This window comes from Mycolicibacterium llatzerense, assembly GCF_000878195.1.
GTDB lineage: Bacteria > Actinomycetota > Actinomycetes > Mycobacteriales > Mycobacteriaceae > Mycobacterium > Mycobacterium llatzerense.
Genome location: NZ_JXST01000028.1, coordinates 1 through 57671 on the forward strand (window position 1 = coordinate 1; position 57671 = coordinate 57671).

General features: G+C 65.9%; 57 protein-coding genes (1 of these 57 running past the window's edge). 36 read left to right on the forward strand and 21 right to left on the reverse strand.

What is annotated here, in order from left to right; all coding sequences use genetic code 11:
* Nucleotides 1-214: 214 nt before the first annotated feature.
* The 4 genes from TL10_RS19000 to TL10_RS19015 form a co-directional block, all read right to left on the reverse strand.
* The gene (locus TL10_RS19000) at nt 215-1411 is read right to left on the reverse strand and encodes an MFS transporter (protein WP_043986848.1); all 1197 of its coding nucleotides are present in this window, start codon (nt 1409-1411) and stop codon (nt 215-217) included.
* A complete protein-coding gene (locus tag TL10_RS19005) occupies nt 1408-2979 on the reverse strand; it encodes an FAD-dependent monooxygenase (protein WP_043986849.1) in 1572 nt (523 codons plus the stop codon). The genes TL10_RS19000 and TL10_RS19005 overlap by 4 nt, the downstream gene beginning before the upstream one ends.
* A 3-nt stretch (nt 2980-2982) precedes the next feature.
* On the reverse strand, nt 2983-3783 hold the full coding sequence (locus TL10_RS19010; RefSeq protein WP_231575584.1) for an alpha/beta fold hydrolase: 801 nt from the start codon (nt 3781-3783) through the stop codon (nt 2983-2985).
* A gap of 77 nt (nt 3784-3860) precedes the next feature.
* Nucleotides 3861-4853 (reverse strand): alpha/beta fold hydrolase, encoded by a 993-nt coding sequence (locus TL10_RS19015; RefSeq protein ID WP_231575585.1) that lies wholly within the window; start codon nt 4851-4853, stop codon nt 3861-3863.
* Here TL10_RS19015 and TL10_RS19020 point away from each other — a divergent pair.
* The 11 genes from TL10_RS19020 to TL10_RS19070 all read left to right on the forward strand — a co-directional run bounded on the left by TL10_RS19020 (nt 4828) and on the right by TL10_RS19070 (nt 15259).
* Nucleotides 4828-5439, forward strand: coding sequence for a TetR/AcrR family transcriptional regulator (locus tag TL10_RS19020; protein WP_043396491.1), 612 nt, complete (start codon nt 4828-4830; stop codon nt 5437-5439). The two genes, TL10_RS19015 and TL10_RS19020, sit on opposite strands and share 26 nt — an antisense overlap.
* Before the next feature lie 179 nt (nt 5440-5618).
* A complete protein-coding gene (locus TL10_RS19025; RefSeq protein WP_043986850.1) occupies nt 5619-7013 on the forward strand; it encodes an amidohydrolase family protein in 1395 nt (464 codons plus the stop codon).
* A 142-nt stretch (nt 7014-7155) separates the two neighbouring features.
* Nucleotides 7156-7503 carry a DoxX family protein gene (locus TL10_RS19030; protein ID WP_131630767.1) on the forward strand — a complete coding sequence of 116 codons (348 nt, stop codon included), beginning with the start codon at nt 7156-7158 and terminating at the stop codon, nt 7501-7503.
* Nucleotides 7504-7607: 104 nt separating this feature from the next.
* The gene (locus TL10_RS19035) at nt 7608-7925 is read left to right on the forward strand and encodes a MarR family winged helix-turn-helix transcriptional regulator (protein WP_110789139.1); all 318 of its coding nucleotides are present in this window, start codon (nt 7608-7610) and stop codon (nt 7923-7925) included.
* A gap of 434 nt (nt 7926-8359) precedes the next feature.
* Nucleotides 8360-10114, forward strand: a complete 1755-nt coding sequence (locus TL10_RS19040) for an N-acyl-D-amino-acid deacylase family protein (protein ID WP_043986851.1) — start codon at nt 8360-8362, stop codon at nt 10112-10114.
* Nucleotides 10111-10743 carry a TetR/AcrR family transcriptional regulator gene (locus TL10_RS19045; protein WP_043986852.1) on the forward strand — a complete coding sequence of 211 codons (633 nt, stop codon included), beginning with the start codon at nt 10111-10113 and terminating at the stop codon, nt 10741-10743. Before TL10_RS19040 ends, TL10_RS19045 begins: the two co-directional genes overlap by 4 nt.
* Before the next feature lie 55 nt (nt 10744-10798).
* The gene (locus TL10_RS19050; RefSeq protein WP_043986853.1) at nt 10799-11785 is read left to right on the forward strand and encodes an alpha/beta fold hydrolase; all 987 of its coding nucleotides are present in this window, start codon (nt 10799-10801) and stop codon (nt 11783-11785) included.
* A gap of 95 nt (nt 11786-11880) precedes the next feature.
* Nucleotides 11881-12636 (forward strand): enoyl-CoA hydratase-related protein, encoded by a 756-nt coding sequence (locus TL10_RS19055; RefSeq protein ID WP_043986904.1) that lies wholly within the window; start codon nt 11881-11883, stop codon nt 12634-12636.
* Nucleotides 12633-13091: a pyridoxamine 5'-phosphate oxidase family protein gene (locus tag TL10_RS19060; protein WP_043986906.1), complete on the forward strand. Its 459-nt coding sequence runs from the start codon at nt 12633-12635 to the stop codon at nt 13089-13091. The genes TL10_RS19055 and TL10_RS19060 overlap by 4 nt, the downstream gene beginning before the upstream one ends.
* 29 nt (nt 13092-13120) lie before the next feature.
* Nucleotides 13121-14386, forward strand: a complete 1266-nt coding sequence (locus tag TL10_RS19065) for a serine hydrolase (protein WP_043986907.1) — start codon at nt 13121-13123, stop codon at nt 14384-14386.
* A gap of 198 nt (nt 14387-14584) precedes the next feature.
* Nucleotides 14585-15259, forward strand: coding sequence for a GNAT family N-acetyltransferase (locus TL10_RS19070; RefSeq protein ID WP_043396199.1), 675 nt, complete (start codon nt 14585-14587; stop codon nt 15257-15259).
* A 211-nt stretch (nt 15260-15470) separates the two neighbouring features.
* Here the strand turns inward: TL10_RS19070 and TL10_RS31280 are convergent, their stop codons facing one another.
* On the reverse strand, nt 15471-15608 hold the full coding sequence (locus TL10_RS31280) for a hypothetical protein (RefSeq protein WP_156127197.1): 138 nt from the start codon (nt 15606-15608) through the stop codon (nt 15471-15473).
* Nucleotides 15609-16039: 431 nt separating this feature from the next.
* Here TL10_RS31280 and TL10_RS19075 point away from each other — a divergent pair, with 431 nt between their 5' ends.
* Nucleotides 16040-16360, forward strand: coding sequence for a GYD domain-containing protein (locus TL10_RS19075; RefSeq protein ID WP_043396202.1), 321 nt, complete (start codon nt 16040-16042; stop codon nt 16358-16360).
* Between the two features lie 14 nt (nt 16361-16374).
* Here the strand turns inward: TL10_RS19075 and TL10_RS19080 are convergent, their stop codons facing one another.
* On the reverse strand, nt 16375-16611 hold the full coding sequence (locus TL10_RS19080) for a hypothetical protein (protein ID WP_231575588.1): 237 nt from the start codon (nt 16609-16611) through the stop codon (nt 16375-16377).
* Between the two features lie 618 nt (nt 16612-17229).
* Here TL10_RS19080 and TL10_RS31740 point away from each other — a divergent pair.
* Entirely contained in the window at nt 17230-17505 is a 276-nt protein-coding gene (locus TL10_RS31740; RefSeq protein ID WP_231575589.1) for a hypothetical protein, read from the forward strand.
* 433 nt (nt 17506-17938) lie between these two features.
* On the opposite strand, the gene TL10_RS19090 is transcribed toward TL10_RS31740, so the two are convergent.
* Nucleotides 17939-18169 (reverse strand): hypothetical protein, encoded by a 231-nt coding sequence (locus tag TL10_RS19090; RefSeq protein WP_043396208.1) that lies wholly within the window; start codon nt 18167-18169, stop codon nt 17939-17941.
* A gap of 148 nt (nt 18170-18317) precedes the next feature.
* Here TL10_RS19090 and TL10_RS19095 point away from each other — a divergent pair, with 148 nt between their 5' ends.
* The gene (locus TL10_RS19095; protein WP_043986854.1) at nt 18318-19238 is read left to right on the forward strand and encodes an MBL fold metallo-hydrolase; all 921 of its coding nucleotides are present in this window, start codon (nt 18318-18320) and stop codon (nt 19236-19238) included.
* Nucleotides 19239-19538: 300 nt separating this feature from the next.
* Here TL10_RS19095 and TL10_RS19100 read toward each other — a convergent pair whose 3' ends face one another.
* A complete protein-coding gene (locus TL10_RS19100; RefSeq protein WP_051954891.1) occupies nt 19539-19952 on the reverse strand; it encodes a hypothetical protein in 414 nt (137 codons plus the stop codon).
* 504 nt (nt 19953-20456) lie between these two features.
* Between TL10_RS19100 and TL10_RS19105 the strand changes: the two genes are divergently transcribed.
* Entirely contained in the window at nt 20457-20948 is a 492-nt protein-coding gene (locus tag TL10_RS19105) for a hypothetical protein (RefSeq protein ID WP_081936695.1), read from the forward strand.
* Here the strand turns inward: TL10_RS19105 and TL10_RS19110 are convergent.
* A complete protein-coding gene (locus TL10_RS19110) occupies nt 20945-21541 on the reverse strand; it encodes a TetR/AcrR family transcriptional regulator (protein WP_043396503.1) in 597 nt (198 codons plus the stop codon). The two genes, TL10_RS19105 and TL10_RS19110, sit on opposite strands and share 4 nt — an antisense overlap.
* A gap of 222 nt (nt 21542-21763) precedes the next feature.
* On the opposite strand from TL10_RS19110, the gene TL10_RS19115 reads away from it, so the two are divergent.
* Both TL10_RS19115 and TL10_RS19120 read left to right on the forward strand, forming a co-directional pair.
* Nucleotides 21764-22195: an MmpS family transport accessory protein gene (locus TL10_RS19115; RefSeq protein ID WP_423136071.1), complete on the forward strand. Its 432-nt coding sequence runs from the start codon at nt 21764-21766 to the stop codon at nt 22193-22195.
* Nucleotides 22192-25110: an MMPL/RND family transporter gene (locus tag TL10_RS19120; protein WP_051954892.1), complete on the forward strand. Its 2919-nt coding sequence runs from the start codon at nt 22192-22194 to the stop codon at nt 25108-25110. Before TL10_RS19115 ends, TL10_RS19120 begins: the two co-directional genes overlap by 4 nt.
* Before the next feature lie 8 nt (nt 25111-25118).
* Here the strand turns inward: TL10_RS19120 and TL10_RS19125 are convergent, their stop codons facing one another.
* Entirely contained in the window at nt 25119-26459 is a 1341-nt protein-coding gene (locus tag TL10_RS19125) for an AurF N-oxygenase family protein (protein WP_081936696.1), read from the reverse strand.
* 185 nt (nt 26460-26644) lie between these two features.
* On the opposite strand from TL10_RS19125, the gene TL10_RS19130 reads away from it, so the two are divergent.
* Nucleotides 26645-28102 (forward strand): APC family permease, encoded by a 1458-nt coding sequence (locus tag TL10_RS19130; RefSeq protein ID WP_157850378.1) that lies wholly within the window; start codon nt 26645-26647, stop codon nt 28100-28102.
* Nucleotides 28099-28824 carry a helix-turn-helix domain-containing protein gene (locus tag TL10_RS19135; RefSeq protein WP_043396216.1) on the forward strand — a complete coding sequence of 242 codons (726 nt, stop codon included), beginning with the start codon at nt 28099-28101 and terminating at the stop codon, nt 28822-28824. Before TL10_RS19130 ends, TL10_RS19135 begins: the two co-directional genes overlap by 4 nt.
* Here TL10_RS19135 and TL10_RS19140 read toward each other — a convergent pair.
* Nucleotides 28737-30332, reverse strand: a complete 1596-nt coding sequence (locus tag TL10_RS19140; RefSeq protein WP_043986857.1) for an FAD-binding protein — start codon at nt 30330-30332, stop codon at nt 28737-28739. The two genes, TL10_RS19135 and TL10_RS19140, sit on opposite strands and share 88 nt — an antisense overlap.
* 121 nt (nt 30333-30453) lie before the next feature.
* On the opposite strand from TL10_RS19140, the gene TL10_RS19145 reads away from it, so the two are divergent.
* Nucleotides 30454-31053, forward strand: coding sequence for a TetR/AcrR family transcriptional regulator (locus TL10_RS19145; RefSeq protein WP_043986858.1), 600 nt, complete (start codon nt 30454-30456; stop codon nt 31051-31053).
* 350 nt (nt 31054-31403) lie between these two features.
* Nucleotides 31404-31745 carry a hypothetical protein gene (locus TL10_RS29720; protein WP_234711482.1) on the forward strand — a complete coding sequence of 114 codons (342 nt, stop codon included), beginning with the start codon at nt 31404-31406 and terminating at the stop codon, nt 31743-31745.
* A gap of 3 nt (nt 31746-31748) precedes the next feature.
* Here the strand turns inward: TL10_RS29720 and TL10_RS19155 are convergent, their stop codons facing one another.
* Nucleotides 31749-32789, reverse strand: a complete 1041-nt coding sequence (locus tag TL10_RS19155) for a zinc-dependent alcohol dehydrogenase (RefSeq protein ID WP_082068003.1) — start codon at nt 32787-32789, stop codon at nt 31749-31751.
* 50 nt (nt 32790-32839) lie between these two features.
* On the opposite strand from TL10_RS19155, the gene TL10_RS19160 reads away from it, so the two are divergent.
* Nucleotides 32840-33427: a TetR/AcrR family transcriptional regulator gene (locus TL10_RS19160; protein ID WP_043986860.1), complete on the forward strand. Its 588-nt coding sequence runs from the start codon at nt 32840-32842 to the stop codon at nt 33425-33427.
* Between the two features lie 31 nt (nt 33428-33458).
* Here TL10_RS19160 and TL10_RS19165 read toward each other — a convergent pair whose 3' ends face one another.
* Together TL10_RS19165 and TL10_RS19170 are read right to left on the reverse strand one after the other, a co-directional pair.
* Nucleotides 33459-33773 (reverse strand): DUF1330 domain-containing protein, encoded by a 315-nt coding sequence (locus tag TL10_RS19165; RefSeq protein WP_043986861.1) that lies wholly within the window; start codon nt 33771-33773, stop codon nt 33459-33461.
* Nucleotides 33774-33813: 40 nt separating this feature from the next.
* Nucleotides 33814-34377, reverse strand: a complete 564-nt coding sequence (locus TL10_RS19170) for a hypothetical protein (protein ID WP_043396235.1) — start codon at nt 34375-34377, stop codon at nt 33814-33816.
* A 154-nt stretch (nt 34378-34531) separates the two neighbouring features.
* Between TL10_RS19170 and TL10_RS19175 the strand changes: the two genes are divergently transcribed.
* Both TL10_RS19175 and TL10_RS19180 read left to right on the forward strand, forming a co-directional pair.
* On the forward strand, nt 34532-34996 hold the full coding sequence (locus tag TL10_RS19175) for a hypothetical protein (RefSeq protein WP_043986862.1): 465 nt from the start codon (nt 34532-34534) through the stop codon (nt 34994-34996).
* Complete coding sequence (locus TL10_RS19180; protein WP_043986863.1) at nt 34993-35325, forward strand: transcriptional regulator; 333 nt, start codon at nt 34993-34995, stop codon at nt 35323-35325. The genes TL10_RS19175 and TL10_RS19180 overlap by 4 nt, the downstream gene beginning before the upstream one ends.
* A gap of 16 nt (nt 35326-35341) precedes the next feature.
* On the opposite strand, the gene TL10_RS19185 is transcribed toward TL10_RS19180, so the two are convergent.
* Nucleotides 35342-35833, reverse strand: coding sequence for a universal stress protein (locus TL10_RS19185; RefSeq protein WP_043396244.1), 492 nt, complete (start codon nt 35831-35833; stop codon nt 35342-35344).
* Between the two features lie 233 nt (nt 35834-36066).
* Here TL10_RS19185 and TL10_RS19190 point away from each other — a divergent pair, with 233 nt between their 5' ends.
* The 3 genes from TL10_RS19190 to TL10_RS19200 all read left to right on the forward strand — a co-directional run bounded on the left by TL10_RS19190 (nt 36067) and on the right by TL10_RS19200 (nt 37895).
* Nucleotides 36067-36720 carry a VC0807 family protein gene (locus TL10_RS19190; RefSeq protein WP_131630769.1) on the forward strand — a complete coding sequence of 218 codons (654 nt, stop codon included), beginning with the start codon at nt 36067-36069 and terminating at the stop codon, nt 36718-36720.
* Nucleotides 36721-36822: 102 nt separating this feature from the next.
* The gene (locus TL10_RS19195; protein WP_043986864.1) at nt 36823-37464 is read left to right on the forward strand and encodes a DKNYY domain-containing protein; all 642 of its coding nucleotides are present in this window, start codon (nt 36823-36825) and stop codon (nt 37462-37464) included.
* Nucleotides 37461-37895, forward strand: a complete 435-nt coding sequence (locus tag TL10_RS19200) for a hypothetical protein (RefSeq protein WP_043986865.1) — start codon at nt 37461-37463, stop codon at nt 37893-37895. The genes TL10_RS19195 and TL10_RS19200 overlap by 4 nt, the downstream gene beginning before the upstream one ends.
* A gap of 9 nt (nt 37896-37904) precedes the next feature.
* On the opposite strand, the gene TL10_RS19205 is transcribed toward TL10_RS19200, so the two are convergent.
* Nucleotides 37905-39626: an HNH endonuclease signature motif containing protein gene (locus tag TL10_RS19205; protein WP_052506466.1), complete on the reverse strand. Its 1722-nt coding sequence runs from the start codon at nt 39624-39626 to the stop codon at nt 37905-37907.
* Nucleotides 39627-39718: 92 nt separating this feature from the next.
* On the opposite strand from TL10_RS19205, the gene TL10_RS19210 reads away from it, so the two are divergent.
* From TL10_RS19210 to TL10_RS19220, 3 genes are all read left to right on the forward strand, one after another.
* Nucleotides 39719-40579: an acyl-CoA thioesterase gene (locus tag TL10_RS19210; protein ID WP_043986918.1), complete on the forward strand. Its 861-nt coding sequence runs from the start codon at nt 39719-39721 to the stop codon at nt 40577-40579.
* Nucleotides 40580-40819: 240 nt separating this feature from the next.
* Nucleotides 40820-41263 (forward strand): universal stress protein, encoded by a 444-nt coding sequence (locus TL10_RS19215; RefSeq protein ID WP_043399432.1) that lies wholly within the window; start codon nt 40820-40822, stop codon nt 41261-41263.
* A gap of 75 nt (nt 41264-41338) precedes the next feature.
* The gene (locus TL10_RS19220; RefSeq protein WP_276525129.1) at nt 41339-42127 is read left to right on the forward strand and encodes a MarP family serine protease; all 789 of its coding nucleotides are present in this window, start codon (nt 41339-41341) and stop codon (nt 42125-42127) included.
* Between the two features lie 8 nt (nt 42128-42135).
* Here the strand turns inward: TL10_RS19220 and TL10_RS19225 are convergent, their stop codons facing one another.
* Nucleotides 42136-42810 carry an MBL fold metallo-hydrolase gene (locus TL10_RS19225; RefSeq protein WP_043986866.1) on the reverse strand — a complete coding sequence of 225 codons (675 nt, stop codon included), beginning with the start codon at nt 42808-42810 and terminating at the stop codon, nt 42136-42138.
* Between the two features lie 89 nt (nt 42811-42899).
* On the opposite strand from TL10_RS19225, the gene uvrA reads away from it, so the two are divergent.
* A complete protein-coding gene (gene uvrA / locus TL10_RS19230) occupies nt 42900-45800 on the forward strand; it encodes an excinuclease ABC subunit UvrA (RefSeq protein ID WP_043986867.1) in 2901 nt (966 codons plus the stop codon).
* Between the two features lie 2 nt (nt 45801-45802).
* Here uvrA and TL10_RS19235 read toward each other — a convergent pair whose 3' ends face one another.
* Together TL10_RS19235 and TL10_RS19240 are read right to left on the reverse strand one after the other, a co-directional pair.
* Nucleotides 45803-46978 (reverse strand): winged helix DNA-binding domain-containing protein, encoded by a 1176-nt coding sequence (locus TL10_RS19235; protein WP_043986868.1) that lies wholly within the window; start codon nt 46976-46978, stop codon nt 45803-45805.
* 1 nt (nt 46979) lies between these two features.
* The gene (locus tag TL10_RS19240; protein WP_192830264.1) at nt 46980-47294 is read right to left on the reverse strand and encodes a PspA/IM30 family protein; all 315 of its coding nucleotides are present in this window, start codon (nt 47292-47294) and stop codon (nt 46980-46982) included.
* Nucleotides 47295-47411: 117 nt separating this feature from the next.
* Here TL10_RS19240 and TL10_RS19245 point away from each other — a divergent pair, with 117 nt between their 5' ends.
* From TL10_RS19245 to TL10_RS19265, 5 genes are all read left to right on the forward strand, one after another.
* Nucleotides 47412-47891, forward strand: a complete 480-nt coding sequence (locus TL10_RS19245) for a lipoprotein LpqH (protein ID WP_043399495.1) — start codon at nt 47412-47414, stop codon at nt 47889-47891.
* A 69-nt stretch (nt 47892-47960) separates the two neighbouring features.
* A complete protein-coding gene (locus tag TL10_RS19250; protein ID WP_043986869.1) occupies nt 47961-49613 on the forward strand; it encodes a hypothetical protein in 1653 nt (550 codons plus the stop codon).
* A complete protein-coding gene (locus TL10_RS19255) occupies nt 49604-50797 on the forward strand; it encodes a CHAT domain-containing protein (RefSeq protein WP_043986870.1) in 1194 nt (397 codons plus the stop codon). Before TL10_RS19250 ends, TL10_RS19255 begins: the two co-directional genes overlap by 10 nt.
* Before the next feature lie 29 nt (nt 50798-50826).
* Nucleotides 50827-52119: a hypothetical protein gene (locus tag TL10_RS19260; protein WP_043399493.1), complete on the forward strand. Its 1293-nt coding sequence runs from the start codon at nt 50827-50829 to the stop codon at nt 52117-52119.
* Nucleotides 52116-53189, forward strand: a complete 1074-nt coding sequence (locus TL10_RS19265) for a hypothetical protein (protein WP_043986871.1) — start codon at nt 52116-52118, stop codon at nt 53187-53189. The genes TL10_RS19260 and TL10_RS19265 overlap by 4 nt, the downstream gene beginning before the upstream one ends.
* A 4-nt stretch (nt 53190-53193) precedes the next feature.
* Here TL10_RS19265 and TL10_RS19270 read toward each other — a convergent pair whose 3' ends face one another.
* The gene (locus TL10_RS19270) at nt 53194-54570 is read right to left on the reverse strand and encodes an alpha/beta hydrolase (RefSeq protein ID WP_043986922.1); all 1377 of its coding nucleotides are present in this window, start codon (nt 54568-54570) and stop codon (nt 53194-53196) included.
* 109 nt (nt 54571-54679) lie between these two features.
* On the reverse strand, nt 54680-57671 hold the 3' portion of the coding sequence (gene lysX / locus TL10_RS19275) for a bifunctional lysylphosphatidylglycerol synthetase/lysine--tRNA ligase LysX (protein WP_043986872.1). It continues 341 nt past the right edge of the window; only the last 2992 of its 3333 coding nucleotides appear in the window; its start codon lies off the right edge, out of view — the gene reads right to left on this strand; its stop codon occupies nt 54680-54682.

Sequence of the window (57671 nt, forward strand, 5' to 3'; positions counted from 1 at the left end):
TCATGATCGTGTGTCACGAGAGACACGATCACAGTAGTTATACCGAAGACGTACCCGAGCCAACGGAATCGACAGGAGACCATTCCGGCTACCCTGCTGCGCTCGCAGCCGGGCGCGGAAGCAGGGTTGCCCCAGATTCAATGAGAAACGTCGCGATCGAAATTCTCATCCAATCTGGGGCAATGCAGGTCAGACTAGTAAATGTGCCCCAGATTCAATGAGAACGGACAATGAGGCAGCCGGCGGCGAGCACGCCGACGGCGATGGCGAAGCCGATGCCGGCGCTGCGTAGCCCCCAGTGGTCGGCGATCAGGCCGTCGCCGATGACCGGCACGGAGATGGCGATGTAAGCCACCACGAACAGTGCTGAGCTGACTTCGGCGCGCCGATCGGCTGGCGTGTCCTCGGTGACGGCGGCCAGGCCGCGGCTGAAGCTGATGCCTTGTCCCGCACCGGAAATGATGGCGGCGACGACGAGGCCGACGAGTGAAGTGGTGACCAGTGCCGCCGTCAAGGCGATCATCCCGATCACCAGTGTTGCGCAGCCCAATGCCATCGCGCGTCGGGGCTGTATCCGGTTAGCCGCTATCTGGGCCACTGCTGAGGCGAGGAAGGCGCAGCTGGCAATCGCACCGGCTGCGGCGTGGTTGTCGATGCCGATCATGGTGGAAAGGAATGACGGTGCCAGCGCAGCGAACAGCCCCATGCACGCAAATCCCGCGAACGTCCCAATCGCCGCCAGGGCGAACGTGGCACGCACTTGGACAGGAAGTCGCAGCCGCTGCATGCCGAGCTGTCCGGTCTTGGCCGATGTTTCTGGCACGCGGACGACGGCAAGCCCGGCCGCTACCGCCAACACGACGTGCATCGCGAAGGCCAGCTGCAGCGGTGCTGGGCAGTACTGGACGAGAACACCGGCCAGCAGCGACCCGGCACCCAGGCCACCTATGTTGGCGATGGTCGCGGTCGCGGCGGCCCTGGTGCGCCATTTCGGCGGTGCGGCTTCGATGATCGCTACGGTCGCGGTGCCGGTGAATACACCTGCCGACAGCCCGGACAGCATGCGTGCAACCACCAGAGCGGGGACTGTGTCGGCGAGCAGGAACATCGTGCCACTGGCGACCGCGGCGACGACGCCGCCCAGCAGAACCGGGCGTCGACCGATCGCGTCGGACCAGCGTCCGAAGAACACCAGCGCCGCCAGTACCCCACCGGCGTAGGCCGCGTAGATCATCGTGGTGGTGAGGACGGTGAAACCGAAGGTGGTGGCGTAGAGGGCATACATCGGGGTGGGCAATGTGGTGCCGGCCATGATGACGGCGAACGCGTATGCCAGCAGCGCGGTGGCCACACCGCCACTGAGCCTTGGGCTTTGACTGCCCGACGTAAGTGCCTCGGTGCTGACGATCATGACCGCTTCGATGGTGCTGATGGCACGATGTAGGGCGCCATGGATCGCGCAGCGGCGCTGGTTGTTTCAGCGATGTTGTGGATGGCGATGTGGCCGATGTAGCCGTCGGGTCGAATGAGCACCAGCGTGTCTCGGGTCAAGCCGTAGATCCTGGCGAATTCTCCGGTCGGGTCAGTGAATGCGCCGTCAGGGCCGCCGCGTCCTTCGGTGTCGATGACGATGCGGTTGAGTCGCGCACCCTCGGCGGGCCAGTCGAGTGCCGTCAACGCGTCGGCGGCGTGTCGTCCGTACGTCAGCGCAGTGAAATGCGGTCCGCGGTAAGCGTCAAAGAGCCGCGCGCGGCGGCCGTCCGCGGTAACGAGGTCGGCGTCCGGCGCGCGGTCACCGACGCGCAGCGTTGCGGTGCGGTCGGCCGCCAGCGGCGCCAGTGGCCCGCCGTGGTACGTGAGAGCGAGTTGTTTTTCGTCCTTGCCGCGCCGGATGCTCGAGGGGTCGAGCTTGGCGATCCCTTCGTATTTCTTGGTGGATAGCCCGAGCACACCGGCAGCGATCGGTTGACGTTCCTCTTCATAGGTGTCGAGGAGTCGATCGTCTGCTCCCGCCAGGACTTGGCCGAGCTTCCAGCTCAGGTTGTAGGCGTCGCCGATCCCGGTGTTGAGGCCCTGGGCGCCAGCGGGTGTGTGCACATGTGCGGCGTCACCGGCGAGCAACACGCGGCCGCGGCGGTAGTTCTGAGCCAGCCTGATGTTGGGTCGAAAAACTGACTGCCACTGGATGTCTCGCAGCACGAGGCGTTTGTTGTGGGTGTGGGCTTGGATACGCGCGTTGATCTGAGCCAGGTCTTGCGGCGGTTGTTCGTCGGGCGAAAGTCGGATCATCCACTGGAATGTGTCGCTGTGCGGCAGCGGGCAGGCGCCCACAAAGCGGCCCTTGATACCGGGCCAGACGTGCCAATACTTGCGCGACAATCCACCCGAGACGGCGGCATCGACGATGAGGATGCGGTCGGCCTCGTCGGTGGAGCCGCTGAACTCGACGCCGAGGACCTTGCGGACCCGGCTGGCACCGCCGTCGGCGCCGACAAGGTATTGCGCGGTGATGTCCTCGCCACCATCAGCGGTCGTGACGCGTGCGGTGACATGGGTGCCGTGGTCGGTAAAGTCGACCAGCTCCGTGCTGAAATCGACTCGTCTGCCGAGGGATTCGAACCGAGCATGCAACGCGCGGTCGGTGCGGTGCTGCGGGATGAGCCAGGTATCGGGGTATGGGATATCGGGACCGCGCTTCCCCTTGGCCATCATCGTGAAAGGGATGGTGATCGGACCGAGATGGATTCCCATCGGTGGGTAGAGGGCACCCTGGTCGAGGATGTCGGGTAATGCACCCAGATCATCGAGAACCTCGAGGGTGCGGGGCTGGATGCCTTTGGCGCGCGAGCCATCGAAGGCATGTGACGCCTTGTCGACGAGGCGTACTGCCACGCCGCGGCGCGTGAGGTCGATCGCCAGCGCGGTGCCTGCGGGTCCCGCGCCGATGATCAAGACGTCTGTGGTGCTCGTTGTTGTCATGGGTCAAGCCGATCTGTAGAAGGTCGCCAATTGGTCGGCGACGACGAGGGGACGTTCGAACGGAGCCATGTGGCCGCAGTCATCGATGACGTGGCATTGGCTGGGCTCTAGCAGTTCGCGCACCTGGTCCAGGCTGCTGATCGGGGTGACGTGGTCCTCACGGCCCCAGATCAGTTGTGTGGGCAGGCCAAGTGTGCCGGTGCGCCGGTAGAGCTCGGCGCGGTCGAACAACGGGAAGTGTTGCAGCGTCTCGAAAAAAGCGTAGATCGAACCTTCGTATCGTGAGGCGTCGCCGATCATCGCCGCCAGTGCGGCGGCGCGGTTGGCGTCTGCCACATTGTGTCCCAGATGCTGTTCGAGGAAGCGTCGCCCGAACCGCTTGGCGACGACGCCGGCCGCGATGTCGTTGCCCAGCAACAGTTTCTGCGCGACGGGTCGACGGCTCAGCCCGGCAGGGCCCACCAGCGTCAGAGTGGCGGCGCTGTCGACGTGCTGGCCCACGTACGCCATGGCGACCAGTGCACCCATCGACGTGCCCACCACGTGGCAGGAGGCGGGTAGGTCGAGGTGCTCGATGAGCTCGCGAAGCTGGCGGACGAACAGGGCCTCGTCGTAGCGCGCGACGACGCGGTCGGAGTAGCCGCGGCCGTAACCGCTGTAGGCCAGAGTGCGCAGTCCGCGGGCATGTAGCTCGGCAGCCAATTCGTCCCAGTAGAACAACGGAATGGTCAGCCCGCCGGTCAGCACGACGACATCGCCGCCGACAGGCCCAGCCAGCTCGTAATGCGTTACACCATCGCTCAATTGAATGTAACTACCGCGAAGACGACCCCGCGTGGCGGCGTCCAGTCGGCGGTCTTCTCCACGTGCGACGAAGTACTTCATCGGGCGTTCCTCACTGCACGGGAGTGCAGAAACTCGGTGACCGCGTCCGCTACCCAAGCAGCGTCCTCTTCGGGGAGCAGGTGTCCCCCGTCAGGATGAACTTTTTCGACACTGCCGGCGATGTCGCGGGTGAAGTGTTGGCCATCCATCTCCGCGCTGCGCAGCACCAGGGTCGGCAGGCTGATATGCGGAATCTCGCCGCTGCGATCCGGCTGGTCGGTGGTGAGGAAATCCACGAACGCCGACCGGTTACCGGGCCGGTTCCACAACCGGTGCGCACGATCCACCATCGCGGCATCGACAATGTCGGAGTTCGGCCCGACGGCCTGGCGCAGGCTGCGTTCGACAGCGCGCCGCGGCATGAATCGCCGCAGCACCTGGCCGATGACGGGGTTGCGTGCAAGCCGCATCCCGGCCGGCAGTTCTTTGTCGGGGTACCCGGTGGCATTGATCAACACCAAACCGGTCAACTGCAGGTGCTCGGGGTGATCGAGCGCGAGGTTCCAGGCGATGTTGCCGCCCAACGAATTACCCACGACGGCGCATCGCCCGACGCCGATGGCGTCCAAGAAGCGTGCGAGCGTCCCGGCGTAAGTGGTGACGCGGTAGTCGCGGTCGGGCCGCGGTCCCGTTACGCCGAAACCAGGCAGATCCAGGCGGATCACGTCGAAGGATGGCCATAGCCGTTGAGCGACGGCCTCCACCCCGTACAGCGACGACGCACTCCCGTGCAGGAGCACCACCGTCGGGCCTTTGCCCGACCGTCGGTAGTGGACCCGCATGCCATCGACTGTGGCGAACTGCGAGTTCGAGTGAACATCGATATCGCGAAGATTCATAATGGATACAGTGTTGCCATAATTATGCCCCGTGTCAAGAGTCAGTGATACTGAGACGGTGACCTCGACTTCGAAACCCGCACAGCGATCGACCCAACGGTCGCGAGGGCGCCCCGCCGTGCCGGTGGAACGCATCATCGACGCGGCCACCGCGATCCTCGACGAGGATGGGGCCGAGGCGCTGTCCATGCGGACACTGGCCCAGCGGTTGGATTCGGGCACTGCCACTCTGTACCGGCATTTCAGATCACGCACGCAACTGATCGCCCATGTCATCGACGCCGTACTCGGTGAAGCCGATATCGATGCGGCCGCGGCACGCGAGATGCCGTGGCGGCAGGCCGTGGAATCGGGCGCACGCACGCTGTTCGAAGTCTTCCGCACGCACCCACACGTGGCGCCGTTGCTAGCCGAGCGAATCCCGATGGGACCCAACGCAATGCGACAGCGCGAAGTGATGATCGCCGTATTTCTGGATGCAGGTTTCGATCCCGAGCTGGCCGCACACGCATATGCCACAGTGGCGCGTTTCGTCCTCGGATTCGCCATCCAACTCGGCGAGCACCCGACCGATGACGACGCCGAGCTCCCCGAAACCTGGCGCGCCCAGGATCCACAGTCCTACCCCGCCACCGTGGCGGTGGCCGCCCATCTGCCAGTCGGACTGGACCGCGAGTTCAGCCTCGGGCTGGAATTGATCCTCAACGGCCTGACGCAGCTGCTCGCCGACGGCTGATCAACCGATAGCCGTCCCGACTCCGACGCCACGTTGCCGTCAACCGGAGTGGTGATTGACACCCGGCCATGTTAATGGATACGGTGTAACCATTAACAGAGCGTCGAGCTGCCCACAGTCGCCTACTCCGTGAGGGCGCAGCCTACGGCGAGCCTCCCAATTGAGAATCGGAGACAACGGTGAGCCGGATATTGCTACGCGGTGCTCAGGTGATCACCATGGCGCCAGATCGCCCCGACACTGAACGCATCGACATCCTCGTCGAGGACGATCGCATCGCGGCGATGGGCGACCACCTCGATCCGGCCGGCGCCGATGTTGTCGACCTCAAGAACCGCATCGTCATACCCGGACTCGTCAACGCCCACCTGCACACGTGGCAGACCGCGCTACGGTTTGCCGGCGGAGACTGGTCGCTGCTGGAGTACCTGGCGCACACGCACGGTCACGTCGCGCGCAGATACGGCCCCGACGATATGCAAATCGGGACGCTGGCCGGTGCACTGAACCAAATCAATTGCGGCACAACCACTATTGCCGACTGGTGTCACAACTGCCTGACGCCAGCGCATGCCGACGCCGCCATCGACGCACTGAACGTCGCCGGCATCCGCGCAGTCTTCTTTCACGGCACACCCCATGGCGGCCCCACCAAACCCCATGACGTGTTCGAGGTCGACCGACTCCTTAGCGGTCCCATCGCCAACAGCGCGCTACTTACCGCGGGAATGGCGATCAAGGGCCCGCAACTGTCAGCTCCCGACGTGACGATCGCCGACCTCCGGGCCGCCCTCGAACGCGGCGTGATCGCATCGATGCACCAGAGCGCCGGAACGCCCGGACACGGCTGGAATGCCGTCGGCGCTGCTGGCCTATGGGGTCCACACGCCAACATCGTGCACGGCACCGGGCTCACCGACGAATTGGTCAAGAAACTCGCCGACGCCGGAGTCACCTTCACGACCACACCGGAAAACGAACTGGGTCAAGGACATTGCACGGCAATCACCGAACAACTGGTCCGTGCCGGCGGGGCGCCGTCACTCGGCACCGACACGGAAACGGCGGTATCCGGTGAAGTTCTCACCGCCGCCCGCATCACCCTGGCCCGCCAACGAGGCCTGGCCCATGAGCAGGAGTTCCACCGCACCGGCATGGGTGCGCCCACCGCAGGGCTCACCAGCAAGCAGGCGCTGTCGTGGGCAACTGTCCACGGCGCGCGCGCCCTCGGCCTGGCCGACAAGGTGGGCTACCTCTCCCCCGGGATGCAAGCCGATATCGTCGTCATCGACGCCCGAGCACTGAACCTTTGGCCAGCCCATGACCCGGTCACCGCGGCGCTGCAGGCCAGCATCGCCAATATCGAAGCGGTCATGATCGCCGGGCGATGGCGCAAGCGCCACCATACCCTGGTCGATGCGGACGTCGACGATGTCAAAGACCGGCTACAGCAGTCGGGAGAACGCTTCGCCCACAAGATCCGCGCGTCCGGCCCGCTGGCCCGTACGCGACGGCGCGTCGTGCGAACGGTCGTGCGCCGGCACCTTCGTCGCCAAACCCGCTCGGCCGGTTAACAACAGCCGCAGCGGTGTTCCGCGTCCGAGGGTTTCCGCCGTGGTCCGCGATCAGCTTCCTTCATCCACCGCCATGAACGCCTGCCCCTCGAACTGATTGCCACACAAAGATCGGAGTGTCGTGCATACCGCATTCATCGTTGTGTCCATCGTGTTGGCGCTGGAGATGGCCGCCATCGGAACGCCAAAGGTTCTGCAAATCAGCACCGTTCGCGACAGTGCCGAGCATCTGGGCGTGAGTGTTGATTTGGACCGGATGATCGGAATCTCCCAGCTGGCCGCCGCCGTAGGCCTATTGCTCGGAATCGCGTTCCCAACGCTATCCGTCGTGACCGGTGCTGCGGTGTGCCTCCTCATGTGCGGCGCTGTCCGTTACCACATCAAGGCACAAGACAAGACCGTGGCAATGGTTCCGGCTGTTGTGACCGCTGCGATCGCCGTCGCCATCTTTGTGTTGGCAGCTGACATCGCGAGCACCACGAATCTGTAAGTTTTCCAGGGCAATTGAGACGAACTAAATGAACTCTCTGCCGCTGACTTCCAAGGCATTCACCCCACCTGACGACCGCAACATCCTTCCCACCCGGGGACCGAATGTCTTCCTACGAGCTGCGCAATGCACTGGGCTGGGAGAAGAGCCGCCTGTCCCACCAATTGCGCCGTATGCAGAACGACGGGATGATCGGCCGCGAGCCCAACCCCGCCGACGCCCGCAGCACCCTGGTCTGCCTGCTCCCGACCGGCCGCGCCGCCATCGAGAAGGCGGCGCCCGAGCACGTGGCGGACGTCCGCCGAAACTTCATCGATCTACTCACCCCAGCTGAGCTCGAGCTGCTCGCCACCCTCAACGAACGAATCCTGCAGCACCTGGCCACCAACTACAACTCCCCCACCGAAGACGAGGCCACATAGCCTTCGCACCCCAGGATTATCTGTCGCAGTGACGAATAATGTTGGGGTGCAGCTGGTTTCAACCTTCATAAATGCTAGCGCGACCGCCGGTCAGTGACCTGCCAGGCGCTGCTTCTTGCCTGCTTTGCCACAAGCTCCCGTAGGTGACCCAGGGCCGCAGCCGTCGAGTAGATCAGTTCCCCGCCCGCGCAATCCGTCGGTGCCATACCAGCGGCCGGCGTCATAGATCGTCGCCGTGGCTCCGCCCAACTGCGACCGCTGGCGTGATGGATCGCTTGCCGCGATTCGCTCTCGCCCCTTCGTCTGCAGGCGCCACCGCCCGGGGCGAGTACCCGCCGGAAGGCATAGCCAGCGGCCCTTCTTGACGGCACAATTGTCTTTGGATAACGTTCATTATCGAATAATGACAGTTATCGAACTTGAGAGGCACCGCTGTGGATGGTTTCGATCTGGTGATCCGGGGCGGATACTTCTTCGACGGAACTGGTGCTCAACCCGCGATTCGCGACGTAGGAGTACGCGCGGGGCGGGTGGCGGCGATCAGCGCGGAACCTTTGGCGACTGAGGGGGCGGTGGTCGTCGACGCTGCCGACCAGTGGGTGATGCCGGGCCTAATCGATGTCCACACGCATTACGACGCTGAGGTATTGGTTGCCCCCGGGCTCTCGGAATCGGTACGACACGGCGTCACGACCGTGGTCTTCGGGAACTGCTCCCTTTCCACCGTGTACTCGTCGCCAGACGACTGTGCGGACCTGTTCTCCCGCGTAGAAGCCCTGCCGTGGGACGCTGTCCATACAGCGGTCAAAGAACGCCAGACCTGGACAGATCCACACGGCTACGTCGAAGCAATCGAGTCTCGCCCGCTGGGGCCCAACGTCGCAGCGTTCATCGGCCACTCCGACATCCGCGCGGCGGTAATGGGTCTGGAGCGGGCCACCGATCCAGACGAACGCCCAACTCCCCCGGAGCTGAGCCGGATGTGCGCAATGCTGACCGACGCGCTCGACGCCGGGTTCGTGGGAATGTCGACCGTGAGAAGTTCGTTCACGAAGCTCGACGGCGTGCGCTACCCAGCACGCCAACTGCCCTCTACCTACGCCTCTTGGCGAGAGTACCGCGCACTGAATCGCGTGCTCCGCGACCGCTGGCGCGTGCACCAGTGCACACCTAACGCTGCCCGCATGGCCGAGATCAGCAACTTCTTTGCTCAGAGCGCCGGTCGAGGCCGAGCGCCCTTGAAAACCACGATGCTCGCCGCGGCAGATCTCAAGGCCAACCCGAGGCTGATCTGGTTGATGACCAGGGCGACGGCGTTGCTGAACCGCGTGATCGCGTCGGACTTGCGCTGGCAGCATCTGCCGGTGCCCTTCGAGGTGTACGCCGATGACATCGATCTGGTCGTTTTCGAGGAGTTCGGCTCGGGCGCCGCGGCTCTCAACGTGCGCGATGCGGTCAAGCGCGGCGAACTCGTGGACTCCGAGGCCTACCGCCGCCAGTTCCGCAAGGACATCGAGCACAAGTTCGGCCCGAAGCTGTGGCACCGTGACCTGTTCGACGCCGACATCGTCAGCTGTCCTGATGCTGAGTTGATCGGCAAGTCGTTCGGTCACGTCGCCCAGGAGCGGTGCATCCATCCCGCTGATGCCTTCCTTGACCTGGTGGTTGCCCATGGCGCTGATTTGCGCTGGCGCACCACGATCGCCAATCACCGGCCCGGTGTGCTCGACAAAATTGCGGACAACCCTCAGATTCAGATGGGTTTCGCCGACTCCGGCGCTCACCTGCGCAACATGGCGTTCTACAACGCCGGTCTTCGGCTGCTCAGGCGGGTCAAGGAATCTGCCGAGGCGGACCACGAGTTCCTCAGTCTCGAACGTGCCGTGCACCGGCTCACCGGCGAACTCGGCGACTGGTATGGCCTGGACGCCGGCACTCTCCTGCTCGGCGACCGCGCCGACATCGTCGTCATCGACCCTGCCGGGCTTTCGGAAGCCTCGGCCGACTACGCAGAAGCCAACCTCGCCGAGCTCGGAGGCATTTCGCGAATGGTAAACCGCAACGACCACGCAGTGGCCGCGACCATCGTGGGCGGCCACGTTGTCTACCGCTACGGACGCTTCACCGACGGGTTCGGCACGACGCGAAGGTACGGGTCTTTCCTTCGCGCAGGAAAGGCATCGTCGTGATTTCGGGCCCAGCCTCCGTCACCCGGCGGACACCCCGCGCCGAGGTCCGCGACCGGCTCCTACGCGCGGCCTCCACGGTGTTCGCCGAACGCGGCTTCGCCGGAGCCACCATGCAACAGGTCGCGGCCACCGCCGGATTCACCACCGGCGCGCTGTACTCCAACTTCGCGAGCAAGGACGACCTGTTCTTCGAGCTCTTCGACCGGGAGGTGACAGGCCGCATCGCAGCGGTACGAGCAATCCTCGGCCAGGCCAACCTCACAGTCGTCAACGAGGCAACAGCACACGCGGCCGGCCAGCAGCTCACCGCCGCGATGCAGCACAACCGCGAATGGCAGCTGCTGTTCACCGAGTTCTGGCTTCGTGCCATCCGCGACGCCCAGCTCCGCGAGCGATGGGTCGAGAAACGCCGCAACTACCACCGACAACTGACCGAGTTGGCCGACGAAGCGCTCGCCGGCTGGGGCGCAGACGCAGCCATCTCCTCGCGCACCCTCATGTTCACCATGCTGGCGCTGAACAACGGCCTTGCCATCGAAGAGCTCGCCGATCCGGGCAGCGTTCCAGCCGACACCATCGGGACCGTCCTTGTCCGCCTGCTCGGTATCCAATCCAAGACCACCGGGTGACGACCCGCCACCACGAAGGGCGGATACAGGACAGCGAGAGAGACAGGCGGTAGCCATGCAGCCGCGACGTGAATGCCCGTCCGAGGAGAAGCGCGTGACCACTAAGAACACATCGTCAACTAGGCGGTGGCGCGTCGGCAGCCCGATTCGCCACCTGGCCGGCCGCACCAGCTCCGAACCGGCGACAGGCGGCGCGGGCACGGTCATGACGGTCGGTGGCGTCGACCTGCACGTCCGAGCGGACGGCCCCGACGACGGACCCGCACTCCTGATGCTGCACGGCTTCGGTGCCTCCACGGCATGGTTCGATCAGATCGTTGCTCGCCTACCGGAATTCCGGATCATCCGGATCGACCTACTCGGGCACGGTGGTTCTGCACGACCTACATCCGGCTACGACCCCGACAGCCAAGGTCGGCTCTATGCGCGTCTTCTGAGCGAGTTGGACCTGAGCGAGGTCGCGATTGTTGGGCACTCCATGGGCAGCCTCTTCGGCGTGGCCACCGCAGAGCACAGCACCCGCATCACCCACCTCGTGCTGATGGGGGAAGGGCCCGACACGAGCACCGGAACGCTACCACCAGGCGAGTGGGCGATACACACCCCGTGGATCGGCCCAATCCTGCAGCAACATGGTCCCGCATTCGTCACCAACCGTGTCGTCCGGCGAGCATTCTCGCCGGGCTTCGACATGGCCACAGCCTTTCGCAACCCCAGCCAGGGGCTCGACGACGCCCGCAGCCTGAACCACCCCGCCTTCACCCAATCCATGAAGCTGCGCAAGGTTTGGACCAAACAGCTTGGTCTGGACGTACGGCTAGAGAATCTGGCATTGCCGGCGCTCGTCATCTTCGGCCGGGAAGACCGCTTCTACAACGTGGACGCCGCACTGGCGCGCTACCGGGCAGTGCGAACGATCACGACCACGGTCCTCGAACACGTGGGGCACTCGCCGATGATCGAGGCGCCCGACCGCGTCGTTGATCTCATCCGCGAGTTCCTTTCACCCGCCGACCTGAGAAAGAACGATAAGCAGCCATGACTGTCGACCTCCGGGGTACCCGCGTCCCCCTCACCTGCGCGACCGGTGGCCTCGACCGTGGGACTTCAACCGCCATGTACGAAAGGGAAGAGACGATGCCACACCTGGTCGACCTTGACCGCGACGGACAGACACTGATCATCACCATGCGCCGCGAAGCCCGGCGCAACGCCATCGACGCGGACATGACCGCCGGCCTGGACGCCGCTTTCAACCTGCTGGACGACGATCCGGAACTTCGGGTCGGGATTCTGGCTGGCACCGGTGCGGCGTTTAGTGCCGGGACCGACCTCAAGGCCGGTTCCGGCACTCCGACGGAGCGGGGCGGGGAGTACGGGCTGATCCGCCGTCGTCGCGCCAAGCCGGTGATCGCCGCGGTCGATGCACCGGCGTACGGCGGCGGGTTCGAACTGGTCCTGGCCTGTGACCTCGTGGTGGCCTCGAGTCGGGCTCGCTTCAGCCTGCCCGAGGTCCAGCGCGGCGTCATCGCCACCTGCGGAGCGCTGTTCCGCACCGCCCGGGCGCTGCCCCGCAACGTGGCCGCGGAACTGCTGCTCACCGGCGACCCCCTGACCGCCGAGCGGGCCCATGCGCTCGGCCTGGTCAACGTCCTCACCGAACCGGGGGATGCACTCGAGGCGGCGATCGCTTTGGCGGGCCGGATCTGTTGCAATGCCCCGGTTTCGGTCAGCGAAACCCTCCATGCCGTCGAACAGCTGCATGCGCCGGATGACGAGCTCGGGTGGCGGGCCACCGAGCGGGCCTTCGCCGCCGTGCTGGCGTCTGAGGACATCCACGAGGGTCTCCTCGCGTTCGCGGAGAAACGTGCACCCGAGTGGAGCGGTCGATGAGTACTCAGCGGCGTGGCCGCCGCATCGCCATGGAAGACCACGAGCGTGACGCTTTCTTGGCCGACCAGCGCGTCTGTCGGGTGGCAACCAACGGTCCGTCCGGTCCGCACGCAACTCCGCTGTGGTTCGTCTGGGACAACGAGTGCCTGTGGCTGTACTCCCTGACGCGTAGCCAGCGGTGGGCCGACATCACCAGGCAGCCGCGCATCGCGGTTGTGGTCGACACCGGTCACGACTACCTGGAACTGCGCGGCGTCGAGCTCGTCGGCGATGCCGAAGTCGTTGGCGAGGTTCCACGGACCGGTCAGCCCGAGCCGGCCCTGAAGACTCCCGAGGACCTATTTGCTACCAAGTACGTCGGCCTGGACACCCTGCCGTATGACGGGCAGCACGCCTGGCTCCGGATCCGGCCAGAGACCATCCGCAGCTGGGACTTCCGAAAGCTCGGCGGATGAAGATGGCACGATCGATCACAGTGACCGGGATGTTCGCACGCCCGCCCTTCAATCCCTTCCGCCGCATCCACGTGCCGCAGGACCTGGACGCCATCACCACCATCGGCGAAGAGAGCGCCTCCGACGGTGGACTCGAAACTGACCAGGTCGCCACCATCTGGGCCGCGGCCCAAGACCTCTACCGCGCCGGAGTGCATCCCGCGATCCAGCTGTGCATCCGCCGCAACGGCGTGGTCGTTCTCGACCGCACCATCGGGCACGGCTGGGGCAACGGGCCGCTCGACAACCGAGATTCGAAGAAGGTCCTCGCGACTCCGAACACACCGTTCTGCATCTACTCCGCGTCCAAGGGCATCACCGCGACCGTCATCCATTTGCTTTGCGAGCGCGGAATACTCGACCTCAGCGACCCCGTCGCGGAGTACCTTCCCGGCTTCGGCCGCAACGGCAAGCACCGCATCACAATTGCGCACGTGCTGGCCCACCGAGCCGGCCTACCCCACCTTCCGGCTGGGCTGCTCAACCCGGAGCTCCTGGGCGACCGCGACCATCGGCTGGCGCGGCTCGGCGACATGAGGCCGGTCTCGCCCCCAGGCAGCGTCACCGCATACCACGCGCTCACCTTCGGTTTCCTGCTGGCCGAAGTCGTCCATGCCGCGACCGGCAGGACCATCCGCGAGGTGCTGGCCGAAACGATCCTCGATCCGCTCGGTTTCCGGTGGACCAACTACGGAGTGACGAGCAGTGACCTCCCGCTAGTCGCACCCTGCTATCCCACCGGCCTCCCGCTCTTGCCCTCACTCGATTTGCTCTCCAAGTGGATCTACGCTGTCACCCTCGACGAACTTGTCGAGATGCTCAACTCGCCCATCTATCTCACCACCGTGCTGGCCGGCACCAACACGGTCGGCACGGCCAACGAGCTCTCACGCTTCTACGAGATCCTCCGCGCAGGAGGCGAATTGGACGGAGTCCGGGTGATGCAGCCCCACACCATCCGCCACGCTCTGATTCCACAGTCGCGTCTCCAGCCGGACCCCATCATGTGCGGCTGGCCCGTCCGCTACGGCTACGGCTACATGCTCGGCGCAAAGCGGTTGAGCCTGTTCGGCCTAGACACCGATCTCGCTTTTGGGACGATCGGGCTGACTAACAACCTCGGCTGGGCAGACCCTGAACGCGGCATCAGCGCCGGACTCATCACCTCGGGCAAACCCCTCGTCTATCCAGAGGTCGGACGGTTCCCGAGACTGCTCTCAACGATCGCTTCACAGATCCCCAAGATCCAAACTTGATCGGTGCCGGACCGGCCGACGTCCTGCGGTAACCAACCCGCGCATATCAGCCTGACACCACCAGTCGTTGACCAATGACCGCCACGACACCGGGAAAGCTTGCACGGATCAACGAAAGCCGCCCCAGAACAATACTGGGACTGCTTTCACCTGCCTATCGCAATCTTTCGCCTTCTCGTGGTCTGGGATCATCAAGGCGTGACCGATGTCCTCGCCGACCCCGTCAACGCTGCACTCGACGGCCCACACATCCGGTTCCGTGAGGTCAGCGGACGAATCCGGCGGTATCGCCCAGACGTCTCGGTGTTCTATGGCCACCCGCGCGAGCTGACGGACGAAGACTACGGTCACGTCGCGCGCCTGTCCGGTCCCAGCCGGATCGCGGTACTTCGCGACCGCGCCACCCCACTGCCCGCGGCGTGGTCCGTCGTCCAGACATTTGGCTTGGTCCAATATGAGGGCAGTGCCGTCGAAACCGCGCCCGAACCGGCCGCAATACCGCTCACTGCGGCCGACGTACCCGAGATGTCCGCTCTCGTCGAGCGGACCAAACCGGGACCATTCCTGCCTCGGACCATCGAACTCGGCACCTACCTCGGTATCCGTGATGGCAACGGCTCACTCGTTGCGATGGCCGGCGAGCGGATGCGGCCGACCGGATACACCGAAATCAGCGCCGTATGCACCGCTCCCGAAGCCCGCGGACAGGGCCTGGCATCCCGCCTGATCCGTGCGGTCGCGCAAGGAATCCGGGACCGCGGCGAAACTCCGTTCCTACATACGTCCGACGACAACCCAGCTCAAAAGCTGTACACGGACATGGGATTCAAGCTGACGCGTTCGGTCCCGCTCGAGATCGTCCGAATTCCCTGACTCTGGGCCGCTGAATGCGAAGCCCCGCATGCGGATCCGATGTCACGGCATAGGGATCGGTGGCGGCGACGGAATTGCCGGAATCGCCGGGATCGGAGGCGGCGAGGGAATGGCAGGCGGCGCCGGGATGGCGGGCGGAGCGGGAATCGCCGGTGGCGCCGGGACCATTGGCCCGCCCGTCTCCGGCGCGGGCGTCTGCGGCGCAGGCGATTCAGTGACCGGCGCCGACGTGTCCACCGTCGGCGCGCTTGACGTCGGAGTGACTGTGGTCGTGGATGTTTCGCTGGTCGACGTCGTCGTGGTGACCGATGTCGTCGTCGGCTTGTCGTTCGAGGTCTTGTCGCCACACGCGGCGAGGCTGGACGCGACCAGCACCACCGCGCCGACGCATACGGTCAGCCGAACTGGGAATTGCGGATTCGGGTTGGTAGGCATGGTGCGATCACTTTCGTCCGGCGGCATCGTGGCAGCGGATACCCGTTATTCGGCCAGCCCAAACTCTCTGATCGCTCACCGGTCTGGTCGACGATTCCCCGCGCGGCGTAACCATACTTAGGCAGGTCCGAAGAGTTCCCGATTTGGGCGACGACCCGCCGGCCTTGGCGCGATTGCGGCGTCACCATCATCGGTGACGAGCGGCTCGCTGCCCCGGTTCTGGATTCGATCAATCTGATGTCAGCGACTCGTAGCTTCTGTTGTGAGCATACGATTTCGCCCGATTGCGGGCCGAAACGATGACACGATCAACCTGGACAGCCCGGCCTACCAAGGGAGCAGACCATGCCGCGTTACCTATGGAAAGTCCAGTACACCACCGAAGGAGCACGCGGAGTCTTGGCCGAAGGAGGGTCGGCGCGGCGCGCGGCGATCGTCGCGATGGTCGAGAGCGTCGGCGGAACAATAGAGTCCTGCGACTTCGCGCTTGGTACTCACCAGCTGTACGTCATCGGCTCCGTACCTGACGAGATGGCTGCGGCGACATTGGCGCTCCGGACCGCCGCATCCGGATACGCACGTTCGGAGTCAATCGAACTGTTGACACCCGAACAGATCGATGAGGCGGTCCGGCGTGATACGGAATACCGCGCGCCGGGCCAATAACTCCTCGAGATCGTTCAGGAGTTCGAGCCATCGTCCGGACAGGCCACGTCCACATAGACCGTCACCGATGTCTTCGGCAGGGGCGGCACCCCGCGGTTCGGATTGTGAATCGCATTCACCTGACATCGGTTCAGCGGCAACGAGCTGAGGCCGCTGATCCAATTGATCGACACGGTGTATCCATCGGTACTCAATTCGTGGATGATCTGATCGGCGGGTTGACTGCCCGGCGTCGGATCCGCCGCGGCCAACGGCGATTCCCCGATTGCCGCGGCCGCCAACAGCGTGGTCAAACCGATGGGCCTCGTATGTCGCGATGAAATCCGCATCTCACTCCCCCTCTGACGGCCCGGCTCCCCCGCGCCACCATTGATTTACCCTGTCGTTAATTATGAGTGTATGCGCGATGTACGTCAGATGAACGGAACGTTAAGTGAATTCATAGACAGCCTGGTGGCGCCGCCGCCCCGTAGGGCAGCTTTCACGACGTGGAGCAAGTAGTCAGGCGTCACGCATGCAACCCAGATGCAGTGCATTGCGAATGAATACTCCTGTTGAGCAACCTATTTCGATCACCTTGCGAGCCCGCAGCAGCACACGGAGCCGACGACGCTCGACGCCGTCGACCCCCGACAAATATTCAAGTTTCCGTTAATTGTGGGGAAACAGTAGATAGACTGCCGCTGAATTACACGACTGGGAGGATCGGTATGGCGAACAGCCGTTTGGTTTCGGCGATCGTGGCTGCAGGCGTTGTCTTGGCGGGCGGCGCGGCAGCTACAGCTTGGGCAGGGGGTCCGCCCGGTTTCGTGCAAGACGCAGACGACGTTTCGGTGGCAGTCGGCACGGGTGAATTCCAAGGTGCCCTGGTGGGTTTCACCGCAACCGGTAACACCAACGAGGAAGCCTCGGCCGCAGTCATCGCGGCATGCACTGCCGCTGGTGGGGTTGAGTGCACCAGCGATGAGGTGACCAACGACCGCCTGTGCGTCGTGTCTGTGGGCGACGGCGTCAGCCATGTCGTCAGTGGCGGTGCCGGCGTCACCATCGAGGCCGCCCGGGACGACGCCTACAACCGCGCGGCGGCGGCCGGCACGCCGTTTGGCGACGACCCCACCAGCATTGTCGTATCGGCCTGCCCCTGATGAGCGAGCGCATGCCAGCGCGTACCGCGCACATCCATGTTGGTAACGCGACCGAGGGGAACGGACACATGCCAGGTCGACGCAAGGCGGCACTGCTGATGGTGAGTTTGGCTGCGGCGGCGGGTATTTCAGCGCCCGTAGCCAACGCGCGGCCGACGTGCCAGGACACCTTCGCCAAAACAATCTGTTCGACGAACGGCAGTACGTCGATCAAGGCCCGTCCAGGTACGGTCGCCCCGCCGGCCAACCAGCCCATGATGCCCTGGCTCGGAATGCCGGGGCGGCGCCGCTGATCGCGCGCGATGACCCGTCCGAGCCACGGCGGGTCATCGCAAGCGCCGCAGCTCTCATGGGCTGATCGTCTACTCTCCTAGCTGACGACCCCACACGTAGTCGGCCGCCAGCGGTGAGTCATCCCGCCGACGCCGAGGCGTCAAGATTTCTTCGACGGGATCACGATCACCACGATCAGCGTCAGGATCGAGAAGAACAGCCCGAGAAGTCCCCAGCCCAAGGGGTTTCTGCCCTTCGTGCCGGCGATCACGGCACAGATTATCGCGGCAATGACGCTACCGATCGCGACAAAGATTCCTTTGATGCCCCGCAGGATGAAGCCGGCTGCCTCGGGCTGACTCTGTAGGGCGATGACCAATTCGTGAACCATCTCAAATCCTCACACTGAGTGACGCGTCGAGTGCATCAGCTGATGAAGTTATTCCCTGCCGTGGGTTCTTCGAAACGTCGCGATCCGGTTGACATCCCAGGTTTGAGGAGCTGGAACAGATGCGGCTTTAACTGCGTTGGGTATCCCCGTGCACACGTTTTCTGTTGGCAACGCGACGGTCACGCAGCTCACCGAGTTGGATGTCTGGCCTATCGTGCCTCGGCTCTGGTATCCCACCATGAGCGAGTCCCAGTTGGATGCAGCGCAGCAGCTGTTCGCACCGTCGGCAATCACCGATGACGGCGGCACGATGCTGTTCGCGATTCACAACTACGTCATCGAGATCGACGGCACGGTCATCGTCGTCGACACCTGCTCGGGGAATCATAAGAACCGTCCGCACTTCGCGGATCTGCACATGCTCGACACCGACTATCTGAACCGACTTTCGCGGGCGGGATTCGAGCCGGCCGATGTCGACATCGTCATCAACACCCACCTTCATCTGGACCATTGCGGATGGAACACTCGTATAGTCGATGGCGCTTGGGCACCGACCTTCCCCAATGCCAGCTATCTGTTTCACGACGTCGAGCTCGAATACCTTCACGCACAATGGGAGTCAGACCCGGTCGGGCAGTGGCGAAACGACGCCGGATGGGTTTACCAAGACAGCGTGTTGCCCATTCTGGACAGCGGTGCATACCGCGGCGTCGCCGCCGGCGATGTCCTACACGCGAGCGGGCACACGCGGATCTCGGCGGTCGGCGCGGCCGGACACACGCCCGGACATCTTGCTGTCGAGATCAACAGTCCCGGTGGGGGGCTGATCATCATCGGCGACGCCTTGCACCATCCCGTTCAAGCGCTGTACCCCGACCTGGCGTTCTTTGCCGATCGAGATCCCCTGCAGGCCATCAACACTCGTCGTGCCATTCTCGAACGCAGCGCCAGTCAAGGACTCGGCCTCGTGACGGCCCACTTCCCTGCGCACGGCCCTTTATACGTCCGCCGCGACGGCGTCAGCTTCCAGTGGCAAAACTATGCGGATGCTCTCCAAGTTTGCTGACGGAGACGATCAACGTTCGTAGCCGGCCCGGTGAGCTCACCAACTACGATCCCTGTACGGGCTGACTTCTTTGCCCGACGACTCCACATGGGCCTGTGCGCTGGTTGCCACCGCTCCCCTTTCAACATATGGGTAGTCGTGATTCAGGACTCGAACCGAACGTCCCATTTGAGTGATGTAGGACACATCGCGGATCGATCCCGCTGCGGATGCGCCAGGCAGACCGGCGCCAGCTGAAACATGCATGACCGGTTGAAGATTGGGTGCTGGAACCGCAAGCCTGCGGCCTCGACGAAATGATCAGGCGGCGAGGAGCCGACGGAGGTAGTTCCGTTGGTCGAAGGTCAGCCACTGAAAGCAATTGGCCAACGCTGACGCCTCGGTGCCGTCGTCGGGCATATTGCGAGGAAAGACCACCCACACCGATTCATCGCCCACTACCCCGATCTCCGCGATGAACCCACCGCCGGCGAGCTGCTCCCCCAGCGCACGCAATCGCCAGCCTTGCGCTTGGAGTGCGTTGGCCCACCAGTACGCCACCCGGACTGGACGCGGCGGCTGACAGATCATGCCTGGGATGTACGCGGAGTTGCGTGCTGCGGAGCGCGAGTGCTTCAGCAGCTGAGAGCCGCGAAACAACGCCTCCGTGTCCGTGACGTCGTCCCACTCTCCGTGGTTGTGCTGGGAACAGTCCTGCCGTCCAACGGAATTCATTCAAGTCTCCATATCGTGCAGCGGCGTTTCCGCGACGCCGTGAAGCAGCAGAGTGCCCACAGCGCGCGGTCAAACCCGCGAATCTCGCAAACCAGCGGCCACCAGACGTGGCACGCACACAATCGCCGTTACGGCAATGCGAGCAACCGGAAAGTCGACACGAGACACCGCGATACCCGCGGCAGAACACGAAACACTGCATCCCCCTTGAGAAGACCGGCCCCAAGCCCCCCGGCTTTACTGGCACTCAACTGATACCACGAGAATTCCATGAACTTACCGGCGCGTCAACTGTTCACGAACATTAGCTGTCATTGCATTCACGGAGATTTCAGCTAACGTTCCTGCGACGGGCGCGGGTCCGCACACCATCGTGCGGCAGCTTGCCCAGGTGCCGCACCCCCGGGCGGTCATCATGAGGTCACTTCGGCGCCACACGCGCACCGGCATCAACTGGCTCGCCGTAAGTATCTGCACCGCAATAAGATTCAAAGGGGGAATCGCATGGCCAGCAAGAAACGTCGCCAGTATTCTGTGGACGAAGCTTCCTTCGCAGAACGACTCAACCGACTGTTCGTCGCCATCCGGCCGCCCGGACGCGGGCCGTACCGCAGCTTCGAGGTAACCGAAGCCCTCGAGCATCGCGGGTACCGGCTATCGGCCCCATACCTTTCGCAACTCCGCTCCGGTACCCGCACATGCCCGTCCCCGCGCACCGCGGAGATGCTGGCCGAGTTTTTCGGTGTCAAAGTTGAGTACTTCGACACCAACACCAGTTATGCGCGTGCGCTCGACGTCGAGCTGGACTGGCTCCAGCTCGGCCATGACGAGAGCGTGCGTGACCTCACCACCGCACTCATGACGCTGAGCCCCACCCTTCGTGAAGAACTCCTCGGGCAGGTCGACAGCTGCCAATTCGATTGCATGGCAACGATTGCCGAACAGATGACCGAGCTGCCGCCGAGCCCCGTGCGGCAGGCTCTTGCGCCGGCCTAACGTTCGCGGTGACGTGTGAGGCTGGGCAGCAACACGTCGTCGACCAAGGTCCGCACCGTGTCCTCGGTCGGTGGCCGATCGGAGACCAGCGCCCGGAACACCAGGTACCCCGGCAGCAGATCGAAGATCTCCTCATCGATAGCCGCGGAATCGATTTCGCCGCGTTCGACGGCCGCGGCGAGGACGCCGTCGATTACCAACTTGCGGTGAAAAATGAACTTCTCCTGCATCACCGCCTGCAGGCCAGGGCTGTGTGACATCTCGTTCAGCACAGCCCGCATGGTCCTGGTGTGCTCATGCGCCTGTACGCAGACGGACCGGCCGATCTCCAGGAGGTCTCCACGGAGCGAGCCCGTATGGGGCGGCACTGCGGAACTGCGTGTGCCCTCAATGAAAGCGGCCAGCACCAGATCCGCCTTCGACGGCCAGCGCCGGTACATCGTCGCCTTGCTGGCCTTGGCCCTGGTCGCCACCGCTTCCACGCTCAGCCGGTCGTAGCCGTGCTCCTGCAACAGCTCCAATGTGATCGCCAGAAGTTCAGCTTCCCGCTCACTCCATGGGCAGCCGACGGTGTCGCACATGTCGTCCGACATCGCCACACCCCTTCCCGGCCTCGCACAGATGGAATACCAGAGTTACACCACGGCGTTGCACTTGGTCGCAGCAATTGAGCGCAGGCTTTTGCCCATATGTCAACCCGGTTGCGATCCAACGTACGGTACCGTACCGTTCTCCGCTACGGGACGATTTGACGAGATTGCTACGGCGGTTCGTCAACGGGGGCGTCGAAAGGCTGTGGCTTGAGCAAGTTTTCGGTGAGCAGGTTGGCACGCCGGCAATGGATCGCCATCGTGGCGATCGTGGTGGTCGCTCTGGTCGGTTTCAGTGTCGACCGATTGCGCGGCATCTTCGGCTCCGACAACGAGATTTCGCGGCCCGGTTCTGAGGCCCTTGAGAACACCGGCTACAACCCGAAACGGGTGCTGTTCGAGGTGTTCGGTTCGCCCGGCTCCACGGCCACCATCAACTATCTGGATATCAACGCCCAGCCTCAGCGCGTCGAGAACGTCACCCTGCCCTGGTCGCAGGCCCTCACCACCGACGACCCGACGATGTACGCGGACCTGCGAGCGCAGGGCGATGGCAGCACCATCGGCTGCCGCATCACCGTCAACGGCATCGTCAAGGACGAAAGGTCCACGACCCACGTGAACGGATACATCTCGTGCCTGGACAAGACCGCATGAGCGAGCATCAGCGAGGAGCCGAAGGCGGATCGCGTGTCGAGGCCGGCACCGATATCGCAGTGAAGGGTGCCCTGCCCGCACGGCTCATCCAGAAGCTCGCACTCCCGATCCTGTTGATCTGGATCGGGATCGCCGCCGTCACCAACACCATTTCGCCCCAGCTCGAAATCGTCGGGTGGGAACGCTCCGTCGGGCAGAACGCGGCCGACGCACCGGGCATTCTCGCCATGCGGCACATCGGCGAGATCTTCCACGAATTCGATTCCGACAGTGCGGCAATGCTCGTGATCGAGGGCGATCAGCCACTCGGTCCGGAAGCACACAATTACTACGACGGCTTGGTGAAGCGGCTGCAGGCCGACAAAGAGCACGTCGAGCATGTGCAGGACTTCTGGGGTGACCCGCTCACCGCCGGCGGCTCACAGAGCAAGGACGGCAAAGCGGCCCTGACGCAGCTGTATCTGCGCGGTAATCAGGGCGAGGCAATGTCGAACATCTCCGTCGACGCCGTGCGCAAGATCGTCGCCGCCGATCCGCCGCCGCCGGGTATCAGGGCGTACATCACCGGCGCTTCGCCGCTGGTGACCGACAACTTCGAAGTCGGCAGCGCGGGCACCAACGAGGTCACCGGCATCACCTTCCTGGTCATCGGCATCATGCTGCTGTTCGTCTACCGCTCATTCGTGACAATGCTCATCGTCTTGCTGACCGTCGCCGTCGAACTCTCGGCTGCCCGTGGCGTCGTGGCGCTTCTCGCGCACGCCGGTGTCATCGGACTGTCCACCTACGCGACGAACTTGTTGACCCTGCTCGCCATCGCGGCAGGCACCGACTACGCCATCTTCGTCGTCGGCCGCTACCAGGAGGCGCGCGGCAAGGGGATGGACCGCATCTCGGCGTACCACGACATGTGGCACGGCACCGTCCACGTCATGGTCGGCTCCGGGTTGACCATCGCCGGCGCCGTCGCGTGCATGAGCTTCGCGCGCCTCCCCTACTTCCAGACGCTCGGAATACCCGCGGCCATCGGTGTTCTCGTGACATTGGCGGCCGCGCTGACGCTGGGACCCGCGGTGTTGTTGATCGCCACCCGCTTCGGACTCATGGAGCCCAAGGTCGCCCAGCGGGCACGGGGCTGGCGCAAGATCGGCACCGCCATCGTGCGCTGGCCGGGACCAATCCTGGTCGTGACCGGCGCGATCGCGCTCATCGGTGTGTTCGCGCTGCCGGGCTTCGAAGTCAGCTACGACAACCGCCCGTACATCCCTGCCAGTGCACCCGGCGTCGTCGGCATGGAAGCGGCTGAACGGCACTTCACCGAGGCACGGATCAATCCCGAGCTGCTGATGATCGAAACCGATCACGACATGCGCAACCCCGCGGACATGCTGATCCTCGAGCGCGCGGCCAAGGCCGTGCTGCACACCCCGGGAATCGCTCTGGTGCAGTCGATTACGCGCCCGCTGGGTACGCCGATCACCCACAGCTCCATCCCGTTCCAGATCAGCGCTTCCAGCGCGAGCCAGATCATGAACCTGGGCTACCAGCAGGACCGAGCCAACGATCTGCTCAAGCAGGCCAACGAGATCGACAATACGATCGGTGTACTCAAGCAACAGCTCTCGCTGCAGAAGCAGAGCGCAGCGGCGACCCATGAACAGGTCGAGGCGTTCCACGACACGGTCGTGACCGTCAACGATCTGCGCAACAAACTCGCCGATTTCGACGACCAGTTCCGCCCGCTGCGCAACTACTTCTACTGGGAACCGCACTGCTTCGACATCCCCATGTGCTCAGCGTTGCGTTCGGTGTTCGACTCGCTGGACGGCATCGCAGACCTGTCCGACAAGTTCGGCAACATCACCGCCAGCCTCGACAAGTTGGATGCCCTGCAACCGCAATTGGTGGGGCTGATCCCGCCGCAGATCGCCATCCAGGAACGCAATCGTGAACTGACCCTGTCGAATTACGCGACCACCGGTGGTACCAACAAGCAGAGCGATGAGGCGCTCAAGAACGCCACCGCGATGGGTAAGGCGTTCGACGACGCCAAGAACGACGACACGTTCTACCTGCCGCCGGAAGCCTTCGACAACGCTGATTTCAAGCGCGGGCTCAAGCTGTTCCTGTCCCCCGACGGTAAAGCGGCGCGAATGATCGTGACGCACCAGGGCAACCCCGCCAACCCCGAGGCCATCCCGCACATCAACGCCATCAAGGAAGCGGTGTTCGATGCGCTCAAGGCGACGCCGATGTCGGACGCCAAGATCTACGTCGCCGGTATCGGCGCCACCAACAAGGACATTCAAGAGGGCACCAAGTACGACCTGTTGATCTCCGCGCTCGCCGCCGTCGCACTCATCCTGCTGATCATGGTGATCGTGACCCGCAGCATCGTCGCCGCGGCTGTCATCGTCGGCACCGTTGTGCTGTCGTTGGGCGCTTCAATCGGTCTGTCGGTTCTGGTGTGGCAGTACATCTTCGGCATCCATCTGTACTGGGTCGTGGTGCCGCTGGCCATCATCCTGCTGCTGGCCGTGGGCGCCGACTACAACCTCCTGCTGGTGTCCCGGTTCAAGGAGGAGATGCACGCGGGTCTGAACACCGGCATCATCCGGTCGATGGGCGGCACCGGCAGCGTCGTCACGGCAGCCGGTCTGGTGTTCTCGGCCACCATGGCGGCGTTCATCTTCAGCCCGCTGGTGATCCTCGGGCAGATCGGTACGACCATCGGCCTTGGCCTGCTGTTCGACACGTTGGTGGTGCGGTCGTTCATGACGCCGTCGATCGCCGCGCTGCTCGGCAAGTGGTTCTGGTGGCCGCAGATCGTGCGCCAGCGTCCAGTGCCCGCACCATGGCCGACTCCGGCTCAGGACCGTACCGACGATGATCTGGTGGAATCGAACGAGCGTTGAGAGGGTGCTCATAACGCAGGGATGAATTCTGCGAGCGCCAGGATCATCGATACCACCAACGCGAGTCCGATCAATCCGCCCGCGGGAATCATGGCTCCGCACACGATGATCCAGACCGCAAGTCTGGGCCATTCAAAAGGCTGGTTGCCCACCACACCACCGAGGCGAGCCCGCAGCAGGTGGTAGGCCGCCCAGACGGCCGCCCCGGCCGTGGCCGCCGCGATGATCCGCATGCCGACCGGTGTAGCGGCCAGGGCGATACCTCCCATGATCGCCGTGGCCACCACCCGCGCCCACGTCACCGTTCGAAACTGAACCGTCCGCGTGAGTGGTCGACTGCGATCGGGCTCACCGCGGTACCTCGGCAGCCGCCCGTCGATACCCAGCAGGCGCCAGATCCATCGCGCCCACACCGTCCGCAGGCCGAGGTCTTCGGCAACACGTCGGACGTCCGCGGCCGATTCGGCCATCATTCGCCGCGAGTGATCGCCGCGCCAGTAAGCGGCTTTGAAGACTTGCCGCGGAATCCGGAACTGCCGGGCGAACGTACGCGGCGGAGTGATCATCTCGCCGATCAGCCATCGCAGGTAGATCGGAAACGCCACGGCGTACAACCCACGACGGAACGATCCGACGGCCGCGATCCGCTGCGCCAGATAGTGGCTGGCGAATGCGATGTGCCGAGCTTCTTCCGCGAGGTGAATGGCGGTAACTCTGTTCAGCAGCGCGGGCACCGCGGTGGCGCCACGATGCTGCAGCGTCTGCTGGAAATGCAGGGGCTGCTCCCCGCAGAGCACTCCGATGAACAAGAAGATGTCGGCGTAGCCACCGATGAAGCCCAGGATCGGCCCGAAGAACCGCGAGCCTCGTCGCATTCCAGGAACGTCGGCACCGGTGCGGTTGACGAACTCCTGGAACATCTGGATGTGGTGGCATTCTTCGGTCAGCTCGTGCAGTAGATAGCGGAACACCGCCGAACCGTTCGGCAAGGTGCCGGCGTGGTGAATCACCCCACGAATCAGCATCATTTCGAACTGCAACGTCACCTTCAGGATGTTCGCGGTCAGCCAGCGACCCATCGCGATGCGCTGCTCGAGCGGCTGCTGCGCATACCACTCGGTCGCCGCGAGCGGGGCGATGTCGGGATCGAGCTGCCACCGCCGATCATCGTCCGCCACGGCGTTTTCCGGTGCATCCCAGTCGATGTCGACGAAGGGATCGAAACGCCGGCGCGTACTGGCGCCGGCGAGTGCCGTCGCGATGTCGGCGTTCAGCTCGACCAGACTGTCCGTGGTCGCATGTGGCCTGCGCCACTCTGTGGGGGTGACTGAGGTGAATTCCACGGCCATGAGGTGACCTCCGTTGGTATCGAAGGGAACTGGGTGCCGCCGAGCCTGCGGCCAGGCGTTTGCATGGCGGTGTCGGCAGCGTTGCGACGGCGGCGATTCGCCTGGGAAGCGTTGTCCCAGTGCGGGATATGTCACCGACACTGGTGCGAAACGCCGCAGAAACAGGAGAGTTCCTATACTCGGCGATGCTCGTCTCCAACGAACCGTTGCCGCTGCGGGGCTTGGGCCCTCGGACACGTCTCGGCGGGTTGGACAGCGGCGCGTTGGGTCCCGCCGATGTTGCGGCACAATCCGTTTCGGCGATGGCGCCGTGCGGCGCCGCGACCGCGATTCCGGTACTCGTTGCCGCACAGGGCGGTCCGGTCGTCGCGAGCATGGCTATTGCATTCGGAATCACCCTGGTTGTGTCATGGCTCGTACGGGGATTCGCCCGGCGCGTGCCCGCTGCGGGCTCCCTCTATACCTGTGCTGCCATTGGTGTCGGGCCGATGTCCGGATTCATCACCGCCGGCGCACTGTTGCTCGGCTACCTGGGCATCGGGATGTTCGCCGTCACCGAATCCGCGTCGTTCGCCTTACGCTTGGCGTCCGCCGCCGGGATGGCGGCACACGGCTGGTTCGTCGCGGTCGGCGCGCTCGGATTTGCGGTGGCCAGTGGGCTGGTACTGGTTCGCGGAATCCGGTTGTCGGCGCGGGTCTCGCTGGTGACCGAAGCTGTGGCCGTACTGCTCGTGGTGGCGGTGTCGGTGTGGCTGCTCTGTCACGGTGACGGACGCCTATTGCAAGATTCCGTGCTGGCTACGGTCCCCGATCTCGGCCGCCTGGCCGGTGGCATCGCTGTGGCGATGACGGCGTTCGTCGGTTTTGAGAGCGCGACAGTGCTGTCGGTCGAGACGCGCGCTCCGCTTCGCACGGTGCCGGCGGCCGTCCGCGGCTCGCTGTTGGTGGGCGGATTCGTTGTGCTGCTTGCGACCCTGGCGCAGGCGGAATCGCTCAGCGGCGCGACGACGCGTTCGTGGTTCGAGACACTGGCGGCCGATCCCGGTGGCCAGATGCTGGTACCGGCGGTGTATCTCGCGGCCACTCTGTCGTTCTTTGCCTGCGCGCTGGCGTCGACAACTGCGGCGGCGCGCGTCTTGTTGTCACTGGCCCGCGAAGGCGTGCTCCCAGCAGCCCTCGGCCACACCGATCTGCGGAGCAAGGCGCCCACGGTTGGGATCGCGGTATGCACGGCAGCCGTCTTCGGGCTGCCGTTCGCAGTCAGCGCCGTCGGGGCCGACCCGACAGCGGTGTGTGGATCATTGGTGGCCGGCGCGGTCTGTGGCTACCTGATGGCATATGCCGCGCTGGCCGGCGCGATGCCGCTGATGCTGCGCCGCCTGGGCGAGCCCAGTCGCGCGGTCTGGGTTCTCGGTCCTGCCTGCGCATTGGTACTCACCGCCGTGGCGGCCGGATTCTGGGGACTGACGGTCGCGGGGCCTTCGTGGTCTGGATCGGCAGTGTCGGCGGCCTGGATGCTGCTGTGGGCCGCCCTGGGATGCTGGTTACGCCACCGCCGACCGGATGCCTTTGCATCGATTGGCGCGCACTCGGGAACCGTGAGGTCCTCGATCTGGCGCGGATACTTGCGGCGCTCGCCATGACGCGAGCGTTACGGCCGGATGCCGGGTCCCGCTCCGCGCTCGCTGCCCTGGCCATCATCGAAGAGGTAGCGGCCGCGGGACCGGGCATCACGGCGCTGGAAATCACTCATCGGCTGCGGATGTCGCGGTCGGCCGCGTACCGCCTGCTCGGAGTCTTGGTAGAGACCGAGTACCTCGTCCGCACACCCGATTTGGGCGGATTCGCTCTGGGACGCCGGATCGATCGATTGGTCGGCATCCCGTCGACACCCGCAGACCGAGTCCGCGAAGCGGTGGACGCCGTGCGCGCCGAAGCCAGGTTCGGGATACACCTCGTACTGCATCGGCCCCTGGCTCCTGCTCCGCAACCGGCACTGGAGCTGTTCGACATCGATCCAGATTTCCCGCTGTCTGATCCTGAGCGGATTGTCGCCGAGCCGGATTGCTCGGCCATCGGCCGCATCATCGCCGCAGACGCGCGAGGCGAACGCCCGGCGTTCGCCTCGCAGTCCGGACTGATGGTGCCGGGCCACGGTTGCCTGGCCGTCCCGATCCGTGGTCAGGACTGCAGTCTCGTTGCCGTGCTGGCCGCCTCCGCACCCATCCACAGGGTGGCGGACTCGGACACGTTGGTGTCCTTCCTGACTCCCCACGCTCAGGCGCTGGCAGCGGCATGCACCGCATACGCGCCGGCCCGCCGTCCGGAATACACGCAGTCGGCCAGCGACAGTCCGCTGACATAGGAGTTGGCGCAGATGCCGATGGCAGTGCGTCCCGCGGCAAACAGGCCGTCGATCGGTTGTCCCGCTGGAGTTTTCACGGCACCGGTTTCCTCATCGACGATGAGGCCTCCGAGGGTGAACATGGGGCATGGATTGATCAGGCTGCGTTTGATCGAGATCGCGATGAGCGAGTAGGGCCCTTGCTCGATGGGATGGACGAAATCGGCCGGCTTGCCCATCGGGTCAGGGTCGCCCGACGCCGCGGCCTCGTTGTGCTCAGTGACTGTTTGGCGCAGTCCTGCCGGGTCGACGCCCGCCTTGATCGCGACGGCTTCGAGGGTGTCGGCCTCCACGCGATCGGTCCGTAGCATCGCCTCCATCTGGAGGCGCTGAAACCAAATCGCTTGCTGCGGCAGCTGTTTGCGTGCCTGGTCGAGCAATGCCCGGTCCGTGAGGACCCATCCCCGCCCGTCGTGGTGTTGCACCATCGCATTGCCGATGGCGGCGCCGTAACGAGTTTCGTCGATGAACCGCTGCCCGCGTTCATCGACGACGAGCCCGCCGAGCATCGCGCTTGGTGGAGTGATGAATCGCCACGCGGACACGTTGTCCAGCCGATCAACCGCCGCGCCGACGTCGATGGCCAACTGCATGCCGCTGCCGTCATCGGCACTGGTTCCGAGCTGAAGACCGTCGCGATACGCCGGAGCATGTTGCTCGATCAATTCTCGATTGGCGATATAGCCACCGGCACAGAGGATTACGCCCTTGCGGGCATGAACGTCGATCGTCTGGGCGTATCGGCGCTCCAGGGCCGACAAACGACGCTCCAGCGTCGCGCGCAGCGGCGGATAGTAGATGCCCGGTTTCACTGCCAGCGCCGCGTATGCCGCATAGCGTCGCTTCACCCACGCCGGTGCGTGCGCGAGCGTGCTGGTGCGCACACCCACGACTCGACCGGTGGAATCCGTCAGAAGCGACTCGGCGCGGGTATGGAACATCGTGCGCACCCCGGCACGGCTCGCCGACTCAGCCAGCGGCTGGTAGATCTTCTTGCCGGACGCACCAGGCCCTTTGGCCCGGTGACCGCGTTGCACCGGCGGAGTGAGCGCACGGAAGTGCCCGGAGTTCTCGCTGCCCGAGTAGTACAGGTAGTACTTGTTGTTGGGGTACGACGTCTTGTAGGGACACACAGATGCCTCGAACGGCACACCGTGTTCGGTGAGCCAGTCGATCATCGCGGGACTGCCATCGACGAACCGGCGCAGCGTTTCCGGCCGTACCGAGTCGCCGACCTCGGCGCGCAGATACGTGTACATCGCATCAGCGTTGTCGTCGATACCGGCTTCGCGTTGCACCCACGTTCCCCCGCCGGCGTAGATGATCCCGCCCGACACCTGCGTGGCGCCGCCCCCGTTGAATCGGTCGATGGCGAGGACATCTGCCCCCTGAGCTCGCGCTTCCAGCGCGGCGCACACACCGGCAGCTCCGTAGCCGACCACAACCACATCCGCCGTGACGCCGCTCATGGTGTTCCCTTCCGCCCAGGTCTAGTACTCGCAGTTTAGACTCTGAGTACAACATATCAGTTTGGATGTGGATTCCATGGCCTCGGGATTCAGTGGGCCTGCTGCTCGTACACTTCGATTCGTGGTTGAACAATCGGGACGGGCAGTCCCCGCGGCGGTAGCGAGCAAGCTCTATGCCGCAGCCGACCTGATCGCCACCAAGGGCCTGGAAAACACGAAGATCGAAGAGATCGCGGCCGCATCCGGTGTCCCGAAAGCCACGCTGTACTACTACTTCACCGGCAAGGACGACATCCTCGGTTTTCTGCTGCGGGATTCGCTCGGCGACCTGGCCCGCGATGTTGCCGCTGCCGCCGATTCGGCCGGCAGCGGCAAGGAGAGACTCGTCGCCGTCATCACCGCGCAGGTCGCGCACACGATGAACCGACCGGGCACCAGCACGGCGCTGGTGGGTGACCTAGGCCGCGCGATCAGACTTCCCGAGCTCGCCTCGGCCGTCCAACAGGCGTTCTACGAACCCATCGCACGAGTGCTCGAGGCCGGCGCCGCGGACGGCACCCTGAAGCGTGTCGCAGATCCGAGCACCGCCGCGATCAGCATCTTTGGCGCGGTCATGATGACCGCGCTGTTGCACAACGTCGTCAGCTCAGGAAAGACCAAACACAACGTTACCGGCGAAGTCATCGACTTCGTCTTGAACGGCGTCGCGCCCGCGGGCTAGCTGCCCCGATCGGCGGCCGCAGTACGCCGCGGACATCGTGCCGTGGGCGGCGCTCGGTACCTACCCCGGGCGCAGGAAGCCCCCTGGCGATCTCCGACCACAGCACGATCCCAGCGGGCCCCTCGCGTGCATAGGCTGTCGAACACATAGTGCGACAACCTATTTCGCGCACGTGAGCGAGAAGGTCCATAGTGAACACTCCGGCATCGATCCGCGCCCATACCCTGCGAGCAGCGGCGGTCGCCGCAGCAATGAGCGCAGCCCTGACCAGCACCGGGGCTTCGGCGTCCGCTTCGCCAGCCCATCGAATGCTCCTGCTTCCCAACATGCACACGTGCGATTTTCAGCTTGTGACAACGCAATTGGGCCGTCCGGGAGCCAAGCTCTTCGCGGAGATCACCTCTGACGGATACACCACGGTCGCCCACATCGACATGACCAACGGTGCCGACAACGGGCAGTACGTGGTGCGGGTCATCCCGGCACCGCACACCGGGCTGGGATGCATGCCGGGCGACCGCGGCATCACCACGGGTACGCTCGCCGCCGATGCCTTCGGCAACGGCAGCATCACGCTGCAAGCGCCCATACCGACCGGTACCACCGGCGTGTGGCTGGCAGTGGATCTACCGTCCCCGCATTCGCAGATCCCCCAGGAGTTCTTCAGCAGCAACTACATCGCGCCGGTCTGACCACTACGAATTCGTCCGCGTAATAACAACTTTCATGGTGGGTTCCGCTAGCACGTCGATGGCATCGGCCCAGGCTGCGTGCGTGGTGGTGACGAGTGTCGGGTCGAACTGCCGGTCTGCGACCAGCGCCAGCACCTCGGGAATCGCCGGCCGGACATGCGCACGTCCGGCATGCAGGGTGCAGCAGCGCGAGTACATCGCGAACATCGGGATCTGCGGATCCTGAAGGTACACAGAGGTACTGGTGCACACGCCATCGGCAGCGGTGCTGTTCAGCGCACAACGCAGCCCGGCTTCGGTGCTGCTGGAATCAACCGTGATGGCGAAGCTGCCGACCTTTCGGTCCGGCACGCGGTCGATGACCGACGCGCCGTATTTTTCCGCGATGGACAGCCGCTGCGGATCGGTGTCGACGTAGGTCACCGCGGCAGCCCCGGCCGCCAGCGCCAGTCCTACCGCATACAGTCCGATCGAGTGCGGCCCACCATCGCCGCCCACCACCAGCACCTCCGCACCCGGTTCGTTGGCGAGCTGGGGCCCGACGGCCCGCCAGGCGTCCGGGATGTTGTCACTGGCGCTGGCGATGACCGCCGGGTCGACGCCCGCAGGTACGGGGACCAGCATGGCGTCGGCGTGCGGGATCCGCACCCGGTCGGCCAGCAGACCGCCCCATTGCAGGCCACCCATCTGTCCAAGGCCGAACGTCGACATCCGCGGGTGGCTCGCACAGTTCCCGGTGCGGCCCCGGAGGCAGGGTTCGCAAGTGCCGCAGGAGATTTGGAACGGAACGACCACCAGGTCGCCGATCGACACCGAGCGCACGTCCTCGCCGATCTCGATGACTTCCGCGACACCTTCGTGCCCCAACGGATACGGACCGGGCAAAGGATAGGTCCCACGCAAGACGAGCGTGTCGAGGTCACAGGTTGCAACAGCCACGGGGCGCACGATGGCCTGTCCGGGGCCGGTGAGTACCGGCGCGGCGACTTCGTCCCAACGCAACGAGCCGGTACCGAGCAACGTCAGCGACTGCATAATCGACATAGGACGAGTGTCTTAGTATGACGGTTGTCTTGTCAAGATATTCTTCTCCGATGCCCCGCATCTCCGACTCGCGCGACCGAATCGTCCGGTCGGCCGCAGCACTGTTCCGGCGCCAGGGTTTTGCCGCCACGGGATGGCGGCAGGTCATCGCGGAAAGCGAAGCGCCGTGGGGGTCGCAGGCCCACCACTTCCCCGGCGGCAAGGAGCAATTGGCCGTCGACGCATTGACCGGCGCAGCCGAGGAATACGAACAGATGTTGCGCTACGCGATGTCGCAGCACGGGCCGGCCGACGCCGTTCTCATGTGGACCAAGGTGGGCGCGCGCGAACTCGAACGCAGCGGATGGGCGGACGGCTGCCCGATCGCCACGGTTGCCCTCGAAGAGGCCGCGCAGTCCGAAGCGATCGGCACCGTGTGCCATCACGCCTTCACCAGCTGGCGAACGGTGATTGCCGAAGCCCTGACCGCTGCGGGGCTGGCGGAGGACGACGCCGCCGATTTGGCCCTGGCCGTCCTGGCCGGCATCGAGGGCGGTCTGCTACTGACCCGAGCAGCCCGCGACGGCGACGTACTGATCACGGTGGGTCAGCAGTTGGCCGGGCTCATCGAGACACGTATTGCCGCCATAGCCGGCTAACGACCGCCACTGGGTCGCACGGCCGGCGTCCTCAAGACAACCCGCTGCGCGGTGACGCGCCTATCCCCTTGACCAGCAGTACGACAGCATCAGACCCAGCCCGCCGATCTACCGAGATTTCCTGATACTCCGGCGAATTCGCCCATTCGTGGAACAGCTGCTCGTCGGGGAACGACATCAGCACCACCTTCTGACGGTCCCAGTCGCCTTCGATGACTGCCGGCGCCTCGTCCGCGGCAAGGACGGTTCCCGAATATTTCGCGAAAACGCCCAGGAAGCGGTTCTGATACCTGTCGTAGGCAGACCGATCCGTAAAACGAAGTTGCGCAATGGCATACACCGTCATGCGGTCACACTACCCGGCCCGGGATCGCGATAGTGCGCCGTCAGATTCCCGTCCAGGCGCTGGCGATCCGCTTGCCGATGTCGACGACCTTCGCCTGCTGCGCTTCGGGTGCTTCGATCCGGCGGCCAACCTGCTTGGCGATGACCCGTTTGATCTCCGAGTCGACGTCGGCCACGATCCGCAGGAGTTCGCCCCGCAGCGTCTGGGACGTGACGTTGACCGTGATGTCCTTCCGCTCCGGTTTCGGAATATCGATGATCAGCAGCAGTGGCTCGGCAGCGCGGGCGGTGGCGATCAACGCGATCTCGCCGGTCACCATGAATCGGGAGCGGTCGACGCGTAGGTCGATCAGGAGGTCGATATCGAGCGGGATGCGAACGTCGAACGCGATCATGTCGCCGTCCCTGCGAGTCACCTGGGGCTGTTCGATGCTGACGCGCGCAGTAACCCGAGCGATGCCCGCCGGCCCGGCCGGAAACGGACCCAATTCGAAGGTATCGCCGGCCATCGTGCCGAAACCGTCGGCAACTCGGTCGGCGGTCACGGCGACCTCGAAGAATTTGCGGCCGAATTCCTCATAGGTCGCAAAGTCGTGCGTGGACATACGCATCAGACTCGCACGTCCGGGCGGTGTGTTTCTCGTGGTTTGCCAAAGCTGCCCGACGGGAGGCGACTCCCGCACCTGGCAGCCAGCCCTTGACTTTCCTACTTGGAAACTGAAGGATCGACTTTCCAAGCGGGAAAGTGAGGACGAAGCCATGGAGCACATCACGCCGGCGGACGCGCGCGCCGCGCTCGACTCAGTGGATCACGCCAGGGCGAAAGTCGTCGACGAAGTAGGTCTCCCCCGGTGGTACTGGTGGCTCCTGGCTGCCGCATGGGTTGTTCTCGGGATCGTCGGTGACGTCGGCCCGCAGTGGCTCGCCGTCGGCGCGACAGTGGGGTTCGGGGTCATTCATTCCACGATTGCGTCCCGCCGACTCAGTGGTCGCCGGCGCACCGAACGGCTGCAGGTCAGCGCCGATACCGTCAGCCCCCGGATCCCGATGGTGGTGATCGGCATGCTGTTCGCTCTGGTCGCCATCACGATCGCCACGGGATTCGCACTGGATGCCGACGGCGTCCGCCATCCCGGCATCGCAGCTGCAGTGTTCGTCGCTGTCATCGTCGGCCTGGGCGGACCCGAGATCTTGCGGGTTCTCCGCCGCTGGGTCCACGCATGACGGCACCGCGATTCGATGAACTGATTCACCCGAGCACTCGCCTGTCCTTGGCGGCCACGTTGGCCGCCGCGGATTGGGTCGACTTCGCGTATCTCAAAGACGCTCTGTCGCTATCGGATTCGGCCTTGTCGAAGCAGCTGTCAGTCCTTGAGCAGGCCGGTTACGTCACCACCGAACGCCGTTTGGACGGCAGCCGCCACAAGGTGCACGCAAGCTTGACCGAGGCCGGCCGCGTCGCGTTTGACGGCCACGTTGCGGCATTGCGGGCCATCGTCGAAGGTCCGCAACATGCAGGGGTTTCGCGAGGCGCTGCGAAAGCCGGCCGATAGTGCCGACCCTGCGGAGCTAGTCGACGGTGTGCACGATCAAGATGTCGATCTTGGCTTTGCGTGCAACGTCGGCTGGCACCGAACCCAACAGTCGTCCTGCCGTCGAGTTCAGTCCGACATCGCCGACGACGATCAGGTCAGCGGCGACGTCTTGCGCCAACGTGGTGAGCGCCTCGACGGGCGCACCGATCACAGACCGTTCGTCGATGTCTTGGGCGCCCGCACCACGCGCTAGCTCGCCGGCTTCGTGGAGGATCTCGTAAACGTGCGCGTCGCCGTGCACCCGGTAGCCGCCATCACGTCCCAGCGCATCCTCTGCCCGACGATCACTTGCTTTCTCCGGTGCGGCCGGCCGTGCCCAACTGCCCTTTTCGACTTCGTGGAAATGAGCCGTCGCGATGACCAGCTTCGCGCCCTGCTGCGCCGCGAACTTGGCGGCATGCTCGACCGCTTTCATCGACGAGTCTGAGCCGTCAGTTCCAACCAGGACTGTCCGGTAGCTGCCCATCGCTGTCTCCTTACGGGGGTGACGTCGTGAAGACCTTAGCGCCGACGGATCAGTTGACGTGGGTATTTGGCGTGCATTGCGGGTGTGCTCCCCCAGCGGATCCCCCAATTGGTGGACATCGATCTCCTCCCCCGTATCAGCCGGTCGCCGGACAGACTCGCGGCCCGATGAACGCGACGCTGTAGGTATCGCGGAACCGCGACGTCACCGACTCGTCCCGGAAGGACATCACCATGACCGCCATGGCCCTCGACACCATCGAACCGGAGCCGGTCGACCGCCCGGACGCCGAAAGGTCCGCTGCCAAACGGCGCGCGATCATCCGGACGACCCTCGAGGTGGGCACGCCGTTGGTCGTGTTCTATGGGCTGCGCGCCACCGGGCAGTCGGAGTACTTCGCACTCTTGGCCGCCACGATCGTCGCCGGCATCCCGGTGGGGTACGGGCTCGTGAAGGCGCGTCAACTCGACCCGTACTCCGGCTACCTCATGTTGATGTTCGGGCTGACCCTGGCGGTCGCGCTGGTGACCACCGACCCCCGGCTGGTGTTGGCCGGACAGACGCTCGTCGGCGGCGCGGCGGCCGCGGTGTTCCTGGCGAGCTGCCTGGTCGGCAAGCCCATGACACAGTTCCTCGCCGCCCGATTCATGCCCGCGGCCACTGAGCACACACCGGCCGTCGCGCTACACGCGTTGCACATCCGGCTCAGTGCAGTGGTCGGCGTCGGTCTCGTGATTCAGGTGGCCATCCTGCTCGGCATCATCTTCACGTTCCCCTTCGACGTCGCGAACGGCTTGGTCAACGTCGTCGGGTCCATCGTCGTCCTGGCGATCGGAGCGGTGGTGGCAGTCATGGTCCGCCGCTTCAAGCAGACGCTCAACGCCTGAGCTACCGCCGCAACAGACCCTGCGCCGCTTCGGCGCAGGGTCTGAGCCGAGCTCGACTGCAAGGTCTACTGGACGGGCGGCATCGACTCGTCGCCCCGGGAAGTGGCCGGCGCGGACCCCGATTCGTTCCACAAACTCTCCACCGGCTACGCACGGGACAAGTCCCATGCCTATTACCGCGGGGCGCAGATCGCCGGCGCGGACGTCGCCACTTTCGACTGGCTGAACTACGGCTGGGCCAAGGACCGCAATCACGTCTGGGCCGGCACCCAACCTCTGAGCAGCGACCCCGAGCACTTCGGGATGATCAACAGCGATCTGGCGAAGGATGGTGCGGCCGTGTTCTGCAAAGACAGGGAGATTTCGGACGACCCGGCGCACTTCGAGATCGTGCGCTTCTCCCCCGACGACCGAAACTTGGACTACACCAAGGACATTCGGACGGTTTTCTATCGGTGTGCGGCCATCCCCGGGGCGAACGCGGCGACTTTCCGTCGGCTCAACGACAGCGTCTTCAACTACGCGGCCGACGATCAGCGGGCCTACTACCAAGACCGGGCGATCGCCGGCGCCGATCCACGCACGTTCCGGGTGCTGTACGACACCGCCAATGAAGGCTGCGCCGCCGACGCACAGCATGCGTACCGCTGGGACACCGTCATCCCCGATGTGAATCCGCGTGACTTCCCACCCGGCAAGCCGGTGACCGGATGCGACGCGACGCAGGTTACGTTCGGGCCATGACGGGCGCCAAGAACAAGCTGGGTATCGCGGCAGTATGTGTCCTGGCGCTGGCGGCCCTGGCCGTGATCGCCGTGAAGACACATGGTTTCGGTCTCGTGGGGCCGGCGCCGCGCCAGGCCCAGGACGTGGCGCGGGACAGGTGCGAAGCCGATGTGCGTAAGCAATTGGCAGCACCCGGGTCAGCCAAGCTCTCAGGTGTGCGCGCGGTGGCCGGCGCACTGGAGGCGGACGGACGGGACATGTTCGCGCTCATGACCGACGAACCGCTCAAAGGCGTTGACCACGCGCGCATCACCGTGTGGAACGTGTCAGGAACCGTTGACGCCCAAGTCGAAGCCGGCGGCACGATTCATGATCCCTTCACGTGCCGTGCCTACTTCGTCGACGGCAATCTGGCCGACACGTTGGTCCTGTTCGACCACGCGCACTAGATAACTGATTCACCGCGGCGGTGGGATGTCGTTTTCGCCGGTCTCGCGGGCGGCTTCGCGGGCTGCGTGGCGTCGGTCGGCGGCTTCTTGGCCGGCCGCTATCGCTTGGAGGTCGGCTTCGTTGAGGGCGCGTTCGTAGGCGACGCGCTGGGCTTGGTTCTGGGCGCGGGTGCGGCGCCGGCTGGGCATCATGATGCCGCGGCCGGGTACCGGTGGGGTGTCGAGATCGGTGACGTTCGACGGTGGCTCGTCCGGCAGCGGTGTATCAACCTGCTTGTGGGGGAACAGGATTCGGCTTCCGGGCACGCTGGTGTAGGTGTGCCCGGTAGGTGCGGTCCACACGATGGTCCCGTCGGGCTGTTGCCGGTCCCGCCATCCGTCGGGTCCGCTGTAGAAGGTTTTGAGTAGGTGGTGTTTTCGGCATTTCGGGCTGAGGTTGCCCGGATGGGTGAGCCCGGCGGGCCACGGAACCGTGTGGTCGACATCGCAGGCGGTCGCAGGCTGATCGCAGCCGGGGAACATGCACGTCATCGCCCGCATCCGCACGAATTCATCGATCGCGGCAGACGGCCGGTACCGGGGCACTCCGCCCAGATCAGTCGCCGAGGCCACGGTGCGGACTTTGGCGCCGCGGGCCACCAGATCGGCCAACTGCGCTGGAGGTATCACCGGGCCGCCGACCACATAGCCGACAGGGGTGCGCACCGGAGCCGGGACTCGGACAGGTGCCGACGCGGGGGCGGGAGCTGGCACGGGCGCGGCGTCAGGGGTGGTTTCATCCACCAACTCTGGCTCGCGAGCTCGGATTTCGGCCGACGCAGCTGGATGCGGCGCAGGTGTGGGCCCGGGCTGCGGTGCGGGTGGGGTCAGGGGTGCGGCCGGGTCCCCGCTGAGCAGCGGATCCGCCACCGGCGCGGGTAGCGCATCGGTGAGGACGTGGATCACCACCGCGGTGGCGCGGGCATCGGGCCCGGCAGCTGGGCACTCGGCGTCGCCGCATTGGCACGCCAACCGATCCCCACGCGCGGCCAGCACACCCAGCGCGTCAGCACGGCTCTGCCCGAACGTGCGCGGATCGTTGTCGCATACCTGCCGGGCCATCTCGGTCAGTACCCGATCCAGCAGTTCGGCATCAGTCGCGAGCAGGGCACCCCAGATGGAGGCGACCCCGGTGTCGTCATCGGGTTTGCCGACCCCGACCCCACGGCGACGCGCGGCGGACCGCACTTTGAGGACCGCGGCCGGGTCGAATTTGTGCACCCAGCCGTCGATCTTCTTCTCGATCTTCTTGCGCGACAGCCCCGCCCACTCTTTCAGTGCCCCTGCCAAAGCGACATCGAGCACCGCCAGGGTGTTGGCATCCTCAACCAGACGGGTGCGCCAACAGATCGTGCCCACCGTCCGCGCCGATACCTCGCCGTCGGCGAACACCGCCGCCACCCGCGGGAGCCGGTCGCACAGTGCGATGGCTATCGACATCTGTCCGGACGCTTCCTTGCGGCCGATCCCCAGGGCGGCACCGACCTCCGCGCAGGCTGCGTCCCAGCCATCGCAGGCCCACCACTGCCGATCACCCTGATTGTCGACCCGCAGTGCCACCAGATCGGCGATGGCAGCGAATTTCCCGGACTCGGCGATCGCCGATACCCGTGCGAAGTGGACCATGGAGTCGACTGCGGAGACATCGTGCACGAGGACTCCCGTGCCGCCGATACCTTCGCGTTCGAACATGTGTTCGAGTCTACCTGTCGATCGGGCGTGCCGCAATGGAATTCACCGATCAGTGCTACCGCTCAATTGGGCGCGCGAACATGTCAGGCAAGATGCCTCAGGTGACGTACCGTTCGCCGACCTTGTCCGATCTCGTCAGCACGCTGCTGGTGGATCAGACCGATGACCACCACTTCGTGGCTACCCAACTCGACAACCCCGGCCACCACATCGCCGGCGGCCATCTCGCCGGTCAGGTGCTGGTGGCGGCGAGCCGGACTGCACCGGGACGTAGCGCGCACAGCCTGCACGTCTACTACCTGCGTGCCGGTGACGCCCGGTATCCGGTCGAGGTCCAGGTCGATGCCGCGCGCGATGGCGGCACGCTCGCGACGCGCCGCATCACCGCCCGTCAGAATGGGGAGATCCTGCTGGAGGCGTTGGCGTCGTTCAGCGCCCCGGTTGACGCGCTCGACTATCAGGCGACCATTCCTGATGTGCCGGAACCGCTTTCGGTACCGACCATGGCCGAACAGCTCGCCGACTACGCCGAAGAATCAGGTGGCTTCTGGGTCCGCGACCAACCGTTCGAGCTGCGGTACATCGATCCGCACCCGCGGTTGGCGAAGGACTCGTCGGACCCGGCGCCGCATCTGCGGATGTGGTGGCGCCCAACGGACACCATCCCCGATGATCCGGCGTTGCACGCCGGGCTGCTCGCGTACCTGACCGGAACCACCATGCTGGAGGCGGCGATGATCCCGCGTGGTGCGTTGCCGGCTCACACTTTCTCCGCGCTGATCGACCACGCGCTGTGGTTCCACCGGCCAGTGGATCTGAGCGACTGGGTGCTGTCCGACCAGACCTCGCCGAGTGGCATCGGCGGCCGTGGCCTGGCCAGCGGGACGATGTACAACCGTGCCGGGCAGTTGGTGTGCGTGGCCACGCAGGAGCTGTATTTCGGTCGTGGCTAACAATCTTGGGCCTGAAGCGGTCCCGCTCACCGGGCGAAACACGCGGCTGTTTCGTCACCATTAGCAAGCCCGTTGCGGTGGCTGCCGCTAACATCGGTGCCGGTAAAGCACATTTTTCACGGTATCCCCGGCGAACTTGTGTGGTGAAACCGCACCATCGGCCGCGCTTCAGCGGCTACTGTCTGCGGTGACGCCGGACAGTACGCCGGATACTCAAACCTGCATAACGGGAGGCCATTGATGAGCGGCTACCAGACCGTGGTCGTCGGTACGGACGGATCGGATTCGTCATTGCGTGCTGTGGAGCGCGCCGCCCAGATCGCCGCGGGGGCCAATGCGAAGTTGGTCGTGGCAACCGCCTACTTCCCGCACGCCGATGATCAGCGTGCGGCCGACGTCCTGAAGGACGAGGGGTACAAGGTGCACGGCGACGCGCCGATCTACGCGATCCTGCGTGAGGCTCGTGACCGCGCCGAGGCAGCCGGTGCCACTCAGGTGGAAGAGAAGGCCATCGTCGGCGCTCCCGTCGACGCGCTGGTCGAGCTGGCTGAGGGTTCCAACGCCGACCTGCTGGTCGTCGGCAACGTCGGTCTGAGCACCATTGCCGGCCGTCTGCTGGGCTCGGTGCCGGCGAACGTGGCTCGTCGCGCCAAGGTCGACGTGCTGATCGTCCACACCTCGTAAGGTTCGGATTTCCCTGAGGCCCCCGGCGTACTGCCGGGGGCCTCAGGATTTTTCGTGCCCGTAAAGTTTCGAGCCATGGCCCGAAGAAGTCTCGTCCTTGCGTCGTGGGTGACGCTCTCACTGGCCGCGTCACTGGTCGCCGGCTGCGGTGCGAACGATCGGACCGCCGCGCCCGCGACGACCTCCGGGCTGGCGTCCGAGACCGCATCGACGATCCCGTCCGTCGGCCCGCCGGACCCCAACGTGGCGCGCAATCCCGCCGTGGCTGCGGCGCAGGGGAGTGTGGTGCGGGTGCACGGTATCGCCCACAGTTGCCGAAAGCGGTTGGAGGGCACCGGGTTTGTCGTGGCGCCCAAGCGGGTCATGTCCACAGCCCATGGTGTTGCCGGGACCGACGAGATCTCGGTCGAGGTCGGCGGCACCAAGTACGACGGTCACGTGGTTTCGTTCGACCCCAACATGGACATCTCGATCCTCGCCGTTCCGGACCTGCCGACGGCTCCATTGATGTTCTCCGAGGCGCCCGCCGTCAGCGGTGCCGACGCGGCGGCGCTCGGGTTTCCGCACGGGGGTGCGTACGAGGCCAAACCGGTCCGGGTCCGTGAGGTCATCAAGCTGCAGGGGCCTGACATCTTTCGCACCGGCACGGTGACGCGCGAGGTGTATGCCATCAGAGGTGGTGTGCAGCAAGGAAATTCAGGTGGCCCGCTGGTCGACCTGGACGGTCGCGTGCGTGGTGTGGTCTTCGGCGCAGCACAGGACGACCCCGACACGAGTTTCGCGTTGACCGCGAAGGAAGTTGCCCCCCAGCTGGCGCTGGTGGGTAACACCGAACCCGTCCCGACGGGCCATTGCGTGGGCTGACGTAGCCCTTACCAGCCGCGCGTCCGCCATTCTTCGAGGTGCGGCCGCTCGGTGCCGAGTGTGGTGTCGTCGCCGTGCCCGGGGTAGATGACCGTGGAGTCGGGGTAGACGTCGAAGACCTTGCGGGTGACGTCGCCGAGCAGTCGCTCGAAGTCGCCTTCCTGCCAGGTCTTGCCGACGCCGCCCGGAAACAGGCAGTCGCCGGTGAAGAGGTGTGTGACGTCACCGTCGGCTCCGCGGAGCGCCAGCGCGACCGAACCTTCGGTGTGACCCTGCAGGTGGATGACATCGAGGGTCAGGTCGCCGATCGTGATGGTGTCGCCGTCGGCCAGAATCCGGTCGGGCTTGACGGGCAGTGGCTCGGCGTCCAGGGCATGCGCCGCGGTGGGTGCGCCTGTGGCTTCCGCCACTTCGGCCAGTGCCTGCCAGTGGTCGAAGTGCTGGTGGCTGGTGACGATGAGCTCGACGTTCGGCGTTTGCGACCTGATCAGCTCGACGAGCGCCGCACCGTCGTTCGCGGCGTCGATGAGCAGCGTCTTTCCGGTCGCGGAACAAGTGATGAGGTACGCGTTGTTGTCCATCGGCCCGACCGATGCCTTGACGATCGTCGCGGCGGGCAGCGTGCGACGTGCCGCGGTGCCCGCATCGACGTGGCCGGTGTAGGTGTCATTGACGACTGTCATGACGCCACCGTATCGGGCTTGTCGGTGGGGGCACATAGCATGGCGCTGTGGTGTCTGGACTGCCCAGACATTCAGGTGAAGGGATACGTGTGTCGGACCGTCTGATCGTCAAAGGTGCGCGCGAGCACAACCTGCGGGGAATCGACCTTGACCTGCCAAGAGACTCGCTGATCGTGTTCACGGGCCTGTCCGGATCGGGCAAGAGCTCGCTGGCGTTCGACACCATCTTCGCCGAGGGGCAGCGCCGCTACGTCGAGTCGCTGTCGGCCTACGCCCGCCAGTTCCTGGGCCAGATGGACAAGCCCGACGTGGACTTCATCGAAGGCCTCTCGCCCGCGGTGTCCATCGACCAGAAGTCGACCAACCGCAACCCGCGCTCGACCGTCGGCACCATCACCGAGGTCTACGACTACCTGCGTCTGCTCTACGCGCGCGCAGGCACTCCGCATTGCCCGGTGTGTGGTGAGCGCATCGCTCGGCAGACGCCGCAGCAGATCGTCGACCAGGTGCTCGCCATGGACGAGGGCATCCGGTTCCAGGTGCTCGCGCCCGTGGTCCGGACCCGCAAGGGTGAGTTCGTCGACCTCTTCGACAAGCTCAACGGCCAGGGTTACAGCCGCGTGCGGGTCGACGGCGTCGTGCACTCGCTGACCGATCCGCCGAAGCTCAAGAAGCAGGAGAAGCACGACATCGAGGTGGTCGTCGACCGTCTCACGGTCAAGGCCAGCTCCAAGCAGCGGCTCACCGATTCGGTGGAAACCGCGCTGGGCCTCGCCGACGGCATCGTCGTGCTGGAGTTCGTCGACCGCGACGACAATCATCCGCAGCGCGAGCAGCGTTTCTCGGAGAAGCTGGCCTGCCCCAATGCGCACCCGCTGGCCGTCGATGACCTTGAGCCGCGGTCGTTCTCGTTCAACTCCCCGTACGGCGCCTGCCCTGAGTGCACCGGCCTGGGCATCAAGAAGGAAGTCGACCCCGAGCTCGTCGTGCCGGACCCGGAGCTGACGCTCGCCGAGGGTGCCGTCGCGCCGTGGTCCATGGGGCACAACGCCGACTACTTCACCCGCATGATGGCGGGGCTCGGCGAAGAGCTGGGCTTCGACATCGACACCCCGTGGAAGAAGCTTCCGGCCAAGGCGCGCAAGGCGATTCTGGAAGGCTCCGACCACCAGGTGCACGTCCGGTACAAGAACCGGTACGGCCGCACCCGCTCCTACTACGCCGATTTCGAGGGCGTGTTGGCGTTCCTGCAGCGCCGGATGGAGCAGACCGAATCCGAGCAGATGAAGGAACGCTACGAGGGCTTCATGCGGGACATCCCCTGCCCCGAGTGCGCCGGCACCCGCCTCAAGCCGGAGATCCTGGCCGTCACCCTGTCCGCGGATGACGACGCGAAATCCATTGCGCAGGTGTGTGATCTGTCCATCTCGGACTGCTCGACGTTCCTCAACGCGCTGACTCTCGGCTCGCGCGAGCAGGCCATCGCCGGCCAGGTGCTCAAAGAGGTGCAGTCGCGGCTCGGGTTCCTGCTCGACGTCGGTCTCGACTACCTGACGCTGTCGCGGGCCGCGGGCACGCTGTCCGGCGGTGAGGCACAACGTATTCGGCTGGCCACCCAGATCGGTTCGGGTCTGGTCGGCGTGCTCTACGTACTCGATGAACCCTCCATCGGGTTGCACCAGCGGGACAACCGCAGGCTCATCGACACCCTGGTCCGGCTGCGCGACCTCGGCAACACGCTGATCGTCGTCGAGCACGACCTCGACACCATCGCACACGCCGACTGGGTCGTCGACATCGGTCCCGCTGCCGGTGAGCACGGCGGCCAGATCGTGCACAGCGGCACCTACAAGGAACTGCTGAAGAACCCCAATTCGATTACCGGTGCCTATCTTTCGGGCCGGGAGCAGATCGAGGTTCCGGCCATCCGGCGGCCCGTCGACCGCAAGCGGCAGGTCACCGTGGTCGGGGCGCGCGAACACAACCTCAAAGAGGTCGACGTCGCGTTCCCGCTCGGGGTGCTGACGTCGGTCACCGGAGTCTCCGGCTCGGGTAAGTCGACGTTGGTCAACGACATCCTGGCGACCGTCATGGCCAACAAGCTCAACGGCGCCCGTCAGGTGCCGGGCCGGCACACCCGGATCAACGGTCTCGACCAGCTGGACAAGCTGGTGCGGGTCGATCAGTCACCGATCGGCCGTACGCCGCGGTCCAACCCGGCGACCTACACCGGCGTGTTCGACAAGATCCGCACACTGTTCGCGGCGACGACCGAGGCCAAGGTCCGCGGCTACCAGCCCGGCCGCTTCTCGTTCAACGTGAAAGGTGGCCGCTGCGAAGCCTGTTCAGGTGACGGCACCATCAAGATCGAGATGAACTTCCTGCCGGACGTGTACGTGCCGTGCGAGGTGTGCCAAGGTGCCCGCTACAACCGGGAAACCCTGGAGGTGCATTACAAGGGCAAGACCATCTCCGAGGTACTCGACATGCCCATCGAGGAGGCCACCGAGTTCTTCGAGCCCATCAGCTCGATTCACCGGTACCTCAAGACGCTCGTCGACGTCGGCCTGGGCTACGTCCGGCTGGGCCAGCCGGCCCCGACTCTGTCCGGTGGTGAGGCCCAGCGGGTGAAGCTGGCCGCCGAACTGCAGAAGCGGTCCACCGGGCGCACCGTCTATATCCTCGACGAGCCGACCACCGGCCTGCATTTCGAGGACATCCGCAAGCTGCTCAAGGTGATCAACGGTCTGGTTGACAAGGGCAACACGGTCATCGTGATCGAGCACAACCTCGACGTCATCAAGACCTCGGACTGGATCGTGGACATGGGTCCCAACGGCGGCGCAGGCGGCGGCACCGTGGTGGTGTCCGGCACACCGGAGGACGTCGCGGCGAGCCCCGACAGCTACACCGGGCAGTTCCTCGCGGAGCTGTTGCCGACCGTCGTGCCGGATCCGCCGAAGACCAGGCGGCGCAAGGTGAGTGTCTAGGTTCAGCGAGACAGGGCCTGGCTGAGTGGCGACGGGAACCGCGGCTTGACCCGCACCCCGTCGAGCCAGTCCGTCAGCTCGGAAGCCTTGCGTTGCAGCACCTTCCGAGCTGACGCCCCGACCTCGTCGACGTACTCCAGCTGTACCCGGCCGTCCGCGTCCTGACCCCAGGCGCCGACGACGCGGCTGTCCCACCACACCGTGGGGCCGGCATTGCCGGAGCGGTCGAACAGCTGCCCGGCGTGCGGACCCAGGTACCAGGACCGGGCCTGCCAGCCCATGACGGTCGGGTCCAACCCGGGCAATAGCGCGCCCCAGGGCGGGACCGGGGGAGCGGCGTCGAGATCGTCGGGCAGGACGAACCCAGCGTCATCGCAGTCTTCCAACCCGACTTCGACGGCCTCGATCGACCGCAGCCCCTCGCGCGCCCACGTCAGGGTCTGCCCGAACCACCACTTCACATCGGTGGCGGTGGCCGGGCCGAAAGTCCGCAGCCAGGCGCGCAGCAGCGCCGCGCGGGCATCGTCGGCGGGCAGAGCGGCGGCAGGTTCGGGCAGCCAGTGTGCTGCCGCTGCCCACCGTGGCCGCGACGTCGTCCAGGTGCCGTCGTTGGGTTCGCGCAGCAGATGTCCCTGCGCGGACAACACGGTCAGTACCCGCGGGGCGACGGGAGTGCTTCCGCCCCAGGTCTTTCCGGGCGCGGGGTCCCAGTCGCCGGCCAATTCCGGCAGCGTGGTCCGGAGCGTGGCGGTGTTGGCGAAAGCACCCGAGGACAGGTGGCCGCGGACGGCGGCCGACGCACGCTCCAGCCAGGCCTCGCCGTCGGCCGCGATGCCGGACTTCTCGACGTCACCGATCAGCCGTTTGCGCTCGGTCGCGGCCACGCGATCGCTGGCCGCGGCCTGGACCGCGGGCAGGTCGTCGGTGTGCACCACCCACAGCGTCCGGCGCATGGCCATGTGCTTGACCAGCTGCCGGTCCCGATACAGCGCACTGTCGAGATCAGTGACGGTGAAACCGGGCAGCCGCGCCCACAGCGACAGGTACGGCGTGGCGGGGTCGGTGCCGTGCAGGCCCACCAGCGACCGGGTCACCTCGTTGTGACTCGATGCCGCACCGCTCAGGAAATGACGTTGCGCCAAGCGATTGCGGCGCTCGGCGACGGTGAAGGTGCGCAAGTCAGCTCTCGTGCATCGAGCGACGGATCTGCTCGACCCGTTCCGCGGCGGCCTTCTGCCGGGCTTCGTACTGTTCCTCGACCGACCGGCCTTCCGGGGTGTCCGCAGCCAGCTCGGCCGAGCCGATCGCGGTGCCGTAGCGGGTTTCGATCTTCTCGCGCACCGACTCGAAGGTCGGGACACCACCGGGGGTGTAGCCGGTATCGGGGGCTGGCGCAGGTGTCGGCGAGGGGTCCGGATCCAGTGGCACGACCTCGGCGTCGATCGGCTCATTCGGATCCGTCGATGGCTGCTCGGCGGCGGTTTCGTCGGCCATGACTTCACCGTACCGCGCGGGAAAGTTGGGATCGGTAGCCGCGACGTCCGCGTGTACTTACGGCACGACGACGCCACTGGGGCGGCGTACAAGGAAGGGAAACCCTCTGCCATGAACATCAATCGCACTCTGGCCGCTGGTATCGGCATGCTGGCCGTGGGCGCCACCCTGATCGGCTGCTCCACTGACAAGTCGGACGGCCCGAAGGCGTCCGGCCCGGGTTCGGTGACGGGCGGCGGCAACACCGTCGTCAAGGTCGAGGGCCAGGACCTGGCAGGCCTGGACCTGAAGTCGGTGACCTGCGTGAAGCAGGGCGGCACCATCAACATCGCCAGCGCACCCATCGGTGGTGGCGCGCAGGGCCTCGGCGTCGTGCTGACCGATGCGGCGCCGCCGAAGGTGCAGTCCCTGGGCATGGTGGTCGACGGCAACGCGCTCGCGGTGTCGGAGATGGGCGGCATGAAGACCGGCTCGGCTGACGTCAAGGTCGATGGCAGCACGTACACGATCACCGGGCAGGCGGCGGGCGCTGACCTGAAGAACCCGATGGCCGGCATGATCTCGAAGAACTTCGAGATCAAGGTGACCTGCGGCTGACATGCCTGCCAGGGCTGCCCGAGCGGCGGGTGCATCTGATGCACCCGCCGTTCGACTTATGATGCGGCCGTGTCGACCTCCGGTGAACTCGCCCGCGCTCGCGCGCTGATGTTCGCCGCCGACGAGGCGACAGCCAAGGAACTGCTGCTGTCGCTGATGCCCGCCATCGAAGCGGCCGACCGGGACGACCAGATGCTCGAGGTCTTCGCCCAGCTCGGCGAGATCTATCTGATCCGCAGCGCCCTGGACGGGGTCCGCGAATGTATCCGGCGGATCGACGACTGCCTCGACATCTACGCAGCGATCCTGGCCGGCACTGCGCCCGCCGCGATCGCCGCGCAGATGACCATGACCCCGGAGGACGCGGACCACATGCTCAGCCGCTACCGCCGCCGGGCCACATTTCTGCGGACCGGCCTGTCCGCCGCCATCGGTGACCACGAGGGCGCGGCGCAGTCCTTGGCTGCGCTGGATGACGAAGACGTCTATCTGCTGACCCACGCCCGCATCCTCTGCGCGCTCGCGCTGTGCGACGACGATCTGCACGTCCGTTCGGTGCCGTTGTGGGACCAGGTGCTGGCCGCGATCGCTTCGCCGGCCGACGACCCCGAGCGCGAATATCTTTGGCTGACCGGCGCGCTCGGCTATGCGCGGTTCTGCATCGAAACCGGCAGGATGGACGAGGCGTTGCCGTGGCTGCGCCGGGCCGAGGCCCGGGCCCAGGCTCGCGGCTGGGAATTAGCCACCGCCAGAGCACAATTGGAACGGGCGGCGGTGCGTTGGTCGACGGGCGACCTGGAGGGCACCGAAGCGCTGGTCACCGCCGCGTATCCGGAGATCGCGCGGCAGGCGCGAGCCCACGAGGTATCGCGCTGCTGGCTGTACTTCGGGCTGACCCGGCTGGCCGCCGGCGCGTTGCAGGCTGCCGACGAATGCTGGGGGCACGCCGAACGGCACTGGCGTGAACTGGGCAAGCCGCTGCATGTGCACCGCATCCTGTTGCAGCGCAGCTGGATCGCCATCTTCCGGGGCGGCTACGACGAGGCCCGTGGGCTGATCGATCAAGCCAGGGCATGCCTGGATTCGTCGCCGCGCAGTAGTTGGTTGCAGTACGCGCGACTCGACGACCAACTCGGCTCCGTGTGGCGCGCTCAGGGACTGGCGGACCTCGGCTTCGATGCCGCGGGAAATCTGGGGACGTGGTCCGCCGAACCGGGCACCGATCAATACCGTTCCGGCATGGAGAAATTGGCCACCGCCGCGGACTTGAAGTTGCCTGCGGCCCTGGCCGTCGACTCGGTGCGATACTCGATCACCGACGCCGACGCGCGAGCCCGCTGGGCCACCGGGGTGTCGGCACCCCTGCTGGCCGGGGCGTTCGCGGTGGCGTGGGAATCGCAGGATCCTGCCCTGGTCGGCGAACTGATCGAATATCACAGCGCCCGAGGTGCATTCAGTGTCGACGCCGCGAACGACCGGACGATGGAATGGGCCCGGGCCGCCACGACGGCAGCGCCGGTCCTCGATGTCGAGCAACTCGCCTCGGTGGCATCCGGGCCGGTCGCTGTCGGCGCCGCCGGCCTCATCCGGCTCGGGCCCTTGCCGCCGCTGCAGATGGAGCCGGACGGTGAGCCGGTGCTGGCACACTACCGAGAGCTGGCTCAGGCCCGTTACGGCCGCGCCGTCACCGCGGATCAGGACGCGTGGTCGACATGCCCGTAACTGATGTCACCTCAACCACATTGGTGCTGCGCTTCGCCGACATCGGGATCGCGACATACGTCAGCCTGCGGGTGGTCGGCGCACCGGACCGGCTGGTCACCTGGATGGTGGCCGAGGACGTCCTGCTCGCGGTGACGTCCGCAGTGGCCGAGGTGCTGCCGGATCCGCTTGGCGGTGAACAGCTTTCCGATGCCTTGACCCGGTCATTGGTCACCGGTCCCTTCGCCGGCGTGGAGCGGGAGCGGGAACTCGCCAGGCTCCTGGGGGCGTTGCTGCCCGATGAGGCGTGGGACCTGGTGCGGCAGTGTGCGGACGGCCCGGAACTGCCAGTGCTGTTCGTGTCGCCGAGCGCTCGCCTGAGCAGGGTGCCGTGGGGCCTGCTCGCGCAGCCCATCGGCACCGACGACCAGCGCCTGATCGAGCTGGCCGACCTCATCCTGGCCGTGCCGCCGAACATTGCGAATGCGCCGCGCAGGCAAGCGAATCCGGTCGACGGGCCGCCGCTTCTGCTGCTGGACCCGAAAGTGCCGGGCCAACGGCCGGATTCAGCGCTCGGCTCGGTGCTCGGGCGACCCTCGCCGGATACCGTGCTGGCGCGGCACTTCGCCGAGCGTCCCGCACTGCCGGCGGTCACCGCGCCGGTGGAGCTCTTCCGCCGCGCCGATGCCGACCGGCACTGGCTGGCGAATCAGTTGGCGCAGCAGCCGTCGCGGCTGGTGTACGTCGGGCATGCCAGCGCGGCCCCCGACCGTGACGGATCCGCTGAGCAGGCCGCCCTGCATCTGGCCGAGCCCGAGCCGCTGACCGCCGCCGGCATCATGGTGATGGAGCTGCCGATCCCGCCCCGAGTCGCGCTGTTGGCCTGCGCATCCGGCGCCGACTACCGGTTCGACGAGGCCACCGGCCTGGTTGCGGCGATGATTCTCGGTGGCGCACAGGTGGTTACCGCGACCCTCTGGTCGCTGCCGACGACAGCCGGCTATCGGACGGCCACAGCCGGCGACGCCGATCCGATGTCGGAGGTGATCATTGCCGTCGACACCGCACATGAGGCGACGACGCCGGCCCGTGCCGTGAACGAATGGCAGCGACACTGCTTGCGTCGCTGGCGAACCGGAGACGCGGCGCTGAGTCCGGTGTACTGGGCGGCCCTGATGACCTTCACCGTCGACGGCGCGCGCTGATGACGACATCGCACGCCTATCCTGGGCCGATGACCATCGGGCCGCAGCCACGTCGCGCTGTCATCGACGCCGCGTGGCGCGAGATCGGGCCCGGTCTCGAACTCCTGAGCAGCCCCGACGGAGGCCCGCTGAGCCGCGCGGTGAAGCGCATCATCGATCCGCTGGTACTCCGGCTGCGGGCGCACCCCGAGTACTCGGCACCCGTGGTCGCCGCGGATATCGCGGACGAGATGCGCCAGATCATCTTCGACCACGCGGATCAGTTGCGCGCTGCGGCACAGTGGTTCGCGCTACTGAAGGCGCAGCGCCGGCGCGACCGCATCACCACCGGGAACGCGCAAGAACTCTACTTCCCGGTGTGCTTCGAGCTGGCCGCCACCAGAGGCGAACCTGGACAAGATGATTCACCCGTCGTGGTGGAGGCACTGCGCGACGTGCACGGCGACCGGGACCGCACCGCCGTGGAGCGGCTGCACGAGTACCTCGCCGATCCCGCAGTGCTGGAGACGTTGTCGCGTCAACTCGACGCCGGCTGGGACGACGTTCGGGCCGGAAGCGAGCCGTCCGCGCCATTTCTCGCCGGGCTGACGACGGTGCTCGGTCCGTCCGGCGGTCACAACGCCGATGCCGCCCGGCAGCGGGTCTGGACCGCATTGGTCGGTGACACCACCCCGTACAACTTCGGCGCTCGGATGCGAGACGCCTCGGCCGCCGCGCCCTGGTCGGTCGACCAGATCGGATTGTGCGCTACCGCACCACAATCGAAGCCGACGGTCGCGGGTTCCCGCGTGGCAGAACGTCCGCTGGACCGCAGCATCGTCGACCGCGTCCGGGCGACGCTGCGGCGTGCCCTCGACCGCGACGAGCTGCCTGACCTGTCGACGTTGTGCGCCGAAGAGGCGGACCGCGCGGCCTCGCCATGGGGGCTATTGGCAGAGGACAACCAGGCCACCATGGTCGCCGGCATCGAGATCGGGGTGGACCTGGCACCGCTCGAGGTGAACCACCCGACCCGCTACCACCTGTCGGGCCAGATTCAGGCCCGGCTCCGCAAGGAGGCGTACGTGCTGCATGCCCGCAGGTACCTGACCGATGGCGGCCCCGTCCATCCACGGCAGCAGCAGGTGGTGGACGACCTCGCGGCGTTCGTCCGCCCCTATGTCTCTCGGCTGTGGGCACGACTGCACGGGCGTGACGTCTGGCAGGAATCCTGCGGCGATGCCGGCGAGGTGCGCGGCCTCTTGGACGGGGTCGCCCGATCGGTGAGCCTCGATCACCGCCAGCGCATCAAGGCGATGCTGGAATTGGAGGCGACAGGGTGAAACTCACTGTCGATTCAGGATTGTGGGCGTTGGGGTCCGAGGTCGACGCACCGCCTGAGGTGGCGGTGCTCGAGGTCAGCGGCGCCGTGCTGGCGTGGACGATCCACGAGCCCGCACAGGTGCTGCGGATTACCTTCACGGACCTGCCCGCCGCGGACTGGTTGTGGCGGTTGGTCGGGGAGGCCGGCCACGTGGCGGTGGTCGCTGCCGCCGCGGCAGCTGCTACCGACGGCGGCAACGACGTCGACCTTGCCGATGTGCTACCGCTGCCCGAACCCCTTGCCGCCCTTCGCCGTCTGGCCGTCGGGCACTGGCTGCGCCGGTGGTGGCCGGCCAGCGCCCGCGACGGCATCGCCCCGCTCGATGCCGCGGTGCTCGATGCCGAGGTGGCGCTGTCGACGGCGGCGCTGGAGGACTACTTCACCCAGGACACCTTGGACTCGGACATCGCCGGACTGCTGGAGCCGCACCGTCGGATGCTGTCGGGCCTGGCCGCCGCGGGTGATCCGCGGGTGCTCGACCTGGTCCGCGGCTGCGTCAGCCTCGCCGACGAATCTGGGCTGGGCGACTGGTCGGAAGTCCTTGCGGCACAGGCGCTGCCGCGGCAGGACGACTATGCGCTCGCTGCTGGACAACCCGGTGCGGGAGACGACGGCGCCATCGCGAGCGGCGTCGCATCGGTCTCGTGGACCGCGGTGCCACCGCGGATATTCGACGCTGCCGAACGCACCATCGACTGGTCTGTGCAGGCGCGTGACGGCGCGGTCGTCGCCGATATCCGCGTCGCGACAATCGGTTCCGCGGACGGGATAGCGGTGCGTCTGGACTCGGGTTCGATCACCGGTGACGGCACGCTCGACATCGACGGAAACGCCACCCTGCCGTTGCCGGCCACCGAAACCCAAGCGTGGGGCCACGATTGGACCGGAACCACGGTCGCCATCGGTGCCGACAGCGGCGAGACGGAAGCGGTTCGCGACCGGGTCCGGCGTTACGTGCGCACCCGGCTCACGGTACCCGGCCCCGATGCGTACCTGGCCGAGATCCTGGCCGCCGAAGCCGACTACTAGACCGTCACCGGCGAGCGGCCTCGACCGTCACCGCCGGCGCCGTCGCGCCGGGCAGCGGCAACCACGCAACGCCGGGTGTGCCGACCTGTCCGGCCAGCCACGGCAGCGCGGCGGTGAACGCTTGCGCGGCGTACGGCCAGTCGTGCTTGCCCGGTCGTTCCACCACCGCGCACCGGATGCCACGGGCGCTGCCCAGCCCGCACAACGAATGTGCCGCAACGGTTTGTGCGGGCAGCGGCCCCCGGGAGAGCTCAGGTCCGTTGATGTCGTACCAGGCGGCGATGTCGTTGTACGAAGTTCGGGACATCACCGTCATCGGGTCCCAGTCGGCGTATTTGGCAGTGCTGCCACCGAACAGACGCGCGATGGTCTGGGGCCGGTCGCCTGCGTTGGGGGCGATATCCCCGGCGATGTCCTGGAATGCGCTGAACAGGTCGGGATGCATGACGGTCAGATCCACCGCGCAGGTGCCGCCCATCGACCAGCCGACGATGCCGCGGTTGCGACGGTCGTTGCTGACGCCGTACGTGGCGGTCATGAACGGCAACACGTCCTTGATGAGGTGATCGGCGGAGTTGCCGCGCGGTCCGTTGACGCATTCGGTGTCGTTGTTGAACGCGCCACCGGGATCGACGAAAACCAGGACCGGGGCATTGCCCTGGTGAGCGGCCGCGAAGTCATCGACGGTCTTGATCGCATTGCCGGCTCGCAGCCAGTCGGCCGGCGTGTTGAATTCGCCGCCGATCATCATCAGCAACGGCAGCCGCGGCGCCGGGTTGCTGGCGAACCACGCCGGCGGCAGGTAGACGTACTCGTCGCGATGTTTGAATCCCGATGCCGCCGAGCCTGTTTCGACCTGGACGACGGACCCCTTGTGGGGTATCTGACGCGCCTTCTGCATCGCCGCCACGGTCTCGGGCCGCGTCTGGTTGGGCACCGGCGCCGAGTTGACCTGTTCCCATGCGGTGTCGAGGTTGGGGAAGTACCCGACCCAGGCGTTCAGCGCCAGCCCCGTGGACAGCACGCACAGCGGTACCGAGATGACCGCCAGGCCGCGACGCCACCAGCGGGTGGCCCGCCAGCCGACGATCAGCAGCACTGCCGCAGCGCTCGTGACCGCAGTCCATACCAGCAGCTGGGTCGGCGCGGGTTCGTCAGACCAGCCCTGCGATGCGACGACCCAGCGCGCGGCGGCGGTCAGCGCCACCCCGAGGGCGACAGCTGCAGGTAACCAGACGGTGCGCCACCGGCGGTTGCGCCAGCCGACTGCGAAGACCAGCACCGCCACCGCGAGGGCCTGGACGGTGTACGGCAGCCAGCCGTGCGTCAACGAAATATGTTGCTCGGCATAGAGGCTGGCAGTCGTTGCCCCGATCGTCACCACGCCAGGGTGACTCGCAAAGCTGGGAGCCTCCTGTGTGCCACCTTGGTGCGGACGGCCCTCACCTGGAGGTTCCAGCAAACACCCGAACCGAAGATTCGGCCGCTGTTCACCGAGGCTTCGCGAGGGGGAACGGCAGGGTCTCGCGGATGCTGCGACCGGTGATCAGCATGACCACGCGGTCGACGCCCATACCCAGACCACCCGTCGGCGGCATCGCGTATTCCATGGCCTGCAGGAAGTCCTCATCCAGTTCCATGGCCTCGGGATCGCCGCCGGAGGCCAGCAGCGACTGTTCCTCGAGTCGCCGGCGCTGTTCCACCGGATCGGTCAGCTCGCTGTATGCGGTGCCGAGCTCGACACCCCAGGCCACCAGGTCCCAACGTTCGGCGACGCCCGGAATGCTGCGGTGCGGCCGAGTCAGGGGCGAAACCGAGGTGGGGAAGTCCTTGTAGAACGTCGGTGCCTCGGTGCGGTCTTCGACGAGGTGCTCGTACAGCTCCAGCACGATCGCGCCGGCATCCCAGTGGCTGCGGTACGGGATCGTGGCGGCGTCGCACAGCTTGCGCAGGGTCGCCACGTCGGTTTCCGGGGTGACGGGCTCGCCCAGCGCCTCGGACACCGCGTCGTGCACGGTCTTGACGGGCCACACTCCCGAAATGTCAACGGGCGTAAGGCTGCCGTCCGGACCCGGCCGCATGACGACCTGAGCGCCATTGGCCGCCGCCGCGGCGTTCTGGATGATCTCCCGGCAGCCGTCGATCCAGACGTTGTAGTCGGCGTGTGCCTGATACGCCTCCAGCAGGGTGAACTCGGGGTTGTGGCTGAAGTCCACCCCCTCGTTGCGGAAGGCGCGGCCAAGCTCGAAGACGCGCTCGACACCGCCCACGCACAGCCGCTTCAGGTACAGCTCGGGCGCGATGCGCAGGTACAGATCCAGGTCGTAGGCGTTGATGTGGGTCTCGAACGGACGGGCGTTCGCGCCGCCGTGGATCTGCTGCAGGATCGGGGTCTCGACCTCCAGGAATCCCTTGCCCACCAACGTTTCCCGGATGGCGTGCAGCACGCGGCTGCGGGCGGTGATCAACTCTCGCGACTCGGTGTTGATGGCCAGATCCAGATATCGGGTGCGGACGCGGGCCTCGGGGTCAGTCAGGCCCTTCCACTTGTCGGGCAGCGGACGCAGGCACTTGCCGATCAAGCGCCAGTTGTGCGCCAGCACCGACACCGTGCCGTTGCGGCTGGCGCCCATGACGCCGGTGACCTCGATCAGGTCGCCGAGGTCGATCGCCCCGGTGAACTCCGCCACGGTGCTGTCCGTCAGGAGTGAATTGTCCAGCAGCAGTTGGACTTCGCCGGACCAGTCGCGCAGTTGGGCGAAGAGCACACCGCCGTAATCGCGCAGCCGCAGCACGCGACCGGCGACGCAGACCACGGTGTCCGCGGCGGATTCCACTGCTTCGGCGACCGTGTGGCTCGGTGCCTGCCCCACGGGGTAGGCGTCAATGCCGCCCGCCTGCAACGCCTCCAGCTTGGCCATCCGGACCCGTACCTGGTCGGGCAGACGGCGCGCGTCGGTGGTGTCGGACGCCGCTGCTGCCAGGTCGGCCACATCAGGAGCGCTGCCGTCGGCATGCAGCCGTCCCGACTCGACCAGATTCTTGGGAGCCGCGGTGTGATGGCCGGTGTGGGGTTGTTCGTCGCGCCGGGAGAATGGCAACACCAGGAAGCCCTCGGCGATCACCGACGCGACCCCGACGCGCGGGATCAGCCGCGCGTCCTCGTAGCAGGCGTAGCGGGGAACCCATTCGGGCAGGTACTTCATGTTGGAGCGGTACAGCGTCTCCAGCTGCCACCACCGGGAGAAGAAGATCAGCAGCGCGCGCCACAGCCGCAGGATCGGGCCGGCGCCGAGCTGCGACCCCTGCTCGAATGCCGACCGGAACATCGCGAAGTTCAGCGAAATCCGGGTGACGCCAATCTCTTCCGAGCGCTGGCACAGCTCGCTGACCATCAGCTCGATGGTGCCGTTGGGGGATGCGGGGGAGCGGCGCATCAGGTCAAGCGACACCCCGTTGTTGCCCCACGGCACCAGGGACAGCATGGCGACGACCTGGCCGTCACCTTGCACGGCTTCCACCAGCAGGCAGTCCCCGTCGGCGGGGTCCCCGAGTCGTCCGAGCGCCATCGAGAAGCCGCGTTCGGTCTCGGTATCGCGCCACGCGTCGGTGTGCGTGATCACCTGGGCCATCTCGTCGGCGCTGATGTCGCGGTGCCGGCGCATCCGCACCGCCAGTCCGGCCCGGCGGGCGCGGGTGACGGCCTGCCGCACGGCACGCATGTCGGGCCCGGACAGCTTGAACTGGTCGGGATACAGGATCGCCTCGTCGCCCAGCTGCAGGGCGTTGAGCCCGCCCTGGCGATAGGCCTCGGCGCCGGTCGAGCTGGCGCCCATCACGCCCGGTGCCCAGCCGTAGGTCTGGCACAGGGCCAGCCAGGCGTCGATGGCGGCCGGCCAGGCCCGCGGGTCGCCGACGGGATCGCCACTGGCCAGGCAGACGCCTACCTCGACCCGGTAGGTGATGGCCGCGCGGCCGTTGGGCGCGAACACCACCGCCTTGTCGCGGCGGGTGGCGAAGTAGCCCAGTGAGTCGTTCTTGCCCCACAGCTCGAGCAGCCCGCGGATGGCGGACTCGTCCTCGCCGGTGAGGGCGTTCTCGGCGCGCTGGGACTGGAACAGCACGATCGCCGCGACCATCAGCGCCACCGCGCCGAACAGGCCGAACAGCGCATTGAGCAATGCGTGCGGATGGCCACCCTCGAACGCTTCCTTGCCGACCGCGGCGAAACCGCTGACTCGGTTCACCGCGTAGGCCAGCCGGTAGTCAGGGTCCAGCGGGGGCCGGCCGGGGAACATCTCCAGCAGGCCCCAGGCCAGCAGGATGCCGACGGCCATGCCTGCGACGAGGGTCAGGGCCGCCTTGAGCAGCGCCCCGCGACGGACCTTGGCCCAGAACTGATTGCGCGACAGCAGCAGGACGACGATGACGCTGATGTGGAACACCAGGCCGATCGCCTCGCCGAGGTCCCGCATCACGGTC

Bases quoted from the DNA above. Each gene is read 5' to 3' on its own strand.
- TL10_RS19155 (WP_082068003.1), bottom strand. From the start codon at position 32,789: ATGTCGATTATGCAGTCGCTGACGTTGCTCGGTACCGGCTCGTTGCGT.
- TL10_RS19175 (WP_043986862.1), top strand. From the start codon at position 34,532: ATGGAGCACATCACGCCGGCGGACGCGCGCGCCGCGCTCGACTCAGTG.
- TL10_RS19065 (WP_043986907.1), top strand. From the start codon at position 13,121: ATGTTCGCACGCCCGCCCTTCAATCCCTTCCGCCGCATCCACGTGCCG.
- TL10_RS19205 (WP_052506466.1), bottom strand. From the start codon at position 39,626: ATGTTCGAACGCGAAGGTATCGGCGGCACGGGAGTCCTCGTGCACGAT.
- TL10_RS19110 (WP_043396503.1), bottom strand. From the start codon at position 21,541: ATGTCGGACGACATGTGCGACACCGTCGGCTGCCCATGGAGTGAGCGG.
- TL10_RS19180 (WP_043986863.1), top strand. From the start codon at position 34,993: ATGACGGCACCGCGATTCGATGAACTGATTCACCCGAGCACTCGCCTG.
- TL10_RS19210 (WP_043986918.1), top strand. From the start codon at position 39,719: ATGCCTCAGGTGACGTACCGTTCGCCGACCTTGTCCGATCTCGTCAGC.
- TL10_RS19185 (WP_043396244.1), bottom strand. From the start codon at position 35,833: ATGGGCAGCTACCGGACAGTCCTGGTTGGAACTGACGGCTCAGACTCG.
- TL10_RS19120 (WP_051954892.1), top strand. From the start codon at position 22,192: ATGAGCGAGCATCAGCGAGGAGCCGAAGGCGGATCGCGTGTCGAGGCC.
- TL10_RS19255 (WP_043986870.1), top strand. From the start codon at position 49,604: ATGCCCGTAACTGATGTCACCTCAACCACATTGGTGCTGCGCTTCGCC.
- TL10_RS19005 (WP_043986849.1), bottom strand. From the start codon at position 2,979: ATGACAACAACGAGCACCACAGACGTCTTGATCATCGGCGCGGGACCC.
- TL10_RS19060 (WP_043986906.1), top strand. From the start codon at position 12,633: ATGAGTACTCAGCGGCGTGGCCGCCGCATCGCCATGGAAGACCACGAG.
- TL10_RS19190 (WP_131630769.1), top strand. From the start codon at position 36,067: ATGACCGCCATGGCCCTCGACACCATCGAACCGGAGCCGGTCGACCGC.
- TL10_RS19055 (WP_043986904.1), top strand. From the start codon at position 11,881: ATGCCACACCTGGTCGACCTTGACCGCGACGGACAGACACTGATCATC.
- TL10_RS19240 (WP_192830264.1), bottom strand. From the start codon at position 47,294: ATGGCCGACGAAACCGCCGCCGAGCAGCCATCGACGGATCCGAATGAG.
- TL10_RS19125 (WP_081936696.1), bottom strand. From the start codon at position 26,459: ATGGCCGTGGAATTCACCTCAGTCACCCCCACAGAGTGGCGCAGGCCA.
- TL10_RS19105 (WP_081936695.1), top strand. From the start codon at position 20,457: ATGGCCAGCAAGAAACGTCGCCAGTATTCTGTGGACGAAGCTTCCTTC.
- TL10_RS19220 (WP_276525129.1), top strand. From the start codon at position 41,339: ATGGCCCGAAGAAGTCTCGTCCTTGCGTCGTGGGTGACGCTCTCACTG.
- TL10_RS19100 (WP_051954891.1), bottom strand. From the start codon at position 19,952: ATGAATTCCGTTGGACGGCAGGACTGTTCCCAGCACAACCACGGAGAG.
- TL10_RS19165 (WP_043986861.1), bottom strand. From the start codon at position 33,773: ATGACGGTGTATGCCATTGCGCAACTTCGTTTTACGGATCGGTCTGCC.
- TL10_RS19140 (WP_043986857.1), bottom strand. From the start codon at position 30,332: ATGAGCGGCGTCACGGCGGATGTGGTTGTGGTCGGCTACGGAGCTGCC.
- TL10_RS19170 (WP_043396235.1), bottom strand. From the start codon at position 34,377: ATGTCCACGCACGACTTTGCGACCTATGAGGAATTCGGCCGCAAATTC.
- TL10_RS19075 (WP_043396202.1), top strand. From the start codon at position 16,040: ATGCCGCGTTACCTATGGAAAGTCCAGTACACCACCGAAGGAGCACGC.
- TL10_RS19225 (WP_043986866.1), bottom strand. From the start codon at position 42,810: ATGACAGTCGTCAATGACACCTACACCGGCCACGTCGATGCGGGCACC.
- TL10_RS19090 (WP_043396208.1), bottom strand. From the start codon at position 18,169: ATGGTTCACGAATTGGTCATCGCCCTACAGAGTCAGCCCGAGGCAGCC.
- TL10_RS19135 (WP_043396216.1), top strand. From the start codon at position 28,099: ATGACGCGAGCGTTACGGCCGGATGCCGGGTCCCGCTCCGCGCTCGCT.
- TL10_RS19160 (WP_043986860.1), top strand. From the start codon at position 32,840: ATGCCCCGCATCTCCGACTCGCGCGACCGAATCGTCCGGTCGGCCGCA.
- TL10_RS19215 (WP_043399432.1), top strand. From the start codon at position 40,820: ATGAGCGGCTACCAGACCGTGGTCGTCGGTACGGACGGATCGGATTCG.
- TL10_RS19200 (WP_043986865.1), top strand. From the start codon at position 37,461: ATGACGGGCGCCAAGAACAAGCTGGGTATCGCGGCAGTATGTGTCCTG.
- TL10_RS19130 (WP_157850378.1), top strand. From the start codon at position 26,645: ATGCTCGTCTCCAACGAACCGTTGCCGCTGCGGGGCTTGGGCCCTCGG.
- TL10_RS19000 (WP_043986848.1), bottom strand. From the start codon at position 1,411: ATGATCGTCAGCACCGAGGCACTTACGTCGGGCAGTCAAAGCCCAAGG.
- TL10_RS19050 (WP_043986853.1), top strand. From the start codon at position 10,799: ATGCAGCCGCGACGTGAATGCCCGTCCGAGGAGAAGCGCGTGACCACT.
- TL10_RS19035 (WP_110789139.1), top strand. From the start codon at position 7,608: ATGTCTTCCTACGAGCTGCGCAATGCACTGGGCTGGGAGAAGAGCCGC.
- TL10_RS19260 (WP_043399493.1), top strand. From the start codon at position 50,827: ATGACCATCGGGCCGCAGCCACGTCGCGCTGTCATCGACGCCGCGTGG.